Source organism: Brevibacterium sp. UBA7493 (assembly GCF_002479565.1).
Classification (GTDB): domain Bacteria; phylum Actinomycetota; class Actinomycetes; order Actinomycetales; family Brevibacteriaceae; genus Brevibacterium; species Brevibacterium luteolum.
Genome location: NZ_DLOD01000022.1, coordinates 56054 through 112130 on the forward strand (window position 1 = coordinate 56054; position 56077 = coordinate 112130).

The window sequence follows — 56077 nt, forward strand, 5'->3', positions numbered from 1 at the left end:
TCTTGCAGGCTCGCTACCACTACTGAGTTTGATCACTGGAGAGTTCGACTTCGGCATGGGCGGCTCGCTCGTGCCAGAGCCCGGCCTCACGTGCAGGCTCAGCGCTGTGGTTTCTGGCACTGCAGGCAGATGTGTGTGCCGCGGCCGCCGACGACGAGGCGGGTGATGAGGGTGCCGCAGCGCAGGCACGGCTGCCCGGTGCGGCCGTAGACGCCGAGCGACCGGTCGAAGTAGCCGGATTCGCCATTGACATTGACATACAGGGCGTCGAAGCTCGTCCCGCCCTGCTCGAGCGCTTCGAGCATCACCTCGCGCGCGGACTCCAGCACGGCCCGCACTCGGGAGATCCGCAGCCGGGCGGCGTGAGCGAGCGGATGGACTCCAGCACGATGGAGCGCCTCGTCGGCGTAGATGTTGCCGATGCCGCTGAGCACGCGCTGGTCGAGCAGCACCGATTTGATCGCTGAGCGCTTCGTCTTGACCACCCGCGCGATCGCATCGAGATCAGTGCTCTCCTCCAGCGGATCTGGGGCGATGTGCGCCATCTGTGCGGGCACCGGCAGGCGGCTCCTCCATCGGCCTGGCACGGTGAGCTCATCGATGGCGAGGTGGCCGAAGATCCGCTGGTCGACGAACCGGAGCGCGAACTCTCGGCCATCAGGTGAGAAGCAGGTGAAGTCTGCACGCGTGTGCCGGTGGACCGGGTCGCCGGGCTCGTGGATGCGGAACTGTCCGCTCATACCCAGATGGACCGACAGTGCACGCTCCGGCATCTCTCCGGTTCCGGCCAGCGGCACCCACAGGAACTTTCCGCGGCGGGCGGGCACGCCGAAACCGGCACCGGTGATGCCGGTGGCGAACGCCTCGGCGGCAGCTGGGGCGATGGTGCGCTGGGAGGTGGTGCCGAGGATCCGCGGATCGTGCAGGCGCACTGCGTCGACGCGGGCGCCGGGCAGCCAATTGGCCAGGCCTCGGCGGACGGATTCGACTTCGGGAAGCTCGGGCACGGAGCTCGCTCAGGCGGCCGCTGTTCTGCGGCCGCTGCAGTGCAGGGGCATCTCGACGATGAGCCCGACAGGCGACGTGAAGAGCAGGAAGGATCCCCGAACCAGCCGCTTGGGCGCACTGTCACCGAGCATGAAAGCGACGACGAATCCGACGCTCGCGATGACGAGGCCGAGTCTGCTCGGGATGAGGAGCATCGTCGACCACACAAAGTCGTGTGCGGTTGGCATGAGGAGATCGCCAGTGAGCGGAAGAAGGGAACTCATACGCGGATTGTACTCCGGCTTCACCAGCGCCGATCGATCCAGGATGCGGGGACTCAGTGTCGGCTGTAGTCCGGGTGGGCGGCGCGGATCGCGGTGACGGCGGCTTCGGCGGCGACGGCTTCTGCGGCCTTCTTCGAGGTGCCCTCGCCGGTGCCCCATACCGTCCCGCCGAGCAGGGCGACGGCGGTGAAGACGCGTGCGTGGTCGGGTCCGCGGCCGGTGACCTCGTAGACGACGGCGCCGAGGTCGAGGTCGGCGGCGGCTTCCTGCAGGGTCGTCTTGTAGTCCATGCCGGCGCCGAGGCGGACGGCGTCGACGAGCATGTCGTCGATGAGCCGGTGGACGAGTGCGAAGGCCTCTGCGCGGCCGCGGCTGATGAAGCAGGCACCGATGAGGGATTCGACGGTGTCGGCGAGGATCGAGTCCTTCGTCCGCCCGCCTGTCATCTCCTCGCCCTTGCCCAGCAGCACGAACTCGCCGATCTTCAGACGCCGGGCGATCTGCGCCAGCGCACGGGTGTTGACGACGGCGGCGCGCATCTTCGCCAGCCGGCCCTCGGGCAGCTCGGGGTTGTCGAGGAACAGCGACTCAGTGGCGACGAGCTGCAGGACGGCGTCACCGAGGAACTCCAGGCGCTCATTGGTGGGGATGCCGCCGTTCTCGAACGCGTAGCTGCGGTGCGTGAGGGCAAGACGAAGCGTCTCGGGGTCGATGTCGACCCCGAGACGCTCGTTGAGTGTGTTCAGATCAGGTGCTGAGTCCACTGTCTGATGCGATTCGTCTGCAGAACCGAATCAGATGTCGGCGACCTTGCGTCCCTTGTATTCAAGGAACAGCGGGGTGCCGGCGGAGTCCTCAACCACCTTGGCCTGGTGCGGGCGCGAGTACACAACGCGACCGTTCTCCACAGTCTTGACCAAGGTCGGAACCTTGGCCTTCCACTGCGAACGACGGTGGCGGGTATTGCTGCGCGACATCTTTCGCTTGGGAACAGCCACGTCTAGCTCTCTTTCTCTTCTAACAGTCGTTTCAGTTCTGACCAGCGTGGGTCATCTTCCGGTGCCTCTTCGACGATGTCCTCGCCGACGGTGTACCGGAACTCGTCCGCATCCTCCCCATCCTTGAGAGGACGGAACGGCAAAGCCATGACGAGTGCGTCTCGGATCGCCGGTTCGAGGTCGATCCGATCGCGATCAACCGGATATGTCTCCTCGTCGCCCTCTTCGACCTCGTACGCGAAGAGTTCGGACAGCTCCACGTTCAGCGGAACCTCCAGGTCCTCCAGCGTGCGGGCGTCCTGTCCCTGGGCTGTGGCCGTGACAGCGCCGGAGACGAAGATCCCCTCCACCACGGAGTCGAGCTGCAGGTCCAGGTGAAGCGGCGAACCGGTTGGCACTCCGATCATCTCGATCCGCAGATCCGCCGGAGCCGCGACATCACGTTCCAGTCGAGTCCATTCGCCTGGCCTGTCTGCCAGGCCGAGCGAGCGAAGGTCGACGATGAGGTCAGATCTACTGCTCATGTGTCTTCACCTCCGGTTTGGACGCTGTCCGTGATGTCGGCACGCAACGGATCACACGCAAGGAAACAGTCTAATGGCTTCGCCCAGTGATTGCCACTTGAGGTGATGTGCACCTCACCGGGCATCAGCGAGCAGCAGGCAGGGCCAGCTGGCAGCCAGCGGTCAGTCGGCCCGGCGCTTGGCATCCATCGCTTCGAGCACCGCAGCCGGCACGAGCCCCGAGACGTCTCCGCCGAGTGCGTGGACTTCGCGGATGAGCGAGGAGGAGACGTGCTCGAAACGCGGGTCGCCGGGCACGAAGATCGTCTCCAGTTCGGTCAGGTGCCGGTTCATCAGGGCCATCGGCAGCTCATAAGCGAAGTCGGTGCCTGAACGCAGCCCCTTGACGACGGCTGAAGCGCCGATCTGCGCGCAGTAGTCCACGAGCAGTCCGCCGGGCACGTCGTTGACGACGATGTTCGCGGCCTGCTCGGTGCGCGGATCGGCGGTCAGGGCAGCCTCGATGAGCTCGATGCGCTGAACGACCGGATAATGACCGGTCTTGGCCGGGTTGTGCACCACAGCGATGACAACCTCGTCGAACAGCGCGGCGGCCCTGGCGGCGATGTCGATGTGTCCGACGGTGACCGGGTCATAGGAGCCAGGGCAGACGACCTTCATACGCATCCGTTCCATCGGGGGCTGGTGACGCTCTCAGACTAGCGCAGGACACCTCGGCGGCGGCCAGGGCATGTAACGATGTCCTAACGCTCCCCGAAATGCGGTAGGCGCAGAGACGCAGCTCGGTACTGTTGTTGAACAGTGACCTGGGTCATACCGGCTCGGTCGACACTTCTTGTCTGGTCGTCACCTGCTGTACGCACGAAACGGAGTATCTATGCGCAACCACAGAATCGCCCGCCCCCTAGCAGCCCTTGCCGCCGTCGCCTCGCTCGGACTCGTCGCCGCCTGCGGCGGAGGCGGTTCAGATGCCGGCAGCACGCTGGAGAAGGCCCAGGAGGACAAGAAGATCACCGTCGGCTTCGCCGGCGAGGCTCCTTACAGCTTCGAAGCCGATGGCGAGCTCACCGGCGCCACTGTCGCGCTGCACCGCGAGATCTTCAAGGAGCTCGGCATCGAGGAGGTCGACGGTGTGCTCACCGAGTTCGGCGGCCTCATCCCGGGTCTCAACGCCGACCGCTTCGACGTCGTCTCCGCAGGCATGTCGATCCTGCCCGACCGCTGCGAGCAGGCGTCGTTCTCCAACCCGGAGTTCATGTACACGACCGCGCTCATGGTCAAGGAGGGCAACCCGCACAACCTCAAGACGCTCGATGACGTCGCAGCCAATCCGGATGTCACGCTGGCCACGATGACCGGCGCGATCGAATCGGACTACGCGGCCGATCTCGGCATTGAAGGTTCGACTGAGGTGGGCACTCCGCAGGACGGGATGGACATGGTGACCTCCGGCAGGGCGGATGTCTTCGCACTCACCGGCATCTCGCTCAACTGGATGGCTGACAACAATCCGGATGCCGGTGTCGAGGTGACCGAGTCGTTCGTGCAGGGACCAGATCATCGAAGACGGCCCACCGGACGAGATCTTCACCCGCCCGCAGCATGGGCGCACTGCGAAGTTCCTTTCTGCAGTGCTGGAGCACTGACCCCGGCAGTCAGCCCCGCACGGGTCTCAGTCCCGCAGCTGCAGGAACCACAGTGCGGTCTCGCCAGCCTTCTTGTGGCGGAAGATCTCCAGCTGCTCGGGCAGGGTCGGCTCCGGTGACCGGCTGGAGCGTTCGAGCACGATGAGCGCTGACGGGTCGCGCAGCAGCGGGACGCAGGCGTCCAGGATCGCGGTCACCTCTGCCTCGGGCATGGGATACGGCGGGTCGGCGAAGATGAGGTCGATGCTGCCGTCGGGCAGCCGTGCCGCGCCCGAGGCGGCGGGCGCCTGGATGATCTCGACCTCGCCTGCCGCACGCAGGGACCGGGCATTGGCGGTGATGACCCGGCAGACTGAGGCGGCGCGTTCGATGAAGGTCACGTGGGCGGCCCCGCGGGAGAGCGCTTCGAAGCCGAGTCCGCCGGAGCCAGCGCAGACGTCGAGGACGTGGGCACCGGTGAGCACGTCGAGAGTCGTGAGTGAGGAGAACAGGGATTCACGCATCCGGTCAGAGGTCGGGCGGGTGCCCTCGCCGGGCGGGGTTTTGAGGCGGTGGCCTTTGCAGCGGCCTGCGATGATGCGCATGCTCAGTCCGCCGTGCTGCCGAAGCTGCGTTCGGGGCCGATGATCGTGTCGATGAAGTCGCGCAGGTGCGGGTAGGCCTCGAACAGCGGGTCAGCGTCGACGGCGTCTGCTGCTGCCGTCCGGGCGTCTTCGATGACGCGTGCGTCGCGGGCGACCGACAGGTGCTTCAGTGAGGTCCGCCCCCACTGGGTGCGGCCGAGGACGTCGCCTTCGCGGCGCTTCTCCATGTCGAATTCGGCCAGAGCGAAGCCGTCGAGGGTCTCGGCGACGGTCTGCAGGCGTTCCATCGCCTCGCTGCCCGATGGCTGGTGGGTGAGCAGGAAGCAGGTGGAGGGCTGGCCGTCGCGGCCGATGCGTCCGCGCAGCTGATGCAGCTGGGCGACGCCGAAGTTCTCGGCATCGAAGATCACCATGATGCGGGCCCGCGGGACGTCGATGCCGACTTCGATGACGGTGGTGGCGATGAGCACGTCGAGTTTGCCGGCGGCGAAGGCGCGCATGACCTCCTCTTTGTCCTCCATGCCCATCCGGCCGTGCACAACCGCCATATCGAGGTGGGCGACAGCCGGGTGGTTCTGCAGGCGGCGCTGGAGCTCGTCGACACCGATCGGTGCGGTCAGCGGGTCGCCCTGGCTGGGGTCGAAGTCGATCTTCGAGGCGACGATGAAAGTCTGCTGACCGGCCGCAGCCGCCTCGGCGACGATGGTGAGCACCCGGTCGAGCCAGGTGGGGTGCTCGCTTAAGGAGAACGCGTGGGTTGCGATCGTCTTGGGTCCGTGCGGCAGCTCGTCGAGCACGGAGGTCTCCAGGTCGCCGAAGACGGTCAGCGCCATCGTGCGCGGGATCGGGGTGGCGGTCATGACGAGGGCGTGCGGGGCGTAGTCGGAGGATTTGCGGCGCAGCGCCTCGCGCTGGGCGACGCCGAAGCGGTGCTGTTCGTCGATGACGACGAGGCCGAGGGCGTTGAAGATCGTCGTCTCGGACACGAGTGCGTGGGTGCCGACGATGATGTCGATCTGCCCGGCGACCAGGGCCAGCAGCAGCTCCTTGCGCTCCTTCGTCGACAGTGAGCCGGTCAGCAGTGCTACGCGCACGCGGGTGTGCTCGTGGGCGAGCCGGCCGTGGGAGAACAGGGAGGGGTCTTCGGCCTGCGGGCCGAGCATCGCCATGAGCGAGCGGTAGTGCTGGGCGGCGAGCACTTCGGTCGGCGCGAGCATCGCCGCCTGAGCCCCGGAGTCGACGGCCTGGAGCATCGCCCGCAGTGCGACAAGCGTCTTGCCCGAGCCGACGTCGCCGTGCAGCAGCCGGTTCATCGGGTGCGGCTGGGCCAGATCGGCGGCGATCTCCGCACCGGCTCGCTGCTGGGCGCCGGTGAGCTGGAAGGCCAGGTGCTCATCGAAGTAGGCAAGCGCGCCGTCGTCGCTGCCGGTGAGCTCACGGGAGACCTCGCGGTTCCACAGGCTCTTCTGCGCCAGCAGGTGGGCCTGCAGGGCGAAGGCCTCTTCGAACTTCCAGCGCTTCTGCGCGGCTTCGACCTGCTCCATCGTGTCGGGCCGGTGCATGTGGGCATACGCGCTGCGCAGGTCGGGCAGCTGCCGGTCGATGAGCACCTGGATGGGCAGCGGGTCGGCGAAGACCTCATCGGGGGCGGTGTCGAGGATGGTGCGGATGGCTGCAGCGATGCGGTGGGTGGCGATCCGGTTGCTGGCCTTGTAGATCGGGATCGGGTGGCTGCGGGTCTCAAACGTCAGCTCGTCACCGGCGATCTGGTTGAGCCACACGGGGTTCTTGATCTGGAAGTGGGCGGCTGAGCCGTATTTGGGGTTCTGCTTGGCGACTTTGCCGCTGATGGCGATCTCGGTGCCGGGCAGCATCTTGTCGGCGATCCAGTGCTGGTTGAAGAAGGGCACTTCGACGATGAAGGAGCCGTCGGAGACCCGGGCAGTGGTGATGCTGCCGCGGCGCTGGCGCATCTGCCGGGTGGTGACGGATTCGACGCGGGCCATGAAGGCGACGTCGGCGCCTTCCTCCATCACCATCGCCAGGTTGCTCAGGGTGCCGGCCTGCAGGTAGCGGCGCGGGAAGTAGCGCAGCGCCTCGTCGACGGTGGTGATGCCGACGGTGCGCAGGTCAGCGCACAGGCGCTCGTCATCGAGCAGAGTGCTGACGTCGATCGGTTCGCGGGTCATCTTCTCGGCTCTCCGCGATCTATTCGACGCCGAGCACCGCGCAGCCCTCAGGGTGCTCGGAGTGGACGATGTCGACGGTGACGAGCGGGTGGCGGGTCTCGACGTGGCGCAGCAGCGCATCGGTCGCGCTGGCCGGCAGCTGTGCGCCGGTGACGATCGTCATGACCTCCCCACCGGCACCGAGGAGTCGGTCGGCGCACGCGATGACCGCGTCGGCTGGGTTCTGTTCGACGCTGCGGATGCGCCCGTCGATGATGGTGAGCAGGTCGGAGCGGTCGTAGATGAGCGGGCCGGCTGAGCTGCGCTCGGCGCGGACCACTCCCCCGACCCGGGTGGCGGAGGCGGATTCGGCCATGTCCTCGAACGCCTCTGCGGCCGGGGCTGCGCTGTCGTAGACCGCGAGCGCGGAGAGCACTGCGGCAGCTGAGCGGGAGCGCACGATCGAGACCGGCTGGCGTGCCTCGCCGCCGGTGCTGTCTGCGGCGGCCTCGCTGCCGTGGCCGTAGCGACGGCGCAGCTCGCCGAGCAGGTGCGCGGAGTCGGGGACGACGATGACAGGCGCGTCGGCTTCGGCGATGAGCTCGTCGATCTGCTCGGCGACTGCTGCCCCGTCGGCGTTGACGGCGTGGGCGTCCTGCAGCGCGCAGGCGAAGAGCATCCCCACCCCGGAGCAGACGGCGATGACGGTGGTGGCCAGGGTGCGGCCGCCGGTGACGGAGAGGTCTTCGACGCGCAGCCGGTCGATCCCGAGGTCCGCGCACGCCCGCAGGGTCTCCAGGGCGGTGTCCTCGCTGGGCACGTGGACGTGGATCATCGGCCAGGACACGACGATCGAGTCACCACCGGCGGCGGTGAGGGTCTTCTTCACCCGCCGGGTGCGGTCGCGGCGCTCGGCGACGTAGAAGACGAGTTCGAAGCCCTGTTCGCCGGTGTGCAGCAGCGCCCCGGCACTTGGTTCTCGGCACTCCTCAGCAGCCGCGTCGGCCTCACCACCGGTGTCCGTGCCCGAGGCGGTGGATCCGCCGGTCGTGGTCGTCAGGTGGGCTGCGTGCAGGGCGGGGTGGTCGGCGGGATCCTCACCGGTGACCGTGAGGTAGAGCAGGTCGAAGAGCTCGACGATGCCAGACGAGCCGGCATCGACGACGTTGGCTTCGCTCAGCGCCGGCAGCTGTCCGGTGGTCTCCAGCAGCGCCTGCTGGGATGTTTCGCGCACGGCGGCGATGAGCCTGATGAGATCGGCTCCGGCATCGGCCTGCTCGCGGGCTTCTGAGGCCATCGCCTCGAGCACGGTGAGCATGGTGCCGTCGACCGGTGCTGCGACGGCGGTGCGGGCGCGGGCTGCGGCGAGTTCGAGTGCACCGGCGAACGTCGGGGCGTCGAGGTCGGTGACCCCGTCGAGGGCGTCGGCGACCCCGCGCAGGGCGACAGACAGGATGAGCCCGGAGTTGCCGCGGGCTCCGCGCAGCGCGCCGGTGGCCATCGCGCCGATGACGTCGCTGAGGGTGACGGCTCCGCGCAGGTTCTCGACGGCGCGGTAAGCCGAGCGGACGGTGTGGTAGAGATTCGAACCGGTGTCACCGTCGGCGACGGGGAAGACGTTGATGGCGTTGATGTCGTTGCGTTCGCGGCGCAGCCGCTCGACGGTCCGCCGGGCCCAGCGGGCGGCCAGCCGACCGTTGATGTTCAGCGCGTCGCGCTCGTCCACTCTCTCCCCTCCCCGATCATAGTGCCCGGATGCCAGCGCTCAGCCGAAGTGCCGGAAGGATCCTCCGGTCACCGGCTGCCCGGCCAGCGTCACGCCGCCGCCGTCGCTGGCTGCGCGGCATGTTCCGATGCGCATCCAGCCTACCGGAACCTGGTCGGCGGGCACGGTGGCGAGGAACCCGTGGTCCTCTCCTCCATGCAACACCCAGTTCCGCGGGCTGGCACCGGTCCCGAGGTGGTCGGCAGCTGCCTGCAGCGGTGCAGCGAGTGCGTCGAGAGCGCTGGGGTCGAGGTCGGCGGTGATGTGCGAGGCGGCTGCGATCCGGCCGAGGTCGCCTGCCAGGCCGTCGGAGACGTCGATCATCGCATGAGCTGCCCCGGCGATGCGTGCGGCAGCGGCGTATTCCGGGCGCGGGCTGCGCTGGACGTCGATGGGCTCGCGCAGCGCTGGCTCATCGGTCTCGGCCAGGTCCGGGTCGGCCAGAAGCAGGTCTAGGCCGGCGGCGGCCCTGCCGACGGTGCCGGCGAGCACGATCGCATCGCCTGGCTGTGCGCCGCTGCGCAGCACCGGCGGGTGGGCGGCGAGTGTGCCGAGGGCGGTGACGGAGATGATGACGACTGGTCCGCCGGACAGGTCCCCGCCGAGCACCTGCGCTCCCCCGCGGGCGGTCTCTTCGGCGAATCCGGTCATGAGCTCGCGCACGAAGTCCAGCGGCGTGTCCGCCGGTGCCCCGAGCGTCAGCAGCATGCCGTGCGGGGCGGCGCCCATCGCGTGGACGTCGGCGAGGTTCTGGGCGGCGGCCTTGATGCCGAGCCGGTAGGGGTCCGTCCAGGCGGGCAGGAAGTCCTCTCCTTCGACGAGCATGTCGGTCGTCGAGACGAGGTCCCCGCTGAGCGTCGAGACCGCAGCGTCGTCTCCGGGCCCGACCCGCACCTCGGGCCCGGCGGCAGGGAGGGCTGAGAGCAGGGCGGCGAGCACGCCGTCCTCACCGACGTCGCCGAGTGTGGCACCAGGTGGGGGCGGCGGTGTGCCGGGAGCAGGTGATGTCATGGGGTCAGTATGCCAAGCGGAACGGACACCGACTAACCTGGAGGGCATGAACCGCCTCCCCTGTGTCGCTGCCGCCTGTGCCGTTGTCGGTCTGGGTCTCAGCGGCTGCGCTGCCGCCGTGTCCGTTGAGCCTGCTGCCGACGCCCACAATCCGGAGTGCGCGGCGGTCATGCTGCGAATGCCCGATGAGATCGACGGGCATGACTCGCGCAAGACGACCTCGCAGGGCACCGATGCGTGGGGCGACCCGTCGGTGGCGGTGCTGCGCTGCGGCGTCGAGCCGCCGGGGCCCTCGACTGACCGATGTGTGAGCGTCAACGGCGTCGACTGGGTCTCGACTGAGGAGACCGGCACGTCGTGGCGATTCGTCTCCTATGGCCGTGAACCGGCTGTCGAGGTGCTCGTCGCTTCGGACAAGATCGCCGGTGCCACGGTGCTCTCGGAGATCTCCCCGTCGGTGTCGACGATTGAGCAGACGCGCTCCTGTGTGGCTGCCGAGGATCTCGATGAGGACGGCCTGCCGGTCGAGACTCCCGGTGCTGAGCAACCGGCTGATGAGGAGACGGCGGCGCCGTAGCCCAGCTCAGCTCGTGGGCTGGTTGGCCGCCTGGCGGGCGTGATCGCTCATCGCGATGCTGATGAGCTCGGAGATGAGCTCGCTGTACTCCAGCCCCGAAGCCGCCCACATCTGCGGATACGCCGAGCTCGGGGTGAAGCCGGGCAGCGTATTGAGCTCGTTGATGAGCACCTCGCCGTCAGCGGTGACGAAGGTGTCGACGCGGGCCAGGCCGGTGCATTCGAAGGCTTTGAAGGTGCGGGCGGCGAGATCCTGGATCTTCGCAGTGGTGTCGGCATCGACATCGGCCGGGCAGATGAGCTTGACCGAGTCGAGGTCGAGGTACTTGGCTTCGAAGTCGTAGAACTCATGGTCGCCGCCGACGACGATCTCCGAGGGCACCGAGGTCCGCGCCCGGCGGTCGTAGACGGAGCCGAGGACGGAGCATTCGATCTCGCGGCCGTCGACGAGCGGTTCGACGATGACCTTGTTGTCGTGCTCGAAAGCCTCTTTGAGCGCGACATCGAGTTCGGAGACGCTGTTGATCTTCGACACGCCGATCGAGGAGCCGGCGCGGCAGGGCTTGACGAAGGCCGGGAAGCCGAGCTTCTCGACGCGTTCGGTCATGACCTCCGGAGCGTGTTCGTACTTCACCTCGGTGATGAGGACGAACGGGCAGGCCGGGATCCCGGAGTTGACCATGACGGCCTTCATGAAGTGCTTGTCCATGCTCACCGCCGAGGCGAGCACACCGGCGCCGACGAACGGGGTGTTCGACAGTTCGAAGATCCCCTGGATGGTGCCGTCCTCACCGTAGCGGCCGTGCAGCACCGGGAAGTAGACGTCGACGACGTCGAGTTCGCTCAGGGTGCCGTCGGCTCCCCGGTGCAGCAGCGGTTCGCGTTGTTCGGAGATCGAGGGGATGACCGAGGTGCCGTTATCGGTCACCTCGGGCATCGCCTCGGGGTTGAAGGTGAACTTCTCCCAGTCCTCGACGATCCGCCACGTGCCCTGCCGGGTGATGCCGATCGGGATGACCCGGTAGGCGTCCCGGTCGATCGCGGCGAGCACATTGGCTGCCGAGACGCACGACACGGCGTGCTCTGAAGAGCGGCCGCCGAACAGGACGGCGACGACAGGACGGGTGTCGCCGGCAGTGGAGGACGAGGAGGCTGGTGTCATGGGATCAGTTGTTCCTAGCGGGGTTGGTCACTTGACTTCGAAGGTGGTCTCGATCCAGCCGCGGCCGATCGACTTGAAGAACATGTTGAAGCCGACGAAGGCCGGGCTGGCCGAGGCGTCGAGCTCCAGCGGTTCGGACAGGGCGTGGACGATGAAGAAGTAGCGGTGCGGCCCGTGGCCTTCCGGCGGGGCAGCGCCGACGAAGCGCGGCTCACCGGCGTCGTTGCGCATCATGACACCGCCCTCGGGCAGCAGGCCGGCGTCCGGGTTGCCGGCGTCTGCCGGCAGCTCCGTGACATCGGCGGGCAGGTCGGTGAGCACCCAGTGCCAGAAGCCGGAACCGGTCGGGGCGTCGGGGTCGAAGCAGGTGACGGCGAACGCCTTCGTCTCGGCCGGGAAGCCTGACCAGGACAGCTGCGGGGAGATGTCCTTGCCGCCGTCGATGCCCATCGCACCGGAGCGCTGGGCGGCGTCGAGTTCGGCTCCTTCGGTGATGTCGGTGCTGGTGACCTCGAAGCGCGGGACCTCGTTGAGCTTGGCGAAGGGTGAGTTCTGGTGCTCGATCATGTTTCCTCCTGAGCCGGTGGCGGTGACGGGTGGCGGCTGAGGGCTCTCAGCCGCCGGCCGGGCTCTGGCCCGGGGTCTGGTCGTACTTCATCGGGCTTTCGGTCTTACGCTTTCGAGACAACAGCAAACCGCCCAGTTCGTCAACATGCAGCCGGCCGGTGAGCACGGCGGTCACACCCTGGGTGATCGGCAGTTCGACGCCGTGGGAGCGGCCGAGTTCGAGAACGGCGGCGGCACTCTTGACGCCCTCGGCGGTCTGGGCGGTGCGGGTGGTGGCTTCTTCCAGGGTCAGGCCCTCGCCGAGCAGCCGGCCGAAGGACCGGTTGCGCGACAGCGGTGAGGCACATGTGGCGACGAGGTCGCCGAGGCCGGCGAGACCAGCCAGAGTGTGGGCATCAGCGCCCATCGCCAGGGCCAGCCGGGTGGTCTCGGCCAGGCCGCGGGTGATGATCGAGGCCTTCGAGTTGTCTCCCATCCCCTGCCCGTCGGTGATGCCGACGGCTAAGGCGATGACGTTCTTGATCGCCCCGCCGAGTTCGACGCCGACGACGTCGTCGTTGGTGTAGGGGCGGAAGTAGGCATTGGCGGTGAGTTCGGCGATGCGGTCGGCGACGGCCTCATCGGCACAGGCGATGACGGTGGCAGTCGGCTGGCCGACGGCGATCTCGCGGGCCAGATTGGGCCCGGAGACGATCGCGATGCGCTCCGGGCCGGCACCGGTGACCTCGGCGATGACCTCGCTCATCCGCTTGCCGGTGGTGACCTCGATGCCCTTCATGAGGCTGACGAGCACGGCGTCCTCGCGCAGCAGCGGCGCCCACGCGGTGAGGTTCCCGCGCAGGGACTGCGCGGGCACCGCCAGCACCACCACCTCGGCGGCGGCGAGCACTTCAGCGATATCGGAGCTGGCGCGGATCGTATCAGGCAGCTCGATGTCGGGCAGGTAGCGGCTGTTGGTGTGGGAGGCGTTGATCTCGTCTGCCGCTTCCCCGCGGCGAGCCCACAGCAGCACCTCGTGACCGGCATCGGCGATCACCTTGGCGAACGTCGTCCCCCAGGATCCGGCTCCGAGTACGGCGATCGTCATGCGGTGTCTCCTTCTGTGCGCCCGGCGGCCGGCCGGTAGTCGGCGCGGAAGCGCTCGGGCATCTCCTCGCCGCGCAGCACTGCGAGTTCGGCTGCGATGTGGCTGGTGACGCGGTTGGTCAGGGTGCGGATATTGGCGGTGGTCAGCCCGTCGAGGTCGCTGTAGTCGATCGCCGGGCCGAAGGCGATGCGCAGCGTGTCCTGCGGGCGCGGCTTGGGGATCTTCGCCCCGACCGGCATCGACCTGTCCAGACCCCAGTGGGCGACCGGGATGAGCGGTGCGCCGGTCGACAGGGCCAGGCGGGCGGCACCTGACTTCGAGGCCTGCGGCCACAGGTCGGGGTCCTTCGTCAAGGTGCCCTGCGGGTAGATGACGATCGACTGCCCGCCTTCGAGGGCGGCTCTGGCGTAGACGAGGCTGCCGCCGGCGTGCACGGAGTCGCGCAGCACCGGAATCTGGCCGATCGCCTTGAGTCCGGCGCCGAGTACGCCGGTGAACAGCGGGGACTTGGCCAGGTAGTGCGGCAGCCGGCCGCGGTACCACAGGGTCAGCCCGATGAGGATCGGGTCGAGGTAGCTGGCGTGGTAGGCGACGAAGATCGCCGGCTGGCCCGAGGGCGGGATATGTTCGTCGCCGAGCACCTGGTAGCGGCCGAAGAGCCGGAAGAGCACGCCGGCGGCCGGGGCGACGAAGCCGGCGGTGAACTTCTGCTTCTTCAGGCTCTTCTCATCGAAGTCGACGTGGTACTTCGGCGGGGTGCCGGTGACGTCGACGGTGCCCTCAGGGGTGGCGTGCAGGGCTTCGGCCGGCACGTCATCGGGGTGGGCGCGGCTGTCGTTGTGCGTCATGCCATCTGCACCTTCGCGCCGAGGGCTGCGAGCTTGTCGAGGAAGTCCTCGTAGCCGCGGTTGATGATGCCGATGCCCGAGACCCGGGAGGTGCCCTCAGCGGCGAGTGCGGCGATGAGGTGGGAGAAGCCGCCGCGCAGATCGGGGACCTCGATGTCGGCACCGCGCAGCTTCGTGGGCCCGGAGATGACGGCCGAGTGCTTGAAGTTCTTGCGCCCGAACCGGCACGGGGTGCCGCCGAGGCATTCGCGGTAGAGCTGGATCGTCCCGCCCATCCGGTTGATCGCGTCGGTGAAGCCGAAGCGGTTCTCGTACACAGTCTCATGGATGATCGACAGTCCGGTCGCCTGCGTCAGGGCGACGACGAGCGGCTGCTGCCAGTCGGTCATGAAGCCCGGGTGCACGTCGGTCTCCAGCGGCAGGGAGGACAGATCGCCTCCCGGGTGGGAGAACCGGATGCCGGTCTCGGTGACGTCGAAGGTGCCGCCGATCTGGCGGAAGACGTTGAGGAAAGTGATCATGTCCGGCTGGTGGGCTCCAGCGACGAACACCTCCCCGCCGGTGGCCAGCGCGGCAGACGCCCACGAGGCGGCCTCGATGCGGTCAGGCAGAGCCCGGTGGGTGTAGCCGGTGAGCTCGTCGACGCCGAGGATGCGGAAGCAGCGGTCGGTGTCGACGGAGATGATCGCGCCCATCTTCTGCAGGATCGCGACCAGGTCCATGATCTCGGGTTCGATCGCGGCGTTCTTCAGTTCGGTGACGCCTTCGGCGGTGACGGCGGTGAGCAGCACCTGCTCGGTCGCTCCGACCGAGGGGTAGGGCAGTTCGACCTGGGTGCCCTGCAGCCGCTGTCGGGCTTCGAGCTGGATGCCGCCGGGGGTCTTGTCGACGGTGGCCCCGAACTGGCGCAGCACGTCGAGGTGGAAGTCGATCGGCCGATCGCCGATGCGGCAGCCGCCGAGGTCGGGGATGAAGGCTTTGCCGAGGCGGTGCAGCAGCGGTCCGCAGAAGAGGATCGGGATGCGCGAGGCGCCGGCGTGGGCGTCGATGTCGACGATGGAGCCCTGTTCGACGTTCGAGGGGTCCATGACGAGCTGGCCGTCGGGCGAGTCGCCGTCGGGCTGGGATTCGACGCGCACTCCGTGGACTTCGAGCAGACCGGTGACGACCTCGACGTCGCGGATGCGCGGAACCCCGCGCAGCACAGACGGGCTGGATCCCAGCAGTGATGCGACCATCGCCTTCGACACGAGGTTCTTCGCACCTCGGACGCGGACGGTGCCGCTGAGCGGTGTGCCGCCGTCGACCTCGAGCATTGTCCTCCTTCGCCGTGTTCCGGCCGTGCGCACGCAGGGTTCGGTTCGGCTTGGGAGCCGGCGCCGAGGCGGTGGCTCGGCGGCATGGCGTGCGTGACCAGCCTAGCGAATCGTCGGCCGGTCAGCCTGTCACCACACTGTCAGAAAGGAAGTACGCGCTCAGGGTCAGCGCGCTGTCTCAGACCTTCGCCGGCAGCGTCTGCGGCTTGAAGCTCGGACGGGAGGCCTCATAGGACTCGATGTCGTCTGCGCGCCCGAGGGTCAGGCTGATGTCGTCGAGGCCTTCGAGGATCCGCCAGCGGGTGTAGTCGTCGATCTCGAAGGGCACGGTGAGCGAATCGCAGGTCACGGTGCGGCTTTCGAGGTCGACGGTGATCTCGGTGCCGGGCTGGTTGTCGAGAATCTTCCAGATCAGCTCGATGTCGGACTGCTCGAGCTTGGCGGCCACGAGGCCCTCCTTGCCGGCGTTGCCGCGGAAGATGTCGCCGAAGCGGCTGGAGAGCACGGCTTTGAAGCCGTAGTCCTTGAGCGCCCACACGGCGTGCTCACGTGACGAGCCGGTGCCGAAGTCGGGGCCGGCGACGAGCACCGAGCCGCCGGCGTAGGCCTCCTGGCTCAGCACGAAGTCCGGGTCCTTGCGCCAGCGGGCGAAGAGGGCATCGTCGAAGCCGGTGCGGGTGATGCGCTTGAGGTAGACGGCCGGGATGATCTGGTCAGTATCGACGTTCGAGCGGCGCAGCGGCACGCCGGTGCCGGTGTGCGTGGTGAACTTCTCCATGGTTCCTCCCTCAGGCGCTGACCGCAGTGCGGTCATCGGCGGTCAGGTCAGCAGGCGATGACAGGGTGCCGCGCACCGCGGTGGCCGCGGCGACGAGCGGGCTGACGAGGTGGGTGCGCCCGCCCTTGCCCTGCCGGCCTTCGAAGTTGCGGTTCGAGGTCGAGGCGCAGCGTTCGCCCTCGGCGAGCTGGTCGGGGTTCATGCCAAGGCACATCGAGCAGCCGGCGAAGCGCCACTCAGCACCGAAGTCGGTGAACACCTCGTCGAGGCCCTCGGCCTCGGCCTGCAGGCGGACCTTCGCCGAGCCGGGCACGACCATGAACTTCACATCCGGGTGCTTGGTCCGGCCGCGGATGACGTCGGCTGCTGCGCGCAGGTCCTCGATGCGGCCGTTGGTACACGAGCCGAGGAAGACGGTGTCGATGGCGATGTCGCGCAGCGGCATGCCCGGGGTCAGGTCCATATAGGCCAGAGCGCTCTCAGCGGCGGCGCGATCGTTCTCGTCGACGATCTCGGCCGGGTCCGGGACGTTGGCGCTCAGCGGCAGACCCTGACCGGGGTTGGTGCCCCATGTGACATAGGGTTCGATGTCTGCGGCCTGGAGGACCACCTCGGCGTCGAAGACCGCGTCGTCATCAGTCCGCAGGGTATTCCAGTATTCGACGGCGGCATCCCAGTCGGCGCCCTCGGGGGCGTGGGGGCGGCCGTGGATGTAGTCGAAGGTCGTCTCGTCCGGGGCGATCATGCCGGCGCGGGCACCAGCCTCGATCGACATATTGCAGATCGTCATGCGGGCTTCCATCGACAGCTTGCGGATCGCCTCGCCGCGGTATTCGAGGACGTAGCCCTGTCCCCCGCCGGTCCCGATCTTGGCGATGATCGCCAGGATGATGTCCTTGGCCGTCGAGCCTTCGGGCAGCTCACCGTCGATCGTGATCGACATCGTCTTGAACGGCTTGAGGCTCAGCGTCTGGGTGGCGAGCACATGCTCGACCTCGGAGGTGCCGATGCCGAAGGCGAGCGCACCGAAGGCGCCGTGGGTCGAGGTGTGGGAGTCACCGCACACGACGGTCATGCCCGGCTGGGTGAGTCCGAGCTGCGGGCCGACGACGTGGACGATGCCCTGGTCGGCATCGCCGAGGGAGTGCAGGCGGATGCCGAACTCCTCGGCGTTGGCGCGCAGAGTCTCGATCTGCTTGCGGGAGGTCGGATCGGCGATCGGCTTGAAGATCTCCAGTGTCGGAGTGTTGTGGTCCTCGGTGGCGATCGTGAGGTCCGGGCGGCGCACCGGCCGGCCGGCGAGGCGGAGTCCTTCGAATGCCTGGGGGCTCGTCACCTCGTGCACGAGGTGAAGGTCGATATAGAGCAGGTCGGGAGCGCCGTCGTCGCCGCGTGCGACGACATGATCGGCCCAGACTTTCTCGGCCAGTGTCTTGCCCACAGGATCCTCCTACATGCGATTCGTGCCTGAGACAGGTCACGGGTGCGGGTTGGCCACCGACATTAATGCGCCATTTTGCATGGTGAACTTGCATCTCGATTTTTGAGATTGCAGAATGTTGAACATGAGCACTCAAACTGGTAGCGGCGTGGGGGTCATCGACAAGGCCTCCCTCGTTCTTTCTGCACTCGAAGCCGGCCCGGCGTCCCTTGCCGAGCTCGTCACGCTCACCGGCCTCGCCCGCCCGACGGCACACCGTCTGGCCGTGGCCCTGGAGTACCACCGCTTCGTCGGCCGCGATCTGCAGGGCCGGTTCGTGCTGGGCCCCCGCCTGGCCGAGCTGTCCTCGGCTGCCGGTGAGGACCGGCTGCTGGCAGCCGCCGGGCCGGTGCTCAACCAGCTGCGCGACCGAACCGGTGAGAGCTCCCAGCTGTTCCGCCGGCAGGGCGATCTGCGCCTGTGCGTGGCGGCAGCCGAACGCCCGGTGGGCCTGCGCGACTCCGTGCCGGTCGGAGCGACCCTGAGCATGCGCGCCGGTTCGGCCGCACAGGTGTTGCTGGCCTGGGAGGAGCCCGACCGCCTGCACTCGGGACTGCGCGGTGCCCGCTTCACCGCCACGATGCTCTCCGGTGTGCGCCGCCGCGGCTGGGCCCAGTCGATCGCCGAACGCGAACGCGGCGTCGCCTCCGTCTCCGCTCCTGTGCGAGGACCGAGCAACCGAGTCGTGGCTGCTGTGTCGATCTCTGGGCCGGTCGAGCGGCTGACCCGCCAGCCCGGCCGCCTGCACGCACAGTCGATCCTCGAGGCAGCCAAGGCCCTGACCGAGGCGCTCAACCGCGCCTGAACCGCTCCTCTTCACATCGCGGCATCGGACATCAGGTCCGGTGCCGCGATTGCGTGTGCCGGAAAGCTCTGCTGAGCCCGTTCCATTCCGTGTGGGAGTCATTAGGCTGGCAGGAACCGCGGAAGCGGTTCCACATATCCCTATATCGCACAATTGAGGAGAGAGGATGCCGATGACGTCACCTGGCCTGCTGTGCTGCCTGTCGCTGTTCATCGACACGAAGCGCCGGCAGAGCCTACATGACAAGGCAGCATCGACGGCCGTCATCAGCACAGCCGACCGCTGAGCTGAGCCTGGCACCGGCAGATGCCCGATGACAGACCGACGGTGCAGAGCGCCGGATCACCGCGGCGCTCTCCCGGCTGTCAGCACTGTCAGCAGCATCAACGACTGAGAGGAACACCATGACCCAGCCTCCGTCCCATCCACGGGACCCACAGCAGCCCCAGGACTCACGGCAGCCGATCGGATACCAGGCTCCGCATGCTCCTGCAGCCGACCAGTCTCAGCCGGGCGCCGCCAGCCCTTACGCTCACCCCTATGGCGGACAGCCGACCGGCGGAAACCCGTACGGCATAGAGCCCGGTTCCGGCTGGGGCGGCGCACCGGAAACCGAAAGACCGGTCAGCGGCCGGTCGGCCAGCGGCTTCTTCAAAGCCCTGTTCGACGTGAAGTTCGATCACTTCGTCAGCATCACGTGGGCGGGGATCATCTACGTGCTGCATATCCTCGCGTGCGCGCTCACGTGGATCGCCATCGTCGTCTTCGGCATCATCTTCGGTCTCGCCATGGGCGTGAGTGTCTTCGGTGAGTCGTCGTTCAACCCGCTGCCGCTCATCCTCGCGATCCTCTTCGGCTGGATTCCGGCCCTCATGCAGCTCGTCTACGGGCGCATGGTTCTGGAGTTCATCGTCGCCTCGATCAAAACCGCCGAGAACACCCGGAAGATCGCCGCAGACACACTCTCGCTCAGTCGGCGCTGAGCTGAGCCTCGGCGTCCTGAGACCGGGTGCTCAGGACACCACCGAAGGAGACGAAGATCCCGCCGAGCACGAGCACCACGACCACGGCAGCAGTCTGCCCGCCGAGCAGTGCGGCCAGTGCCGGCAGCCAGAATGGGAAGAGGGCCGGTATCACGATCGAGGCACTGTATGCGGTGCCGTAGCCGGTCGAGCGGACCTCGGCCGGGAAGATCTCTGAGAGGTGCGCACCGATCGGTCCGTAGGCGGTGACGGTGAGCGCCTGAATGAGGCACACGAGCGCGGCGGTGGCGACGATCGTCGAGGCCTGTGTGATGAGCACGTAGAGGGTCGGCCCGCCGGCTGCGGCGATGATGCCGGCGAGCACGAAGAACCGGCGCCTGCCGACGAGCGTGGAGATGTGCCCGGTCACCGACATCACCAGCGCCTGAGCGATCGCGGCTGCGGCCATGACGACCGGCACGGTCTCCGCCGTCAAGTGGGCGGCACTTCCGCCCTCACCGAGGTAGGCGGCCATCCGGATGACGACCATATTCGTCATCAGCCACAGCCCGGTCATGAGCAGGAACACCGCCCAGAACGGCCGCGCCCAGCGGCCGAACACGACCGCCCGCAGCGAACCGCGCTGGGCCGGACGCTCACCGGAGCCAGCCGCCTGAGTCTCCTCCGCCTCGGGCACGGCAGCATCCGCCGGCAGCAGCGTCGACGCCTTCGCATCGGCGACGTTGCGGTGATAGTAGGCGAGCACGAGCAGGGAGGCGATGCCGCCGGTGGCAAACGCCAGCCGCCAGCCGAACACGGCATAGGCCTCGGGGCCAAGAGCGGCGAGCAGGCCGAGGGTGGCCAGGGCGATCGAAGCCTGCGCCCATGGGGCCATCGCCATGATGAGCCCGGAGAACAGGCCGCGGCGGCGCGGGGCCGACCATTCCATCGCCAACGGGATCGCCGAGGTGTACTCGCCGGCGAGGAACATGCCGCCGAGGAACCGCAGCAGCAACACGAGCCCGATCGCAGCGATGCCGATCGTCTCGTGGGTCGGCAGGCAGGCGATCGCCAGAGTGCAGACGGCGGTGCCGGCGATGGCGACCTGGGTGATGGCGGTGCGGCCGAACCGGTCGGCCAGCCGGCCGAAGACGACCGCGCCGAAGGGCCGGCCGAGCAGCGTGGCGACGATCGTGAGCGTCGCAGCCCCTGCGATCGCCTCGCTGCCGACCAGGTGCGGCAGGGCTGGAGCGAGGGCGGTCAGCGGCAAGAAGATGTGCAGCTGATCGACGTAGTTGCCGACCACTCCGCCGGTCAGCGCGGCACGAGCCTCGCGCGGCGGGCGGGAGCTGGTATCTCGGGTCATGGTCTCCGTCGATCAAGCCAGGGCACCGCGCGGGGGCGGTGCCGGTGGGAAAGGACGAATCCCGGCGCCTGATCATGTCAGACACCGGGATTATCCGTACCCCCGAGCGGGTTCGAACCGCCGTTTCCGCCTTGAGAGGGCGGCGTCCTAGGCCACTAGACGACGGGGGCGCTGGGGTACCAGGACTCGAACCTAGACTAAGTGAACCAGAATCACTCGTGCTGCCAATTACACCATACCCCAATGCGCTTCGGAGGCTTGCGCCTCCCTGGCAACGAAAGATTACTCTACACACTCCGAACCCCGAGTGCAAAATCGCGTGAGGGGCGGCACAATGAGGCCCATGGACCTCCAGATCTCAGGCCGCACATTCATTGTCACAGGCGGCTCATCAGGGCTCGGATTGGCCACCGCCGAGGCGCTGGTCGCCGAGGATGCCAACGTCGTGATCTCCTCGCGCAGCCAGGAGAAGATCGACGCCGCTGTCGGTCAGCTCGGTGACCGGGCGGCCGGGCTGGCTCTCGACAATGCCGCTCATGACGCCGGTGAGCAGCTCTTCACCGCCGCCGCCGAGGCGTTCGCAGACGCACCGGTTGCCGGTGTGTTCATCTCCGTCGGCGGGCCGGCGGTCGGGCACTACTTCGACACAAGTGAGGAGCAGTGGCGCGAGGCCATCGAGTCGGTGTTCCTCGGCTCCCTGCGCCTGGCCCGCTGCGCCTGTGAGCGCCTGGAGACAGGTTCGGCCGTCGGGATGGTGCTGTCATCGTCGGTGTGGAATCCGATCCCCTCGATCGCGATCTCGAATGCGCTGCGGCCCGGGATTGCAATGGCGATCAAGAACATAGCCGATGAGATCGGCCCGCGCGGCATCCGGATCTTCGGTGTGGCCCCCGGTCAGATCCTCACCCCGCGGATGGGTGAGGCGCCCGATGCTGAGCAGCTGGAGCATGTGCCGCTGCGCCGGCTCGGGCAGCCGCATGAGTTCGGGCAGGTCGCAGCGTTCCTGCTCTCCCCCATCGCCAGCTACATCACCGGCAGCGTCATCGCCGTCGACGGCGGGATGGTCCGCTCACTGTGAGCCGCCGGACCTGAGCACACAGTCCTGAAACACCCGCGATTCCGGATACCGGACAGGGCACCGGGGTCTCAGATTTCGTCGCGGGTGAGCTTGAGCAGTCGGTCGAGCACCGCTCCTGAGGAGGCCGAGAGTCCGTTGTGCTCGTACTCGTTCGTCACCCACGGGCGCATCTGCGGCAGCAGTGAGGCGGTCTCCAGGGAGTACTGCTGGGGCACATAGGCGTCTTCGAAGTACACCGCGGCAGCCGCCGGCACCTCAGCGCTCCGCAGCTTCTCGGCATCCCACAGCCGCGGCCACTCGTGTGCGGCCACGCGTTCGGCGATGTTCTTCCACACCGCAAGCGGGCCGGTGGTGAACACGGCAGGTGTCATATGCTCACCGGCCATCAGCGTCGGATCGGTGCGCACCGCCTCGGGCATGGCAGCCTCGGCTGCCCAGTCGGTGACGCCCCCGTCAGCCCAGCAGCTCTCGTGCACGACCGCGTACAGCGGGTTGCGGCCGGCAAACGGCAGGGCGGCGGCGAAGTCGTAGCGGAAGGCGGCGGTGTCGATGTCGCCTTCGAGCAGGTAAGCGAGCCGTTCGGCCCCGCCCGAGGCGCCGAGGAAGTGGCCGAGCAGCCGCACGTGATCGCCGGTGGCAATCGTGCCGTCAGGCAGCTCCAGACCGGAGGCGGCCCGGGCGCTCAGCTCCTGCAGCTTCGCAGCCGCCTGCGGATACCGGGCGGTGAAGGCTCGCGACTTGGCCGTCATCTGCTGCCAGGTGGCGGCGTAGACTTCCCGCGGGTGCCTGCCGACGGCCGGCAGGCCACCGGTGAACAGCGCTTCGCGGATGACCTCAGGATGCTCGTTGAGGTACCGCAGCGTGCAGAACCCGCCGAAGGACTGCCCGAGCACACTCCACTGCTCGGCCCCGAGCGCCTGCCGGACGTCTTCGGCATCGGCGATGATCGAATCGGCGCGCAGGTGAGTCAGGTACCCAGCCACCGCCTCGGGATCGGTTGCATCGAGACCGGCCGGCAGCCCGGTGATGTGCCCGTCGACCCAGCCGATGGGGGTCGAACGGCCGGTGCCGCGCTGGTCGAGCATGACGATCCGGAAGTCCTTGAGCGCCCGTTCGATCCAGCCGGGGCTCGACTGGGTGGCGCGGAACGCCTCGTGCCCGGGACCGCCCTGCAGGTACAGCAGGTAGGGCTTGGCCGAGTCCTTCGTGCCCAGGATCCGGGCGAAGACCTCGAGTGTGGCCGGCTCCTCCCCCGTTCCCGAGGTGGACAGCGGCTGACCGTAGCCGCGGTCGACGGGCACGGTGAGGGTGAGCTCTTCGACGGTCAGCCCGGGCAGGCGCAGGCCTGGGACAGCGGTGGCGGTGTCAGTCATCTCAGGCGTCCTGCTCCTCGCCGTCGGCGAGGTGGTCGGCGAGCGCCCGCAGGCGGGTCAGCGAGGAGTCCTTGCCGAGGATCTCCATCGACTCGAACAGTGGCGGAGAGACCCGGCGGCCGGACACGGCCACGCGCAGCGGCCCGAAGGCCAGGCGCGGTTTGATGCCCATCTCCGCGACGAGCGCGGTCTGCAGGGCGTCCTGGATCGCCTGGGTCGACCAGTCATCGAGTGGTTCGAGCACGCGCAGGGAGGCAGCAAGCACCTCGGGGGCGGTGTCCTTGAGCGTCTTGAGCCCGTCGGCGGTGAGCTCCAGGTCGGCATCTGCCGTGAAGAGGAAGCCGAGCAGGTCCGGTGCTTCGCCGAGGAGGTTCATGCGGGTCTGCACGAGCGGGGCGGCGGCGGTGAGGATCTCGTTCTCCCGATCGCTGAGCTCGTCACCGACGATGCCGGCGCGCTGCAGGTAGGGCACGAGCCGGGTGCGGAAGTCAGCGGCGTCGAGCATGCGGATGTGGTCGCCGTTGATGGCGGTGGCCTTCTTGACGTCGAAGCGGGCCGGGTTCGGCAGCACGTCGTGGATGTCGAAGGCCTCGATGAACTCGTCGACGGTGAACACGTCGCGGTCGGGTCCGATCGACCAGCCGAGCAGGCCGAGGTAGTTGATGAGGCCTTCGCGGATGAAGCCGTTGTCGCGGTGGAGGAACAGGTTGGATTCCGGGTCGCGCTTCGAGAGCTTCTTGTTGCCCTGGCCCATGACGTAGGGCAGGTGGCCGAACTCAGGGGTCTGCTCAGCAACCCCGATGTCCTTGAGCGCTTCGTAGAGGACGATCTGGCGCGGGGTCGAGGACAGCAGGTCCTCGCCGCGCAGCACGTGGGTGATGCCCATGAGAGCGTCGTCGACGGGGTTGACGAAGGTGTACAGCGGCTGGCCGCCTGAGCGCACGACGACGAAGTCCGGCACAGACCCGGCCTTGAAGGTGATCTCGCCGCGGACGAGGTCGGTGAAGGTGATGTCCTCATCGGGCATGCGCACGCGCAGCACCGGTTCGCGGCCCTCGGCGCGGAAGGCGGCCTTCTGCTCGTCGGTCAGGTCGCGGTCGTAGCCGTCGTAGCCGAGCTTCGGGTCGCGGCCGGCGGCTTTGTGGCGGGCCTCGACTTCCTCGTTGGTGGAGAAGGACTCGTAGAGGTGGCCGGCGTCGACGAGGCGGGTGATGATGCCCTGGTAGATCTCGCCGCGCTGGGACTGCCGGTAGGGTCCGTCGGGTCCGCCGACGTCGATGCCCTCATCCCAGTCGAGGCCGAGCCAGCGCATCGCCTCGAGCACCTGGCCGTAGGACTCCTCGGAGTCGCGGCTGGCGTCGGTGTCCTCGATGCGGAAGACGAATGTGCCGCCGGTGTGGCGGGCGTACGCCCAGTTGAACAGGGCGGTGCGGACCATCCCGACGTGCGGGGTGCCGGTGGGCGATGGGCAGAAGCGGACTTTGACGCTCACAGTTTCCTTCGTTCTTCATCGATGCGTGTGCTGGTGGCTGGTGGGGTGAAACCGATCCCGAGGCGGAGGTCCCCGGTCCCGAGGCGGTGGTCGCCTGGGTACGGCTCAGGCGTCCATCACCGGGTTCTCGAGCAGGCCGAGGCCTTCGATGGCGACAGAGACGTGCTGGCCGGCTTCGATCTTCCCGACTCCTGCCGGGGTGCCGGTGAGGATGACATCGCCGGGCAGCAGCGTGATCGTCTCGGTGATGTGCTCGATGAGGGTCGGGATGTCGAAGATGAAATCCTCGGTCGTGCCGTTCTGGCGCTGCTCGCCGTCGACCCACGAGCGGATGGCGACGGCTTCGGGGTCGAAGTCGGTTTCGATCCACGGGCCCAGCGGGCAGGAGGTGTCGAAGCCCTTGGCACGTGACCACTGCTTGTCGGTGTCCTGGATGTCGCGCAGGGTGACATCATTGCCGGCGAGGTAGCCGAGCACGGTGTCGTAGGCCTGTTCGGCGCTGACCTGTTTGGCGACCCGGCCGATGACGACGCCGAGCTCGGCTTCATAGCTGACGTGCTCGCTGATCGCCGGGATGCGGATCGGGTCGCCGGGGCCGATGACGGCGGTGTTGGGCTTGAAGAAGGTCAGCGGGGAGACCGGCACGTCGTTTCCGAGTTCGGCGGCGTGGTCGGCGAAGTTCCGACCGACGCACACGATCTTCGAGCGCGGGATGATCGGGGCCAGCAGGCGGACCTCGTCGTAGGTCAGGCGGTCGCCGGTGGACTGGGCGGGGCTGAAGAAGGGGTCCGAGTCGAGGACGGCGATCTCCAGGCCCGAGGTGTCGGCCCGACCGTCGACGATCTCGCCGAGCTCGCCTTCGACGACGCCGTAGGTGGGCTCATCGTTGTGGACGAATCTGACAATGCGCATGGCTACAGTCTAGTCATGGGCAGCCCCGCCCGGGGGTTCTGCTGTGAGCCGCCTCACCCGCGATGATCAGCGCCGGCCGCTGATGATCGCTCCGACGACAACACCGAGCAGCGCGATACCGGCACCGGCGGCCATGCCGGTGAGGAAGCCGCCGGTCCCCGGGCTGCACGCCCCGGCTGCCGCCGGTGCGTGCCCGGCGGCGCCGCTGATTGCCGAGCCCTCGGACCCCGGTGCTGCCACGAGGCCTGTGTCCGACAGTGAGCGGGAGTTGGCTGCTGCCGGTGCGCCGGCCTGTGCACCGGGTGCGGCCTGCTCGCCGGCTTCCGGCACGCCCTCGGCGATCGCCCTGTCGATGTCGGCGAAGAACTTCGTGGCGATCCGCTTGGCGACTCCGCCGAGCATCCGCTGCCCGACCCCGCCGATCGGCCCGCCGAGGATCGCATCGGCCTCCCAGGTCACGGTGCTGCCCCCGCCTTCGGCGGCACTGAGCTGCACCGCGACCTCGGCGCCGATGGTGCCCGGTCCGCCGGCCCCGTTGACGGTGAGCACGAAGGATTCGGGCTCACGCTCTTCGGAGAAGACGACGGTGCCGTTGTAGGTGCCCTTGATCGCCGCGACCCCCATCGTCACGACGACCGCATACTTCCCGCCGCCTTCATCGCTGAAGGACTCCACGCCCGGGATGGTGGCCGCGAGGATCTTCTCATTGTGGAAGGCGTCCCAGGCTGTCTGCGGGTCGGCGTTCATCGTGGCGGTCGAGGAGATCTTCATCGGGTCACCTTTTCTTCTGCTCGTGCGGTGTCGGTCTCCGGCTCGCAGGCCGGATGCTGGAGGGACGGCCACTGGCCGGCGGCATGCTTCTCACGCAGCTCCCACAGCTCTGATGGGGAGATCGGCATGCGGGTGATGGGGAAGCCTTCAGCGTCTTCGATCGCCGAGGCGATGACCGAGGCACCGGGGATCGTTCCGGCCTCACCGGCGCCCTTGATGCCGAGGGGGTTGAGCGGGCTCGGGGTCTCCAGGTGGTCGGTTTCGACGGGCGGGATCTCGCTGGCGAACGGCATAAGGAAGTCCATGAAGGAGGCGTTGAGCAGCTGGCCGGTCTCGTCGTAGGCCATTTTCTCGTACAGGGCCCCGGCGATCCCCTGTGCGACGCCGCCGAGCACCTGTCCTTCGACGACGAGCGGGTTGACCATCTTGCCGCAGTCGTGGACAACGCAGTAGCGCAGCACCGTGATGTCGGCGGTTTCCGGGTCGGTCTCGACGATCGCGGCGTGCATGCCGGAGGCGAAGGTGGTCCGCTGCGGGGAGAAGAAGTCCCGCTCCTCCAGTCCCGGTGACTCACCAGGCAGCATCGGCGGCTTCGACTCATCGGATGGCATCCCGAACTGGGTGGCGGCCTTGGCAGCATCGTCGAAGGCGTAGCGCAGCGGGTTCGACATCACCGAGATGACCTCGAGCGGAATCGAGGCTGAGGGATCGCCTTTGACCTGCACGATCCCGTCGACGATCTCCAGGTCGGCCGGGTCGACTTCGAGTGAGCGCCCGGCGATCGTCAGTGCCTTCTGCTTAAGCTTCTTCGCCGTCAGGTGCACGGCGTTGCCGCTCATGACCGCCCCGCGCGAACCCCAGGTGCCCACCGAGTAGGGGGTCTTGCGGGTATCACCGGTGACGACGTTGACCCGGTCGATCGGCACTCCGAGCTCATCGGCGACGATCTGGGCGAACACGGTCGCGTGTGCCTGCCCCTGAGTGGTCAGGCCGGTCCACACGTTGACCCGCCCGGAGGTCTCGACTTCGATGTGCCCACCCTCATACGGCCCGGCGCCGGTGCCTTCGACATAGCAGGCCACGCCGATGCCGACCCGCCGGCCCTCGGCGGCGGCTTTCGCACGGTAGGCGGCGAAGTCGTCCCAGCCGATGAGCTCTTTGAGCTTGGCCATCGAGGTCGGGAAGTCACCGGAGTCGTAGATGCCCTCGCGCCCGTCCTGCAGGACGAGGCCGATCGGGTGCGGGAACTCGCGCACGAAGTTGGCCTCGCGCACCTCGGTGCGGTCGCGGCCGAGCGCATCGGCGACCGCGTCCATCGCCCGTTCCATCATGTACACGCCCTGTGGGCGCCCGGCCCCGCGGTAGGGGGTGACGATGACGGTGTTGGTGTACAGCGACCACCATTCGCAGCGGTAGTTGCGGACGACATACGGCCCGAGCACGTGGGTGGCGGTGTTGAGCGGCGGGATCACCCCGTAGGGCAGGTAGGCGCCGTTGTCGTGCCAGAACTTCACGTCGAGGGCGTGGATCTTGCCCTCGTCGTCGAAGCCGATGCGCACCTGCTGGAGCTGCTGGCGCTCATGGGCGGAGGAGATGAAGTGCTCGCGCCGGTCCTCGGTCCAGGCGATCTCCCGGTCCAGTGCCCGGGCGGCGGCTGCCACGCAGACCTCTTCGGGCCAGGGGTGGTTGATCTTGACGCCGAATCCTCCGCCCACATCGGGGGTGATGACCTCCATCTTCGTCAGCGGCATCTCCAGCTTCGCTGCCAGTGCCGCGCGCAGTCCGGTCGAGGTCTGCGTCGAGGAGTACACGATCATGCTCTCATCGTGGCGGTTCCAGCGGGCGAGCACGCCCTTGCCCTCCATCGGCATGCAGGCGCTGCGCTCGATGTCGAGGTCGATCTCGAGCACATGTGGGGCACCGGCCATCGCCTCGTCGACCGCGCCGACCTCGTCGATGCTGTGAGCGGCGATGTTGTCGGCGACATCGGCATGCACAGCGTGCTCGGCCGCGCGCGAGGTCGCGACCCCGACGACGGCAGGCAGGTACTCGTAGTCGACGTGCACGGCGCTGGCGGCGTCTTCGGCGATGTAGCGGTTGGCGGCGATGACCATGGCGATCGGCTCTCCGACGTGGTTGACGTCGACCTTGGCGAGCGCGTACCCGGTCTTCGGCGCGATGAGTGAGGGGTGCGGCAGCAGCATCGGCAGCCGCTCACCGGCTGCGCCGGGCAGGTCTTCGTGCGTCCACACGGCGTACACGCCGTCGATGTCGAGGGCGCCGGAGACGTCGATGTCGAGGATCTTCGCATGGGCGTGCGGACTGCGCACGAACGCCGCGGCCAGCGTGTGGGGCGAGGACAGGTCATCGACATAGGAGCCGTTGCCGGTCACCAGCCGCGGGTCCTCCTTGCGGGCGATCTTCTGCCCGAACATCCGTGTCGTCATCGCTGTCCTTCCCCGTCCGAGCCGGGTGCCCCGTCCGCGCCGGATGCCCTGTCGCCCGCACCCGAGGCGGCGGCCGCCTCGGGAACGGATCCGGTCCTGCGCAGTTCGGCTGCCCGCAGCACGGAGGCGACGATGTTCTGGTATCCGGTGCAGCGGCACAGGTTCCCGGAAATCGCCTCGCGGGCCTCCTCGGGTGTGGGGTCGGGGTTCTCCTCGATGAACGCGTCGATCGTGGTGATGAACCCAGGGGTGCAGAAGCCGCACTGCAGGCCGTGGCAGTCGATGAACGCCTGCTGCACATCGGAAGGGCGCTCGGGGTCATTGCCGATGCCTTCGACGGTGCGGAGGTCGCTGCCTTCGGCGGCGACAGCGAGCATGAGGCAGGAGCGCATCGGCTTGCCGTCGACCTGGATGGTGCAGGCGCCGCACACTCCGTGTTCGCAGCCGACGTGGGTACCGGTCAGCCCGATATCGTGGCGCAGGGCGTCGGAGAGCAGACGGCGGTCGGCGACGGAGATCTCGTGCGCTGTGCCGTTGACCATCAGCCGCACGGTGCGGTGCGGTTCCGGTTCGGTTCCCTCAGCGTGTGCCAGGCTGCTCACGTGTTTCGCTCCTTCTCTCAGCCGATGTCTGTCATTTTCGTCGTTGCGGTCGCTGCCGCCACCTGCCGTCACCAGCCCGGTTGGCCTGCCCGTCACCTGTCCGGTTGGCCTGCCGTCGGCGGCTGCGGTGGCCGACAGCTGAGCTCGACGGCCAGTCTGCGGGCCATGACCTTGGTGATGTGGCGGCGGTAGTCGGCGGTGGCGTGGATGTCGCCGGCTGGGTCGATGGTTGCCTCGACCGCCTCGGTCACGGCCGCGCACAGGTCAGTGGTGGCCCTCAGCTCCATCCCGGTGACCCGCTCGCTCATGTCGAGAACCTCTGGCAGGTCGGTGACGGAGACGAAGGAGAGGCGGAGCCCGGTGATCGTGGATTCCTCGGCAGTCAGCGCCATGGCCACCCCGGCGAGAGCGTAGTCGCCTGAGCGACGGGCGAGTTCGGTGAAGCCGGTGCGGGTGCCGGGCGGGAACCGGTGGAAGTCGACATGGGTGATGAGCTCATCGGTTTCCAAGCAGGTCTCCAGCGGGCCGATGAAGAGCTCAGCTGCGTCGATCTGCCGGGACCCGGATGAAGAGACTGCATGGGCGGTGCCGCCGGTGAGGGCGAGGACGGCCGGCATCTCTCCGTTCGGATCGGCATGGGCGATCGAGCCGACGGTGGTGCCGCGATTGCGGATCGCCGGATGCGCGACATTGACCAGCGCCTGACGCAGGATCGGCAGCGCGGCATAGGCGTGGTCATCGGCTTCGAGTTCCGCGTGTGTGACCGCAGCGCCGACGCGCACGCAGGAATCTGTGACCTCGATGGAGCCCAGCTCGCTCAGCCTGGAGATGTCGATGAGGTGAGCGGGGGCGGCCAGGCGCATATTCAGCACCGGGATGAGGCTCTGGCCGCCTGCCAGCAGCTTCGCTTCGGCCCCGTGCTGGGTCAGCAGTTCGAGGCAGTGGTCGACCGATGCTGCGCGGTTGTAGGCGAAAGCCGCTGGCTTCATTCCCTGATGTCCTCCGGTCTGTGTGGATCGTGGTCGGCAGTCCGGCCGCCACGGCGTCGCCGGCCGTGGTCGTCCTCGAGACCGAGCTCTTCGAGATTGTGCAATCCGGGTTCGCCGACGGTGATGAGTGCGCCTCCTGCGCTGTCAGCCGCCTCCCGCAGCTCTGCGGGGGCGATGATCCGGCAGAAGTGGTACATCACCAGAACGACGATCGTACCCAATGCGATGCCGGCCAGGGTAAACGTCTCAGTCACTTTCAGTCCGATGTCGCCGATGGCGATGATGATGCCAGCGGCCACCGGGACCATGTTGAGCGGATTGGAGAAGTCGACCTTGTTCTCCGTCCAGATCTTGGCGCCGAGCAGGCCGATCATGCCGTAGAGCACGACGGTGATGCCGGCGAGCACGCCACCAGGCGCTGCGGAGATGAGTGCGCCGAACTTCGGTGAAAGGCCGAAGACGATCGCCACCAGCGCGGCAACGTAGTAGGCCGCCGTCGAGTAGACGCGGGTGGAGGCCATGACACCGATGTTCTCAGCGTAGGTCGTCGTCGGTGAGCCTCCGACCGAGGTGGCCACGGCGGTGGCGACACCGTCGGCTGTCAGCGCCCGGCCCATGTACTTGTCCAGCGGTGTCTTCGTCATCTCCTCCACAGCCTTGACGTGACCGACGTTCTCGGCGATGAGCGCGATGACGGCCGGGAGCATGAGGATGATGAAGGCGGCGTTGAACTCCGGCAGGTGCATGCCGACGACCCCTGCGGCGCTGTCGGTGACTGGCGGCAGACCGAACCATGGAGCGTCGAGGACGCCGGACCAGTCGACGCGCATATGGGTGTCGACCTCTCCGGTGGCGGCGTTGAAGGCCGTGATCGGACCGAAGGCCAAATCGAAGATCCAGGACAGCACATACCCGAAAGCCAGGCCGAGAAAGACGGCGATGCGGCCGAGGAATCCGCGCAGAGCCACCGACATGACGATGATGACGAACATGACGATGAAGGCGATCCACTGGTCCTGCGGCCAGTACACGTTCGCGACGACCGGGGCGAGGTTGAAGCCGATGAGCATGACGACCGCACCGGTGACCACCGGCGGCATGATCTTCGTCAGCACAGCAGCGCCCATGAAGTGGATGAAGATGCCGCAGGCGGCCAGGACGAAGCCGGCGATCATGATCGCGCCGGTCACCTGCTGGGGTGTGCCGCCTTGGGCGGTGACAGCCGCGACGCCGCCGACGAAAGCGGCGGAGGTGCCGAGATAGCTGGGGACCTTGCCGTTGACCATGAGCAGGAAGATGATGGTGGCGACACCGCTCATCATGACCGCCAGCTGGGGATTCAGGCCCATGACGACGGGAAAGACGAACGTTGCGCCGAACATCGCCACGACGTGCTGAACGCCGAGTCCGACCGTGCGCGGCCAGGTCAGGCGCTCATGAGGGGCTACCGCCTTGCCCGGTGCAGGACTCTTCCCGTCACCGTGCAGTGTCCATCCGAAACTCATTGCTCCCCCAACCAGTCGGCTTTCGAACTGTCATAGCCGTAACGGCATGTGTCAACCGTAGGGACACAACGAGGCGCGCGTCACGTCAAGTTATGCCAAACACCTCCGTGCTGGATTGGATAGTTTCGCCCGCCTCATTGCGATCTGTCGGTGGATCGCTCATCAGCGGTGTGTGCGCTTTCCGTCCGTGAGGTCCGTGAGGTACATCGCCTGCAGTGCCAGATGGATGGCCAGCCGCCGCCGCGCATCGGTCATGAAGGGCCCGAGGATTCGCTCGAGTTTGCTGATCCGGTAGCGCAGCGAGTTGTAGTGGAAGTGCATCTCACGGGCGGTCTCAGCGACGTTGAGGTTCTTGTCCAGCAGCACCCGCAGGGTCTCGCGCAGGTCGGCGGAGGAGGCGCTCCGGTCGGCGAGCACCCCGAGGGTGTCGGAGGTGAAGGCCCGCACTTCCTCCTCATCGTCGATGAGCGACAGCAGCCGGAAGACGCCGAGAGCATCGAAGTGGCTGATCGCCTGCTCGCCGTAGAGCCTGCGGCCGACCTCCACGGCCTTGCGCGCTTCCTGGTAGGCGGCCGGCAGAGCGTGGAGATCCGCCGCTGTGCGACTGATGCCGGTGGAGAAGGTCAGCCGGCCGCCACCGCCGACGCCGTGCACGTCGCCGACCCAACGTTCGACGCGGGCGGTGGTGCGTTCGACGGATTCCTCTGCTGTCACACCGGCGATGACAGTGACCTCATCCCCTGCCCCGACGACCACCGCCTCGGCGTCGCCCTGAGTGACCGCCGAGGTCCAGGCGCGGGCGAAGCGCTCCTGCAGGGACTGCTTCTCCATCGTCTCGATGGGCTCGCCGGTGTCGTCGTACTCGGCGACGACGACCACGAGCTCACGGTCCAAGTCCCAGCCCAGCGAGGTCGCATGCGACAGGATCCGGTCGGCTGCCACGATGCGGCCGCGCAGCACATCGTGGACGAAGTCAGCCTTGTACTTGCTCTCAACAGCCGAGATCGCGTGCATCTTCGTGAGCACGAGGGCGGCGGCTGCAGAGGCCTGGTCGACGACGTGCTGCTGGCTGTAGCTCATCGGATGGTCGGTGAAGAGGACGAGGCGGCCGAGGTCGCGGGTCCCGCCGCGGATCCGCACCGCCAGACTGCAGATCCCGTTGGCCTTCTGCACCTCACCGACCCGGGTCTGCTCGACCCGGAAACGGCCGGCGACATCGAAGCAGGTCAGCTGCTGGAGCTCTGCCAGCGGCAGCTGCCCGGCCACCGCGGTCACCCGGCCGTCCATCGTCGTCACGGCGACAGTGCCTTTGACATGACTGGCGATGCGACTGCAGACCTCATCGAGCTCTCCGCCGGTGACGACGATGGTGACGAGCTCGTGAAGGATCTGCTCGGCCTGCTGCAGGTCCTGTTCACGACGGGCGAGCACCGTGCCGAGCACCTCGTGGATGATCTCGTCGAAGCCGACCCCGTGGGGCAGCAGCAGGATCGGCAGTCCTGCGGAATCCGCTGCGGTGAGCACCTCGCCGGGGATCTCATGGAGATAGCGGCCGGGTTTGACGCCGACGCCTGCCAGCTGGCGGTCGGCGAACTGGCGCACGAGCTCACCGAGGTCGATCTGCTGCCCCTGCAGCGGGTAGCCGGTGGTGATGAGCAGCTCCTGGGCACGCACCCACGGCAGGATGTCGGGGACTTCCATGACGTTGACGCGAGAGACGATGCGTTCGAGACCGTCGGCGCCGGCCAGCACGCGGGTGCCGGAGAGGGAGGGCAGGTCGAGGACGTCGCGAACGGTGACATCACCCCCGCTGACTGGCAGATTCTGCCGAGTCAGAGATTCATGATTATCGGCATTTGCCATGTCCCCCACCCTAGCAGTCAGCCCTACGCTTGTGAGATGCACGTCATATCCGCGGATCCGGTTGTCGTGCCAGCGGCGAAGTCCCCTGTGACGCCGCCGCTGGCCGCACCTGGGCGTGCATGGACGGTCACCGGTGTCCATGCGGCTGGCCTGTACCTCACAGCGCCCGCCGACGTCACGGCACCCACCGACGTCACGGCACCCACCGACGTCACAGTGCCTTCCGGGCAGCGCACGCTCGTCATCCCGGTGATCGGGTTGGGTGCCTACGATCTGCCGACGGCCATCCGCGCGCATGTTCCAGCCGATGTCCTCACCACCGGCGTGAGGACCGGCGATCGCGTCGCGGCCGAACCTGACCGGCTGCTGCTGCCGGCAGCTCAGCTGCACATCAGGCGCATGTGGCGACCGCAGCGCATCAGCGGGGTCCCCGGTCTGGGCATCGGCCGATGGCACCCCGATGAGCATTCGGCCGAACACCGTGGGAGGGCACTCGATCCAGGTGCCGTCCGTGCCGTGCTGCAGCCGGGGATCGCCGATGCTGAGGCCAGCGCTGAGGACATCGTTGCGACCGCGCTGAGCTGCAGCCGGGGCGCTGCGTCTGGCTGCGGCCGGGGCGACGAAGCTCTCGCTGAGCGCGTCGCGGCGCTGATCGGCCGCGGTCCCGGACTCACCCCCTCGGGCGATGATGTGCTCTCCGGCATCGCGCTGGCCCTGCGCTGGCAGTCAGCGTGGTGCGCACTCGCCCAGCTGCGGGCAGCGCTCACACCACAGCTGGCCACCACAACGGCGATCTCCGCCTCACTGCTCGAAGCAGCCCTCGACGGCTGGTGCACGACAGTGGTGACCAGGGCGCTGGGCGCCGCCCAAGCAGGTGACTTTCCCGCCTTCGCCGCACATCTCGGTGCGATCGGGCACACGTCCGGCTACGACCTCGGCGCCGGTGTCGTGGCGACATGCCGCGCGCTTTCCCAACCCTCATCTCACTCCGCCGGTGGAACGCCGGACCCGACAGAAGGAGAAGACTGTGCTGTCTCACGTTGACATCCGATCCGGTGTCTACTTCGACTCCGTCAGCCTCATGCAGGCCTCTGCCCGCGTGAAGGACCTCGACGGCGTCTCCGACGCGCTCATCGGGATGGGCACGGAGCTCAACCTCGACCTCATGCGCAGCCTCGACTTCGACATCGACCCAGCGGTGAGCCCGAACGACCTCGTCATCGCTCTGCGGTGTGCTGACGCAGAGGTGCTGAAGGCCGCGTTGACCGAACTCGACGTGCAGCTGGCTGCCCTGCGCTCCACCGGCGGCGAGCTCAGCACCGGTGGCGAGAGCCCGGCGCTGACCGTGGGCTCGGCGGCGCGGAGAACCGAGGCGAACCTCGCTCTCATCTCCGTGCCCGGTGAGCACGCGACGACAGAGGCACTTGATGCGATCGCCGCCGGGTGTTCGGTCATGCTGTTCTCTGACAATGTGCCTGTCGAGTCCGAGGTGCTGCTCAAGGATGCAGCGGCCACAGCAGACGTCATCGTCATGGGCCCTGACTGCGGCACAGCGGTCGTCGCCCAGGCTGCGCTCGGCTTCGCCAATCGGGTGCCGCCGGGCCGGTTCGGCATCGTCGCAGCCTCCGGCACCGGCGCCCAGCAGGTCATGACGCTGCTCAGCGCCGCTGGCGAGGGTGTCAGTCATGTGCTGGGCACCGGCGGCAGGGACATGAGCGCGGCGGTCGGCGGCCGGTCGACGAAGCAGGCGCTGCGGGCGCTGGCGGCTGATGAAGCCACCGAGCACGTCATCATCGTCTCGAAGCCAGCCGATGCCGGTGTCGTCGATGAGGTCGCAGCGCTGGCCGGTGAGCTCGGCGTCGGGGTGACGTGGGCGGTGCTCGGCTCAGGCCGGCCGGATCTGACAGCCGCGGTCGAGGCGGCGCTGCGCGCTGCCGGCGGGGTGGCACCTGAGTGGCCGTCGTGGCTGCCGGAGACCTCGGAGCAGCAGGCTGCGGGCGGGGATCTGCGCGGCTACTTCTGCGGCGGCACTTTGGCTGATGAGGCGATGCTCATCGCCTGCCACGCGCTCGGGCCGGTGCCCTCGAACATCCCACTTGCTGGGGCTGAGCAGCTCAGCGGCGGCAGAGTGCCGGAGAGCGGGTCGTTCGTCATCGACTTCGGTGATGACGAGATGACCGCAGGGCGTGCCCATCCGATGATCGACCCGAGCCTGCGACTCGACGCCCTTGAGCGCACCGGCGCCGGCGCTGGCGTCGTGCTGCTCGACCTCGTGCTCGGCTACGGCGCCCACGCAGCACCGGTCGAGCCACTGGCCGCAACGATCGAACGGGTGCGCGCACGTGCGCAGGAGGAGCACGGCCACCGGCTGCCGGTCGTCGTCTCCCTCGTCGGCACCGAGGAGGATCCGCAGGGACTCTCCGCCAGTGTCGAGGCGCTCACCGCAGCCGGTGCCGAGGTGTTCGCCTCGAATGCTGCCGCGACGCGCCGAGCCCTGGCCCACCTCGGGCACGCTGCATCCCCGGATGCCGCGCTGAGGCCTGAGTCCGGCGTGCAGACCGACGCGCAGGCCCGCGTGCAGACCGACGCGCAGGCCCGCGTGCAGACCGGCGCGCAGGCCGGCGTGCAGACCGGCGCGTCGACCACGGCTGCTGATGGCGCGCCGCTGCGCGGTCTCCTGGAGGCCGAGCCGGTCGTGGTGACGGCCGGGCTGTCGCTGTTCGCCCAGGAGCTGCAGGCGCAGGCGGTCGCCGTCACCGAGGTCGATTGGCGGCCCGCGCTCGGCAGCGCTGCCGCGGTGCAGGCGGTCATGGCCGATCCGCGCCGCGCCGACGCCAACCGCACGGCGATCGAGCGGATGCTCGCCGCAGGTGCCGAGCTCGTCGCCGTCCGTCCGGCCCGCGAGTGCCTGGGCCTGGCTGACACCGAGTTCCTCCACGCCGGTCCCCCGCTGGCCTGGGAGGACGCCTCGGGACCGATGCGCGGCGCCCTGGCTGGGGCTGTCGTGTTCGAAGGGCTCGTCGACACGCTTGAGGAGGCCGAGGAGGGGTTGGCCTCTGGCCGGTTCACGTTCGCGCCGTGCCACAGTCGGGAAGCCGTCGGGCCGATGGCCGGCGTCGTGAGCCCATCGATGTGGATGATGGAGCTGCATGACCCGGTGCACGGCAATCGCGCCTACTGCTCCCTCAACGAAGGGCTCGGCAAGGTGCTGCGCTATGGCGCCAACGGCGAGGAGGTGCTCACGCGGCTGCGTTGGATGCGCGATGTGCTCGGGCCCGTCCTGGCCGAGGCGCTGGAGAGCAGCGGCCCGCTCGACACGAAGGCCTATGTCTCGCAGATGCTGCAGTCCGGCGATGAGGGCCACAACCGCAACCGCACCGGCACGCTGCTGTTCCTGCGCGACATCATGCCGCATCTCTTCGCACAGGACTGGCCGCAGGAGGACCTCGCCGAGGTGGTGCGCTTCCTCGGCGCCAACGACTACTTCGCCCTCAACATCGTCATGCCCACCTGCAAGCTCGCCTGTGCGGCTGCGAAGAACGTCCCCGGTTCCTCGCTCGTCGTGACGATGGCGCGCAACGGCACCGAGTTCGGCATCCAGCTCTCCGGCACCGGGGATGCGTGGTTCACCGGGCCGGCGCAGATGCCCGAGGGTCTGTTCCTCGGCTCGTTCGGACCGGAGGATGCAAACCCGGACATCGGCGATTCGGCGATCACAGAGACCGCTGGCATCGGCGGCTTCGCGATGGCCGCGGCTCCGGCGATCGTCCGGCTCGTCGGCGCCGATGTCGCCTTCGCACTTGAGACGACGCAGAAGATGTATGAGATCACCCTCGGTGAGCATCCTGCCCACCAGATCCCCATCCTCGAGTTCCGCGGTGTGCCAACCGGCATCGACGCCGCAGCCGTGGTCCGGACCGGAGTGCTGCCGCAGATCAACACCGGCATGGCCGGCCGGGTCGCCGGTGTCGGGCAGGTGGGCGCCGGCCTCGTGAATCCACCCGAGGAGGCGTTCGTGACGGCGATGGCGGCCCTCGCCGAGGCGGCAGAGCGCCGGTGAGCACGGGCTGAGCGGCCGGCTGAGCCTTGGGGTCGGCCGGCCGCTCAGGAGTGGATTGGGCCGGTGGTGTCGCGCAGCGGCGCACCGCTGGCCTGCCACCGCTCCCGGGTGATCTCAGCGAGGATCGAGATCGCGGTCGTCTCCGGGGTGCGAGCGCCGAGGTCGAGGCCGATGGGCGCATAGAGCCGGTCGATGAGCTCTTCTGGCAGTCCGGCATCGCGCAGCGCTGCGATGCGCCGATCGTTCGTGCGCCTGCTGCCCATCGCCCCGACGTAGGCCGCCGGGCAGCCGAGGGCGACCTGCAGCAGCGGCACGTCGAACTTCAGATCGTGGGTGAGCACGGCGATCGCGGTGCTCTCTTCGACCCGGCCGGCATTGAGCTCGGCCTGCAGGTAGCGGTGCGGCCAGGACACGACGACCTCATCGGCTTCCGGAAAGCGCGCGGGTGTGGCGAAGACAGACCGGGCATCGCAGACGGTGACGTGGTAGCCGACGAGCTTCGCTGCCGCCGCGAGCGCACGCGCATAGTCGATGGCTCCGAAGATGAGCATCCGCGGCTTGCGCGAGAAGGCGCTGATGAGCACGGCAGTGTCGCTGTCGAGGCGTTCGCCGTGCTCGCCGTACTCGCGGATCTGGGTCGTTCCGGCGGCTAACAGCCCAACGGCGCTGTCGACGACGGAGTAGTCGAGCTGTCCGTCGCCGAGCGAGCCGGTCACGGTCGGGGCATCCGCCTCAGGCACGGTGATCGCCAGCCAGCGGCCAGCCGGCGGGGCGAGCACGTATTCCATCCCTGTCGGCTCGCCGAGATCGTCGGTGGCCAGCGGAATCCGGGTGAGCAGGGCCGCCGGCTCATCGAGGAGGATCTGCCGGCATGTGGCCGCCAGCGGCTCGGTGTCGGCAGGATCGGCCGGATCGACGCGACGGATGAGGACGTCGAGCCGGCCGCCGCAGGCCAGGCCGACGGCGAAGGCCTCGTCATCGGAGACGCCGTAGCGGCCCAGCCGCGGCTGGCCGTCGTCGATGGTGAGCTGGGCGGCGGCGTGCACGGCCCCTTCGACGCATCCGCCGGACAGCGACCCGATGGCCCGTCCCGAGGCGGTGACCGCCATCGCGGTCCCGGCCGGGCGGGGTGCTGAGGACCACGTGCGGATGATCGTGCACACAGCGAAGGGCTCGTCACCGGTGAGCAGGTCGAGGATATCGGAGGCGATGTCGCGCATGCCGCTCACCCCGCGACGGCTGCGGCGAGCCGGAAGTAGTCGGCGATGGTGGTGCCGGGCAGCAGCGCGTCGACGTGCGGGCGGATCGCGCGGATGCCGCGGATCTCAGGCTGCCAGCCGGTTCGCCCGGCCCGCGGGTTGACCCACAGGAACCGTGTGCACAAACGGCTGGCACGGACTGCGGCTGCGGTGAGTTCCTCGGTATCGCCGTCTTCCCATCCGTCGGACATGACGATGAGGGTGGCCCCGCGCAGCCTGCCGGCGTGCCGGTCGAGGAGCTGCTGGAGGGTCTCACCGAGCCGGGTGCCGCCGCCGAGGTCGGGGATCTGTCCGCTGCGGGCACCGGGCCGGATGGTGCGCACGCCTGCGGTGATATCGGTCAGTTCGGTGCCGGCGGTGAAGACGCTGACATGGCGGCCTGATTCAGCTGCCGCCGCGGCGAAGGCCAACAGTGCTGCGTGGAAGGGCTGCATGCTTGCCGAGACGTCGAGGACGATGACGATCGGGCGGGGCACCTCGCGGCGCTCCTGTCCCGGCAGGCTCGTGATCTCCCCGGTGGTGAGCAGTTCGCGCAGGGCTTGCCGCAGGTGCAGGCGGTCGGCGCGCCCGCGCCGGTAGCGCGGCCGGCGGCGCTGCGGTGGGCTCAGGCGCAGCCGGGCGAGCTGCGCGCGAACGTCGACGGCATCGGACTCCAGCAGTTCGGCGATGTCGGTCTCGCGCAGCACTGCGGCCTTCGAGGCTGCGGCTGCCTGCGGTTCGGGGTCGCCGGTATCGGTGTCATCATCACCGGGCAGCGCGTCAGGCACCTCGACCTCGACCTCGATGTCCGGCGGGGACGCGGTGGCTGGGTGGCGTGAGAAGAAGCGCTCGAAGTGGACGCTGAAGTCCGCCCACTGCTCGGCCGACGTGCACCAGGCGGCGCGGGTGACGGTGTAGACGTGACGCCGTTCGATCGTGCCGAGTGCGCCGAGTCCGGCGACGGCGGTGTGCAGCCGGCCGGGGTCGGCGGGATATCCGTGGCGGGCGAGGCTGCGCGCGAAGTCGGTGAGCACTGCGGTCATCGTCATGACGGTCTCCGCGGTGGTGCCCCGCCGATGATCGGCCCGTGGGCGCGGACCTGTTCGGCGTCCTCGGCGTCCTTGATGAGCGCCCCGAGGGTCGCGTGAGCAGCCGCGGCGTCGAGGTCGACGGCGCCGAGTGCCATGAGCGAGCGCAGCCAGTCGATCGCCTCGGCAGTGCCCGGCGGCCGATTGAGGGCCATCTGCCGGACCGCGCGCACATAGTCACTGGTCGCAGCCACAAGCGCTTCGTTCGCCTCGGACACGTGGAGGGCGAGGATCTGCCGTTCGGCTTCCCGGTCGGGGAAGTCGAACCAGTGGTAGAGGCAGCGGCGGCGCAGCGCATCGTGGATCTCGCGGGTGCGGTTGGAGGTGATGACGACCAGCGGCGGCTGGGCGGTCTCGATGCGGCCGAGTTCGGGGATCGACAGCGCCCATTCGGAGAGCACTTCGAGCAGGAGTGCTTCGAACTCGTCATCGGCTCGGTCGATCTCGTCGATGAGCAGCACCGCCCGCTGCCCCTCGGCCGAGGCGGTGAGTGCAGCCAGGATCGGGCGAGTGAGGAGGAAGCGCTCGGAGTACAGCTGGGCTTCGAGCTTCCCGGCTTCGGCCGTTTCGGCGGCATGGGCGGCCTCCAGGGTGCGCAGGTAGAGGATCTGGGAGCGGAAGTCCCAGTCGTAGAGCGCCTGGGCGGCGTCGATGCCCTCGTAGCACTGCAACCGGAACAGCTGCCCGCCGTGGACGGCGGCCAGCGCGTGCGCCAGCGCCGTCTTGCCGACTCCGGGCGGGCCCTCGCACAGCAGCGGCCGGTCGAGCCTGCCGGACAGCCACGCGATCGTCGCCAGCGCATCATCGGCCCGGTAGCCGTGGTCCATGAGCGCCTCCCTCAGCTGCTGCCAGTCTGCAGGTGACGTCATCGGCTCTCCTCCCGTGCGCGTGCGTCGGGCAGCAGCTCCGGCAGCTCCAGGCCGGCGGCCTCCAGCTGCCCGGGAGTGTCGATATCGACGCCGGCGCACAGGTGCCTGCAGTCGACTTCGCGCACCGCTCCCGAGGCGAAGACCGCCTTCGCGCCGGAGTCCCCAGCGGCCGTGTCGATGACCTGCTGCCAGTGCTGCGATCCGATGACGACAGGATGGCCGGGACGCTCGCCGAACATCGCCCGCACGAGGCTCGTCTCGATGCTCTGCACGCGGGCAGCGGCGATGACGGCCTCGATGGCGGCCGCGGTGATGTCGGGGACGTCGGCGAGCAGGATGACGACAGCGCGGATACGCTCGTCGGCAGATGCATCGGCAACAGCGCGCAGCCCCGCTCGCAGCGAGGCCGACAGGCCGTCCTGCCAGTCCGGGGCGTGGGTGGCCCGGGCCCCTGCCGGCACTCCGGCGGCGACCGCCTCGGCGGCGGCACCGGTGACGACGACGATCTCGGAGAGCCCAGCGGCCGTCAGCTGGTCGCACAGGCTGGCCACGACCGGCTTCCCGCAGGCGGTGCGCAGCAGACCCTTGGGCACACCGAGGCGCGAACCGGCACCGGCGGCAAGCACAATGCCGGCGATGTCGCTGTTGGGTGCGTGCCTCACGATCCCTCCTTGAGCCTGGCGGTCTGTCTCCAGTCTAGGAGCTGGCTGCTCCCCTGGCGGCGGCTGGTGTGACCCGCGTGCCGGTTCTCCCGGCGATGGCCGCCGGCACGGCGGCAAGCGCGGTGATGATGCCGACGCCGCGGCCGGAGGCGGCGAAGTCGACGACTGCTTCGACCTTCGGGCCCATCGACCCGGAGGCGAAGTGCCCGGCATCGGCGAGCCGCTGCATCTGCTCAACGGTGATCTCACCGATCGGCTGTTCGTCCTCGGTGCCGTAGCCGATGATCGCGTGCTCGACGTCGGTGGCGATGACGAGCCGGTCGACGTCGAGGTCGGCGGCCAGCCGGGCGGCGGAGAGGTCCTTGTCGATGACAGCCTCGACGCCGTTCCAGCCCGATCCATCAGCCACCACCGGGATGCCGCCTCCGCCGGCGGCCACGACCACCCACCCGGCGGCGACGAGCGTGGCGATCGTCGGGGTCTCCAGGATCTCCAGCGGCCGCGGGGAGGGCACAACGCGCCGCCAGCCGCGGGCCCCGAAGTCCTTCCACATCTGCCCGTGCCGGCTCATCTGCTCGGCATGGGCGGCATCCCGGTAGGTGCCGATCGGCTTGACCGGGTCGGCGAAGGCCGGGTCGTCGCCGTCGACTCGCGTGCGGGTGACGACGGCGGCGACCTGCCGGTGCATGCCCCGGGTGGTGAGCTCCTGTTCGAGCCGGTTGACGATAGTGAACCCGATCGTCCCCTGGGTCTGTGCGCCGCACCAGTCGAGCGACACCGGCGGCAGCTCTGCGGCGGCGAGTTCGTTCTTGCGCAGGATGTTGCCGACCTGCGGGCCGTTGCCGTGGGTGATGATGACCTCGTGGCCGTCGGCCAACAGCTCGGCGATGTGCCCGCAGGCCTGCGCGATCGCCGCCCGCTGGTCATCCGGTGAGGATGAGCCGTCGGGGGCGGTCATCGCATTGCCACCGAGGGCGATGAGCACGCGCATGCTCAAAGCCAGTCGACAGCGGGTGCGTCGCTGCCGTCGCCGGCCAAGCGCGCGTACCCGGGTCCGCGGTCGAAGAACGGCTCCTCACCGGTGCGCTCGTCGCGCATCTGCTGGCGCAGCTGCGTCGAGGCCGCCGTGTCGACGGTGACCTCACCGTCGTCGACGCTGGCGATGACGCCGTAGTCGCTGCGGGCCCCGTCGATGCTGACCTTGCCCCACCGCAGGTCGCGTTCGACCTCGTCGAGGGGACGGTCGAGCGGGTCGCCCCAGCCGCCGCCTCCGGTGGTGCGGATGCGGATCGTCTCACCTGCCCGGACCGGTTCGGCATCAGCGAGCGCGTCGATCTCGCGTTCGTTCGGCCCGCCGGGGTCGATGGTGACCTGGAACGGCCGGCCGGCCTTGCCGCCCTTGACGCCCCAGCAAGCGAGGATCGACCGGTCGGCGATCGACATGAAGTGCGCGTCCTTGAGCATATGGATGTGCTTCTCGTAGCCCAGCCCACCGCGGTAGCGTCCGGCGCCGCCGGAGTCGACGGCGAGTCCGAGCCGCTCGACGCGGAAGGGGAACCGGGATTCGGTGAATTCGGTGGGCAGGTTCCGGGAGTCGGGCACGACGTGGATGGTGTCCTCACCGTCGGCGTAGTAGCGGCCGCCCGAGCCGCCGCCGAGCACCTCGCGCATGAGGTAGTCGTTGCCGTCGCGGTCCTTGCCGTACACACCGGTGTAGCGGATCGTCTCCTGGTCTGCCGGCATCTTCCCGTCGACAGCCTTCGCGACGACCCCGGCGAGCACGCCGAGCAGCCGCAGGATGACGAAGGTGCGGGCGTTCGTCGGACCCGGGTAGATCGGGGTCAGCAGGGTGCCCTTCTCCGGGAAGCGCATCTCGATGAGCGGGACGATGCCCTCGTTGACGTCGAGCTCGCCCATCCGTTCCGGGGAGTCGGCGAGGTTGCGCAGGATCGGGGCGAGCCATTTTTTGAGGAAGTTCCCGCCGACGTAGTCGCCGCAGTGGTTGATCGGTCCTCTCGCCTGAGCGGCGGTGCCAGTGAAGTCGAGGATGAGCCTCGGGCCATCGCCCGGCCCACCCGTCGAGGTCTTCGTCAGGGTGATCCGCTGGGTGTGCAGCTTCGGGTCCTCGACACCGTCGTGCTCGGCGTAGTCTTCCCACACGTACTGGCCGTCGGGGATCTTCGACAGGATCTCCCGGCGGTACAGCTCGGTGGTGTTGTCGAGGATCGTGTCGAAGGCCGCTTCGATGGTGTCACGGCCATAGCGGGAGAAGAGCTCCCCGAGCCGGCGCGCACCCATGAGGCAGGCCGAGCATTCGGCGTCGAGGTCAGCGGCCAGCGAATCGGGCATGCGGGAGTTGCGGGTCATGATCCGCAGGGCAGCGCGGTTGGGCTCACCGCGGGACCACAGCTTGATCGGCGGGACGGCGAGTCCCTCTTCGTGCACGCTCGTCGCACCCGAGGGCATCGAGCCGGGGCAGGCACCGCCGATGTCGTCATGGTGGCCGAAGGCCTGCACGAAGCACACCACCTCGCCGTCGTGGAAGACCGGCACGGTCACGCACAGGTCGGGCAGGTGGCCGATGCCGCCTTCGGATTCGTAGACATCGTTGTGGAAGAAGACATCGCCTTCCTCCATCGTGTCGAGCGGGAAGTCGCGCACGATCGGGTGGACGAGCGCGGAGTAGGACCGGCCGGTGAGCTTGCGCAGCTGCCGGTCGTGGATGCCGGCGCGGAAGTCGTGGGCGTCGCGGATCATCGGCGAGCGCGAGGTCCGCGAGATCGCGGTCTCGACTTCCATCTCAACACTGGCGAGGGTGCCTTCGACGATTTCGACGATGATCGGATCGACGGTGGTGCCCTCCGGGGTGAGGCGTCCGCCGTGCTCATAGGGCCGGGGCAGACCGGCCGGGTTGATCGGCTCGGCGGCGATGTAGGCCTCGAGCTGCTCACCGGTCAGCGGAGTGGTCGAGAGCATCGAGCCGGAATCAGTGGGGGTTGTCGTCATATCTGGTCTCCTTCTGGTTTCGGCGCGGGCTCAGGACTGGTCGGCGGATGAGCTGCGGGTGATGACGAGGTTGCCGGCGTCATCGACGCGGACGGTGAAGCCGGGATGCACGGGCACGGTCGAACCGAACTCCTCGATGATCGCCGGACCCGAGATGACATCTCCGGAAAGCAGCTCAGGTCGCCAGTAGACGTCGGCGGTGACGTAGCCGTCGTCTGCGTCGAAGCACACCTGACGCTGGCTGGCCAGCGCCCTGTCGTGAAGCGGCTGGGCGGCAGAGGCCTCCCCAAGCTTGGCGAGCTCTGGCCGCTGGATCGGGCCGATGCCGGAGACGCGCAGGTTGACCCATTCGACGAACTGGTCGCCATCGCCCTTGAAGTCGTAGCCGTAGAGGCGGCGGTGCTCAGTGTGGAAGGCGTCGGTGACCTCATCGGCCCACTCACGGGTGATCTCCCCGGCCGGTGCCGGCACGCGGACTTCGAAGGCCTGGCCGAAGTAGCGCAGGTCAGCCGACCGGTCGTAGCGGTGGTCGGCGGCGGCGAAGCCTTCGGCGTCGAGTGCAGCTGCCGCACGATCCTGCAGAGCGGTGAAGATGCTGTCGATGGTGCCGAGGTCGAGTCCTTCGTCCTTGGCGACATGCGTCTGCACGTAGTCGTTCTTGACGTCGACGGTCAGCAGCCCGAACGCAGAGACGTTGCCGGGGTTGAGCGGGACGATGACGCCTGCGAGGTCGAGGATGTCGACGAGCCGGCAGGCCAGCAGCGAACCGGAGCCGCCGAAGGAGGCGAGCATGAAGTCACGGACGTCGAGGCCGCGCTTGACGGAGATCTGACGCAGCGCATTCGCCTGGTTCCAGGCGGAGATCTCCAAGATGCCGGTCGCGCACTTCTCAACGCTGAGCCCGAGGCGACCGGCGAGTTCTTCGATGCCGGTGCGGGCGGCCTCGACGTCGAGTGGGATCTCGCCGCCGAGGAGGTGGGGCGGAATGCGACCGAGCAGCAGGTGGGCGTCCGTGATCGTCGGTTCGGTGCCGCCCTGGCCGTAGCAGATCGGTCCCGGATCGGCGCCAGCCGACTGCGGGCCGACCTTGAGCTGACCCTCTTCGGTCGTCCAGGCGATCGAACCGCCGCCGGCACCGACGGTGACAACGTCGATCATTGGGATCTTCGACGGGTAGACACCCACCGACCCCTCGGTTGTGAGCGCCGGTTCGCCGTCGATGATGACGGTGACGTCGGTGGAGGTGCCGCCGCCGTCACAGGTGAGGACTTTGGAGAACCCGGCTTCCTGGGCGATGAGGCCGGCGCCGAGGGCGCCTGCCGCCGGCCCGGACAGCACGGTGGTGATCGGCTGGTGGACGACCTCGTCGGCGGAGAGCACACCGCCGTTGGACTTCATGATGTAGAACGGGATCGGCTCACGGTCGCCGTGCTCGGCGCCGGTGAACTGATCGAGGCGCTCATGGATGTTGGCGACGTAGCGGGAGACCTTCGGCTTGACAGAAGCATCGACGAGGGTGGTCATCGAGCGCTCGTATTCGCGGTACTCCCGCAGCACCTCGGAGCTCAGCGACACGATCGCCTCGGGGTGGACTTCGGTGAGGATCTCACGCATCCGCTGCTCGTGGGCCGGGTTGGCGTAGGCGTGCAGGAAGTTGACGCCCAGGACGTTGATGCCGGCGTCGCGGAACCAAGCGGCGACAGCCCTGGCGCCGTCCTCGTCGAACGGGCGGACCTCGGTGCCTTCGAAGTCGAGACGGCCGCCGACGGTCTTGACGCGGTCGGCGGTGACGATGCGTTCGGGCTTGACCCAGAAGTAGGAGTTTCCGTAGCCGTCGGGCACGGCCTGACGGGCGATCTCGAGGACGAACTCATAGCCTTCGGTGGTGATGAAGCCCATCGTCTCCAGCTTGCCCTCCAGCAGCTGGTTCGTCGCCACCGTCGTGCCGTGGGAGACAGCGGCGACGTCGCTGCCGGTGGCGCCGAGTTCGGCGAGGACCTTCTCGATGCCGTTGATGAACCCGTCAGCGGGGTTGGCTGGGGTCGACGGGGTCTTCGTCGTCGTCAGCGTGCCGGTGTCCTCGTTGAACGCGACGACGTCGGTGAATGTGCCGCCGGTATCGATCCCGATGCGGATCCGTGCGCTGCCTTGAGTCATTCTCACCCCTGCTTCTCGTGTGCCGACGCGCCTTCGCGTCTGGCAGAACTTCACTGCTATGAACAAGCATGCGCGGCGGCTGTTCCGAATCACTCGGCAGACAGTGACAAAAAGTGAGCTGCCTCATTGGCAGGATTCTGGAGGCCCGGGCACTGCCAGTCTCCGCAGCCTCACTGCCGGCCTCCCCGGCTTTGCAACCGGACGATCCGTTAGGTTGAAGCCGTGCACTCCTTCGACCTCGACGCCATCGCCTCCCGCCTGCCGGCGTCTGCGCTCATCCCTCAGCTGGGCGAACGTCACGCCGGTTCGACTGCCGGTCTGCGGGCGGTCATCACCGCACCGCCGGGCACCGGCAAGACCACTGTCGTGCCGCCGGCACTGTCCCAGCTGCTGCCGGCCGGGCGGATCATCGTCACCCAGCCGCGCCGGATGGCCGCCCGGGCGGCTGCCCGCCGGCTCGCGCGGCTGAGCGGCACCCGCCTCGGCGAGGCGGTCGGCTATACGGTCCGCGAGGATGCGCAGGTCTCCCGGTCCACCCGCATCGAGTTCGTCACCACCGGCGTGCTGCTGCGCCGGATGCTCACCGACCCCGGGCTTGAGGGTGTCACCGCGATCGTGCTCGACGAGGTCCACGAACGCCACCTCGACTCCGATCTCGCCGCCGCCCTCGCGGTTGATGCCACCGGCCTGCGCGCGGACCTGACGCTGGTGGCGATGTCAGCGACCTTGGAAGCCGAGCGGTGGGCTGAGCTCATCGGCGGCCCGGTCCTCAACGTCACCTCGTCACTGCACCCGGTTGAGATCCGCTGCCAGTCCGGCCCCGGCCGGCCCATCGATGCCCGCGGAATCACCCGCGAGTTCCTCACCCACATGGCAGACCTCGTCGAGTCCGCTCTCCGCACCGAGGCCTCCGGCGATGCGCTCGTATTCATGCCGGCCATCCGCGACGTCGAAGCCCTGGCTTCGCTGCTGCGCGGCCGTGTGCCCGTCGATGTCCGGGTGCTCACCGGCTCCACCCCTGCTGCGGAGCAGGACGCGATCCTCACCCCGCGCAGGGACACGGAGACCTCCCGCCGGGTCGTCGTCTCCACCTCGGTCGCGGAGTCAGCGCTGACGGTGCCCGGTGTGCGGATCGTGGTCGACTCGTGCCTGGCTCGGGTGCCGCACTTCGACACCGGCCGCGGGTTCGCTGGCCTTGCCACCGTGCGCGCTTCGAAGGCCGCCTGCACCCAGCGAGCCGGACGCGCCGGCCGCCTCGGGCCCGGCCTGGCCGTCCGCGCACTGAGCGAAGCCGACTGTGCCGCGCTGCCAGCCCACACCCCGCCGGAGGTCCGCACCGCCGATCTCACCTCCGCTGTCCTCGACCTGGCCTGCTGGGGCGCGCCGTTCGGTCGCGGCCTGAAACTGCCCGACCCGCTGCCGGATCGCCCGGCCGCCCAGGCTGCTGAGACGCTGCGGCTGCTCGGCGCGCTCGACGACACCGGAGCCGCGACAGCCCGCGGCCGGCAGCTCGCCCGGATTCCCACCGACCCGCGCATGGCCCGCGGCCTGCTCGACGGCGCAGCATTCATCGGCACCGCGGCCGCCGCCGAGGTGGTCGCCGCCCTGGCCTCGGACCTGCGCTGCCCGGGTGCCGACGCGGTTGCCGCCGTGAGGCAGCTGCGCCGCGCGGCCCCGCGCACCTACACCCGGGAGACCGCCCGGCTCACCCGGATCCTGGCCGAGACCACCAGAGAAGACACCGGCGAGGACGCAGAAACCGGCGCGATCGCCTCGGGTCCGGTGCCGCTCGACGAGGCGGTGGCCACCGTCATCGCGCTGGCCTATCCTGACCGGATCGCCCGGTTGCGGCCCGGCAGCGAAGACGAGTACCTGCTCGCCTCCGGCACCGGCGCCACCCTGCCGCTCGAGGCCCGGATCTGCGGCCACGAATGGCTCGCCGTTGCCGAGGTGTCCCTCGCCGGCCAGCGCGCCCTCATCCGAGCGGCCGCCCCGCTCGACCGGGAGACTGCCGAGTTGCTCGCCGCCGACCTCTACGTCACCGAGACGGCCACGCGCTTCGACGGCCGGAAGCTCTCAGCCCGGCGCATCGAGCGCCTCGGGGCGATCGAGCTGTCGGCGACTCCGGTGAAGGCAGACCCGGATGCCGGCGCCGAGGCGGTGGCCGCGTTCATCCGCGAGCGCGGGCTACGCGCGGTGATCGGTGAGAATCCCGGGTTCGCGCAGCTGCGCGGGCGGCTCGGGCTGCTGCATGCCGTGTTCGGCGCACCCTGGCCCGATGTCCGTTTCGCTGCTCTTGAGTCCGGGCTCGCAGAATGGTGCCATGGCGAGCTGACCCGGGTGGCGGCCGGTGCCTCGGCGACGGGAATCGACTGGGCGTCTGCGCTGCGCAGTCTGCTGCCGTGGCCAGAAGCCGGCCGGTTCGACGAGCTGGCCCCGGAACGCGTCGAGGTGCCCAGCGGCTCCACGGTGCGGCTGCGGTATCGGGCACCGGAGGACCACGGTGACAACGACGCGGGCCCTGCCGGTGTCGAGATCGCCGCTCCGGTGCTGGCGGTCAAGCTGCAGGAGTGCTTCGGCTGGCAGGCGAGTCCGGTCATCTGCGACCGACAAGTGCCAGTGCTTATGCACCTGCTCTCCCCTGCCGGCCGGCCGCTGGCGGTCACCGCCGATCTCGCCTCATTCTGGCAGCAGGGCTACCCGGGCGTGCGGGCAGAGAACCGCGGCCGCTACATCAAGCATCCCTGGCCGGAGGATCCGCTCACCGCCCCACCTGCCCGCGGCACCAAGCGCTCTGGCCGCTGAGCGTCTGCGACAATGGGCATGCGATGCACATCCACACCACCCCTGCCCCGGCCTCTGGCTCGGCTGCGACTGGCGCACCTGAGACGGTCATCGACACTGCCGCCTGGAAGGCTGCCGCCGCCGAGCTCGCCGCCGCCGTCGAGGAGCGGATGGGCGCCCATCTGGCGCGCCGGGCCCGCGGCGAGAAGCACCCAGTCGAAGACTTCCTCTTCACCTACTATCCCTTCACGCCTGCGCAGGTGGCCCGCTACCAGCCCGGCGCCGGGATCGGGCTCGCCGTCCCCGAGGCGGCAGATCGTGAGCAGTTCGCCCGCCGCTGGTGGGCGGTGACCGGTGACATCGCCTTCGTCGACGTCACAGCTTGGCGGGCCGACCGGGGTGAGGGCGCGCAGTTCATCGCGAACCTGCTGGCGGCAACCCTGGATCGGGAGGCGCAGCTGGGCTGCTTCGGGTTGCACGAATGGGCGATGGTCTACCGGCAGTCAGCTGATGAACACCGGCATGGGCAGGTGCCGCTGCGGCTGAGCCAGGCGGAGACCGACAGGGTCGTCGAATCCCATCGCATCCAGTGTTCGCATTTCGATGCGTTCCGGTTCTTCACCCCGGCCGCCCGGCCGCTGAACACGCTCACGCCGAAGCGGAAGACGATGGTGTCGATGGAGCAGCCGGGCTGTCTGCACGCCGGGATGGATCTGTACAAGTGGGCGATGAAGCTCGTGCCGATCGTGCCCTCGCAGGTGATCGTCGCTGCGTTCGATCTGGCCCGCGATATCCGGACGCTCGACATGGAGGCCAGCCCGTATGACGTGCGGGCCTGGGGCTGTGGGGTCGTGGCGATCGAGACGGCGGCGGGCAAGGCTGAGTACATGCGCCGGCAGCAGGCTTTCAGCCAGCGCGCCCAGCTGCTGCGCCGCGAGCTGCTCGATGCGCTGGCTGTCGCAGGCATCGAACCGCGCAGCTGACGCTGCCTGCGGACACGCGCTGGTTCCCGGGATTCGCGTGAGCAGCCGCTGTCGTCCCTCATCTGCGCCCTGGCCGGGCGCATGCCGGGACACCTGCACCCGATGACGTGAAACCCGTTACATCTCCTGGTCAGACGACTATGCTGGTGTCAGTGGAGGCACCAAGTCTCCTTGACGGAGGGACATCTCATGGACAATCAGACCTTGCTCCTCATCATCGCCGCAGTCATCGGCGTCATCATCATCATTGCGATCGTCGCCGCACTGATGAAGGCGTCGAAGAAGAAGGAAGAACAGAAGCGGATCGCGGAGGAGCGCCGCCGCGAACAGCAGCGTCGTGAGGCCGAGCAGCTCCGCGAGGAGAACAAGCAGCACGACATCGACGTCCGTCAGCGTGAGCTCGATGTCGAGAACCGCCGCCTTGAAGCTGAGAAGGCCCGCCTGGAGGCCGACCGCAAGGAAAGCACCATCAACCGCGAAGAGGAGCAGCTGGCTGCCGAGCGCGAGGAGCTCAAGCGCCGCGAGGCCAAGGCCAATGAGCTCGATCCCGATTTCGATGAGAAGTCCGGAAAGCGCTCAACTGCCGGTGCGGCTGGTGCCGCAGGCGCCGGTGCTGCCGGTGCCACTGGCGCTGCCCACCGTGACCACCATGGTCATGATGGCCGCCACCACGACGGACTCGGCCGCGACGAGCGCACTCCGGACGGGCTCGGTCATGATGACCGGGATCGCGAAGGATTCGGCCGTGACGAGCTAGGCCGCGACGGCCACCGTCAGCACGATGATCACGCCGCACCGCGTGCGCACGAGCACGATGCTCGCGCACAGGGACAGGAGTTCGATCCGCGTGCGCAGGGCCATGATCACGGCCAGGGACTCGACCCGCAGGGCCGGGACTTCCAGGAGCCGCGCTTCGACGAGAACGGCAACGAGATTCCGCCGCGTCACTGAGGCGCAGCAGGCCTGACTGACAACGACAGCGAGCGCGTGAGAGATGCTCTCACGCGCCCGCTGTCTGTTATGCGAGGGCTCAGTTCAATTAATTATCCTCAGACCAGCCGCATGAGCTCGACCGGCTCGGACTGCCCATCCCACGTCGCCACGAGCATGCCGGGTGCGGTCTCGGCACCGGCGAGCTGGTCGGCTTCTAAGAGGCGGGTGACCTTGAGGTCGGCTTCCTCGACGGCCTCGATCGCGGCGTCCCAGCCGGTGCCGCGAGCGTCGGCGATGTCGGTGCGCGGACCGGGGTTGTCGCCATCGACGATGATCTCCTCGACCGAGGTGCCCGCCTCGGCGATGGTGCGGCGAGCCTGCTCGACGAACACCGGATCGGCCACCGCGTCGTAGACCCAGCGCTTGCCGAGCACCGAGTGCTCCATCGTCGTGATGAGTGCGTCCTCGGCGCCCTCCAGCGGGGCACCGCGATAGGTGACGGGCACTTGGTAGATCGGCCCGTCGGCATCGTCGGCGGCGCGCACGAGGTGCATCTCGATGCCGACCTCGCCGGCCGGATCGTCGAACCGGTAGCTCGTCACGACCTCCAGCGGCACCTCGGCGTCGAGGCCGGACCACTCCTGGCTCGGCAGCCAGGTCTGGACGAGTTCGAGCTTGCCGGGTGAGAGTTCTGCGTCGTACAGCTGTGCCATGACGGCTCCTTGTCTCTGGTCAGCGGGTGATCAATGAGTCGGAATCGGTCAGGCCTTGCGGGTGCCCGGCAGCCAGGCGCCGTCTTCGACGGAGTAGTCGGCGAAGATCGCCGGCGCCTCGGCCTGCATGATCTCAGCGATCTTGCCGAACACCAGCCGGATCTCCTCCTCGGCGCCAGGCGCGGTGCGCATCTCGACGACGTGGCGCAGGGAGCGCAGGTTCGCGGTGTAGACGATGCCGGTGCCCAGGCCTTCGGGTGCGAAGCGGCGCATGAACGAGGTCATGTGCTTCTTGTGCGCGAACTTCGTGCCCTCTTCATCGAGCTTGAAGTGCTCGCTCATCCACTTCTGGTGCTCCTCGAGCGTGTCGAGCACGGCCAGGCAGCGCTCCATGAGCTCCTCGTCCTCGCGCGCCCACTCGGGGAACCAGAAGGGGATCTCCTCCAGGCGCACATAGCGCAGCGACTCCTGCGAGTACGCGCAGCCGGCGCGGTGCCGGATGAGCTCGTGCGTGAGCACGCGGGAGACGTTGTGCAGCACGAAGGTGTAGTTGGCGTGTTCGAGCACCGAACCGTGCTGAGAGGAGATGACGTTGCCGAGGTATTGGGCCGAGTCCGTGCGCACGCGCCCGACATTGGGGTTGAGTCCCGGCTCCCAGGAGCGGTAGCACATGCGGCCGGAGAACTCGACGAGATCCTCGCCATCAGGGCTGTCGGCGTCTGCGACGCGCTCAGACCAGGAGCTGCCGCCGACGTCGGCGAGGTAGGTGTTGATCGCCTCCCAGTCGATCTGGGGGCGGGCGATGAGCGTGGCGGAGGGTTCGACGTGGCGCACGGTGCTCCTTCGGTGACGTGGCGGGCTTGGGGTCAGTCTACGGCACCCGATGCGTCCACTTCTCGGTGCCGAACTTGGTCTGAACGAGCTCTTCGGCGCGGGCGAGTTCAGCCTCGGTGACGGTGTCGCGTTCGGCACCGTACATGCTGGTGAACGTTTCGATCATGGTCTCGATGATGTGCTCGCGGCTCGACCCGGTCTGACGCCTGAGCGGGTCGACGCGCTTCTTGGCGCTGCGCACGCCCTTGTCCGACATCTTCGCCTCGCCGATGCGCAGCACTTCGACCATCTTGTCGGCATCGATGTCGTAGCTCATCGTCGCGTGGTGCAGTACCGTTCCCGAGGTGAGGCGCCGCTGGGCGGCTCCACCGATCTTGCCGCCGGTGGAGGTGATGTCGTTGATCGGCTGGTACCAGGCGTCGACGCCTTCGCGGGCGAGCGCAGCGATGACCCAGCGGTCGAGAAACGCGTAGGACTCGGCGTAGTCGAGTCCGGCGATGAGGGTGTCGGGGACGTACATCGAGTACGTCACGCAGTTGCCTCCCTCCATGAACATCGCTCCCCCGCCGGAGATCCGCCGCACGACGTCGATGTCGTGGCGTTCGACACCCTCGGGGCGCAGCTCGTTGACATAGGACTGAAAGGAGCCGATGACGGTGGCCCTGTCCTCCCATTCCCAGAACCGCAGGGTCGGCTGCCGGTTGCCGGCGTCGACCTCGGTGAGCAGCACTTCGTCGAGGGCGACGTTGATGCGGCTGGGCAGGACGGGGCCGTGGATGACCTTCCAGTCGAAGTCGGTGAAGTTCGCCGCCTGGGTCAGGGCCCGGCGGACGACGGTGGCGATGTCGCCGGTGGAGAACCCGTGCAGCTGCAGGGAATCACCGAACGCGGCGAGCGCAGCATCGAGTCGGGCGATGAGTTCGTCGCGGGTCGCGGAGACCGGTGCGCCGGTCAGGGCCGGGCCGATGGAGAAGTAGGCGTCTTCGGGCTCGAGGAAGAAGTCCCCGGAGACCTTCGCGGCGGTGATCGCCTGACCGTCGGTGTCGATGTCGGCGACGACGAGTTTGCCGCCGACGACCTTGTGCTCTGCGTGGAAGCTGCTCATACTTCCACGCTATCGCGCTTCGGCCGCCTCCTGCTGTGGCGCCGGCCACAGCCGAGACGGAACGCACCTCGGGCACGGGGCCCACGCCTCGGAAACGGAACCCGCGCCTCGGGACCGGTCAGCCGACCTCACGGCCAGTGGTCTCGTGGGCGAAGATAGCCATGACCGTCACGGCGACGACGGCGAGCGCACCGGTGAGGACGAACGTCCAGGTCAGGCCGAGCAGCGGCCACATGATGGAGCCGAAGATCATCGGGGCGATGCCGGTGGCCACCCGGGAGGCCGAGGACGCCCAGCCGAAGCCGGAGCCACGCAGGCGGGTGGGGTAGAGCTCGGAGACGTAGGTGTACAGCGCCGGGACAGCCATCTGGATGAAGAAGCCGAAGGCGAGGATGCTGACCTTGGCGAGCAGGTTGAGCTCTGCACCGGATTGGCCCAGCGCGATGGCGAAGACGACGAGGGCCGCTGCGGCCACCAGCGAGGTGGTCCCGAGCATCCACTTGCGTCCGGTGGTCTCGATGAGCACGACAGAGACGATGACACCGAGGATGCCGATCGCGGTCATCTGGCCGGTGACGAGGAAGGCGGCCTGGTCGCCCAGACCCTGTTCGCGCAGGATCTTCGGCAGCCAGGTCAGGGCCGCGTAGTACAGCAGCAGCACGGAGACGAACAGCAGCCAGGCGGTGATGGTGACGCGGGCGGAGTAGCGCCACAGTTCGGCGATCTGGCCCGAGGCAGCCGAGAGCGATTCACCCAGGCCCTTGCGCGGGGGCAGCGGTTCGATGGCGTCGTGACGCCATTCAGTGACCGGGCTGCCTGTGCGCTCGATGAGGCGGGTGAGCACTGCGTCGGCTTCGTCCTGGCGGCCGGCGGCCATGAGGTACTTGGGCGATTCGGGGATGAAGAGGCGCACAAAGACGATGAGCAGGGCCGGAAGCACCATGACGAGCATGATGTGGCGCCAGTCGCCGAAGTCGAGGATCCAGGCGGAGACGAAGGCGCACAGGGTCACGCCGATCGGCCACCAGCCGTCCATCGCGGTGAGCACGCGGCCGCGGTGCTTGCGTGGCGTGAACTCGCCGACGAGGGCGTAGTCGACCGGGATCGCACCGCCCAGGCCGAAGCCGGCGAGGAAGCGGAAGGCGAGGAACAGGCCGATGTTCGGAGCGAAGGCTCCGGCGATGGTGAACAGGGAGAAGAACAGCAGGGTCAGTGTGAAAACGCGCTTGCGGCCGATGCGGTCGGCGATGCCGCCCCACACGACGGCGCCGAGGGCCATGCCGATGAGGTTGGCGGTGGCGATCCAGGCGGCCTGGCCGATGGTGAGGTTCCAGTGGTCGGACAGCAGAGGGATGAGGAAGCCGTTGAGGGCGACGTCCCAGGCATCGAACATGAAGCCCAGGCCGCCGATGATGAAGATGGCACCCTGCGTGTGCCACTTCCACGGCAGAGTGGCGAGGACTTCGTCAGCTGTCGGCGCCTCCGAGGCGGTGGCGCGGTCATGGGTGATCGGCATGAGGCGCATCGTACTCTTTTGCACATGTCTGAGCAAAAGGAGAGGTGAGCGAGGTGGAGGGGAGGTGGGCGAGGGGCAGGGTGGGGTGGCGGGTGGAGTGAGAGCTGGGCCGGAATGAGGCCCGGGACCCGGCCGCAGCTGCCACGCGGCGGGCTCGACCGAAAAGTCAGTAAAGCTATTCAT

At 68.4% G+C, this 56077-nt stretch carries 49 protein-coding genes and 2 tRNA genes (1 of these 51 only partly in view); 11 read left to right on the forward strand and 40 right to left on the reverse strand.

Annotated elements, in window-relative coordinates; genetic code table 11:
- On the forward strand, positions 1-26 hold the final stretch of the coding sequence (locus B4E96_RS12845; RefSeq protein ID WP_170273404.1) for a Txe/YoeB family addiction module toxin. The gene continues 229 nt to the left of window position 1, outside the view; 26 of the gene's 255 nt are visible here — the last part of the coding sequence; the start codon falls outside the window, past its left edge; it ends in the stop codon at positions 24-26.
- A 72-nt stretch (positions 27-98) separates the two neighbouring features.
- Here the strand turns inward: B4E96_RS12845 and mutM are convergent, their stop codons facing one another.
- The 6 genes from mutM to coaD all read right to left on the reverse strand — a co-directional run bounded on the left by mutM (position 99) and on the right by coaD (position 3453).
- Complete coding sequence (gene mutM / locus B4E96_RS12850) at positions 99-1007, reverse strand: bifunctional DNA-formamidopyrimidine glycosylase/DNA-(apurinic or apyrimidinic site) lyase (RefSeq protein WP_286957916.1); 909 nt, start codon at positions 1005-1007, stop codon at positions 99-101.
- A gap of 9 nt (positions 1008-1016) precedes the next feature.
- Positions 1017-1271 carry a hypothetical protein gene (locus tag B4E96_RS12855; protein WP_102162559.1) on the reverse strand — a complete coding sequence of 85 codons (255 nt, stop codon included), beginning with the start codon at positions 1269-1271 and terminating at the stop codon, positions 1017-1019.
- A 53-nt stretch (positions 1272-1324) separates the two neighbouring features.
- Positions 1325-2035, reverse strand: a complete 711-nt coding sequence (gene rnc / locus B4E96_RS12860) for a ribonuclease III (RefSeq protein WP_170273401.1) — start codon at positions 2033-2035, stop codon at positions 1325-1327.
- Between the two features lie 30 nt (positions 2036-2065).
- Complete coding sequence (rpmF, locus tag B4E96_RS12865) at positions 2066-2269, reverse strand: 50S ribosomal protein L32 (RefSeq protein ID WP_102162557.1); 204 nt, start codon at positions 2267-2269, stop codon at positions 2066-2068.
- Between the two features lie 2 nt (positions 2270-2271).
- Entirely contained in the window at positions 2272-2676 is a 405-nt protein-coding gene (locus B4E96_RS12870) for a YceD family protein (protein ID WP_286957918.1), read from the reverse strand.
- 279 nt (positions 2677-2955) lie between these two features.
- Positions 2956-3453 (reverse strand): pantetheine-phosphate adenylyltransferase, encoded by a 498-nt coding sequence (coaD, locus tag B4E96_RS12875; RefSeq protein ID WP_286957919.1) that lies wholly within the window; start codon positions 3451-3453, stop codon positions 2956-2958.
- 217 nt (positions 3454-3670) lie between these two features.
- Here coaD and B4E96_RS12880 point away from each other — a divergent pair, with 217 nt between their 5' ends.
- Entirely contained in the window at positions 3671-4558 is an 888-nt protein-coding gene (locus B4E96_RS12880) for a transporter substrate-binding domain-containing protein (protein WP_286957921.1), read from the forward strand.
- Here the strand turns inward: B4E96_RS12880 and rsmD are convergent.
- Genes rsmD through thiL form a run of 4 tightly spaced genes read right to left on the reverse strand, consistent with a single transcriptional unit; the run spans position 4466 to position 9967 of the window.
- Positions 4466-5023 carry a 16S rRNA (guanine(966)-N(2))-methyltransferase RsmD gene (rsmD, locus tag B4E96_RS12885; RefSeq protein WP_286957923.1) on the reverse strand — a complete coding sequence of 186 codons (558 nt, stop codon included), beginning with the start codon at positions 5021-5023 and terminating at the stop codon, positions 4466-4468. The two genes, B4E96_RS12880 and rsmD, sit on opposite strands and share 93 nt — an antisense overlap.
- 2 nt (positions 5024-5025) lie before the next feature.
- Positions 5026-7212, reverse strand: a complete 2187-nt coding sequence (locus tag B4E96_RS12890) for an ATP-dependent DNA helicase RecG (protein ID WP_286957924.1) — start codon at positions 7210-7212, stop codon at positions 5026-5028.
- 19 nt (positions 7213-7231) lie between these two features.
- Positions 7232-8917 (reverse strand): DAK2 domain-containing protein, encoded by a 1686-nt coding sequence (locus tag B4E96_RS12895; RefSeq protein WP_286957925.1) that lies wholly within the window; start codon positions 8915-8917, stop codon positions 7232-7234.
- A 39-nt stretch (positions 8918-8956) separates the two neighbouring features.
- Positions 8957-9967: a thiamine-phosphate kinase gene (thiL, locus tag B4E96_RS12900; protein WP_286957926.1), complete on the reverse strand. Its 1011-nt coding sequence runs from the start codon at positions 9965-9967 to the stop codon at positions 8957-8959.
- 46 nt (positions 9968-10013) lie between these two features.
- Between thiL and B4E96_RS12905 the strand changes: the two genes are divergently transcribed.
- Positions 10014-10544, forward strand: coding sequence for a DUF3515 domain-containing protein (locus tag B4E96_RS12905; RefSeq protein ID WP_259834647.1), 531 nt, complete (start codon positions 10014-10016; stop codon positions 10542-10544).
- Between the two features lie 6 nt (positions 10545-10550).
- Here the strand turns inward: B4E96_RS12905 and B4E96_RS12910 are convergent, their stop codons facing one another.
- The 7 genes from B4E96_RS12910 to leuC all read right to left on the reverse strand — a co-directional run bounded on the left by B4E96_RS12910 (position 10551) and on the right by leuC (position 17742).
- Positions 10551-11705, reverse strand: a complete 1155-nt coding sequence (locus B4E96_RS12910; RefSeq protein ID WP_259797527.1) for a D-alanine--D-alanine ligase family protein — start codon at positions 11703-11705, stop codon at positions 10551-10553.
- A 27-nt stretch (positions 11706-11732) separates the two neighbouring features.
- The gene (locus tag B4E96_RS12915) at positions 11733-12272 is read right to left on the reverse strand and encodes a YbhB/YbcL family Raf kinase inhibitor-like protein (protein ID WP_286957929.1); all 540 of its coding nucleotides are present in this window, start codon (positions 12270-12272) and stop codon (positions 11733-11735) included.
- 46 nt (positions 12273-12318) lie between these two features.
- Positions 12319-13359 (reverse strand): NAD(P)H-dependent glycerol-3-phosphate dehydrogenase, encoded by a 1041-nt coding sequence (locus B4E96_RS12920; protein WP_259855349.1) that lies wholly within the window; start codon positions 13357-13359, stop codon positions 12319-12321.
- Positions 13356-14207: a lysophospholipid acyltransferase family protein gene (locus B4E96_RS12925; protein WP_286957930.1), complete on the reverse strand. Its 852-nt coding sequence runs from the start codon at positions 14205-14207 to the stop codon at positions 13356-13358. The genes B4E96_RS12920 and B4E96_RS12925 overlap by 4 nt, the downstream gene beginning before the upstream one ends.
- The gene (gene murA, locus B4E96_RS12930) at positions 14204-15523 is read right to left on the reverse strand and encodes a UDP-N-acetylglucosamine 1-carboxyvinyltransferase (RefSeq protein ID WP_102161724.1); all 1320 of its coding nucleotides are present in this window, start codon (positions 15521-15523) and stop codon (positions 14204-14206) included. Before murA ends, B4E96_RS12925 begins: the two co-directional genes overlap by 4 nt.
- A 178-nt stretch (positions 15524-15701) precedes the next feature.
- Positions 15702-16301 (reverse strand): 3-isopropylmalate dehydratase small subunit, encoded by a 600-nt coding sequence (gene leuD, locus B4E96_RS12935; RefSeq protein WP_165882518.1) that lies wholly within the window; start codon positions 16299-16301, stop codon positions 15702-15704.
- Between the two features lie 10 nt (positions 16302-16311).
- Complete coding sequence (gene leuC / locus B4E96_RS12940; protein ID WP_259797511.1) at positions 16312-17742, reverse strand: 3-isopropylmalate dehydratase large subunit; 1431 nt, start codon at positions 17740-17742, stop codon at positions 16312-16314.
- 124 nt (positions 17743-17866) lie between these two features.
- Here leuC and B4E96_RS12945 point away from each other — a divergent pair, with 124 nt between their 5' ends.
- Both B4E96_RS12945 and B4E96_RS12950 read left to right on the forward strand, forming a co-directional pair.
- Positions 17867-18586 (forward strand): IclR family transcriptional regulator, encoded by a 720-nt coding sequence (locus tag B4E96_RS12945; protein WP_102161721.1) that lies wholly within the window; start codon positions 17867-17869, stop codon positions 18584-18586.
- 404 nt (positions 18587-18990) lie between these two features.
- Positions 18991-19569, forward strand: a complete 579-nt coding sequence (locus B4E96_RS12950) for a DUF4282 domain-containing protein (RefSeq protein WP_286957931.1) — start codon at positions 18991-18993, stop codon at positions 19567-19569.
- Here B4E96_RS12950 and B4E96_RS12955 read toward each other — a convergent pair.
- The 3 genes from B4E96_RS12955 to B4E96_RS12965 all read right to left on the reverse strand — a co-directional run bounded on the left by B4E96_RS12955 (position 19556) and on the right by B4E96_RS12965 (position 21157).
- A complete protein-coding gene (locus tag B4E96_RS12955; protein ID WP_286957932.1) occupies positions 19556-20914 on the reverse strand; it encodes an MFS transporter in 1359 nt (452 codons plus the stop codon). The two genes, B4E96_RS12950 and B4E96_RS12955, sit on opposite strands and share 14 nt — an antisense overlap.
- 97 nt (positions 20915-21011) lie before the next feature.
- A tRNA-Glu gene (locus B4E96_RS12960) sits at positions 21012-21084 on the reverse strand.
- Position 21085: 1 nt separating this feature from the next.
- Positions 21086-21157 (reverse strand) — tRNA-Gln (locus tag B4E96_RS12965).
- Between the two features lie 100 nt (positions 21158-21257).
- Between B4E96_RS12965 and B4E96_RS12970 the strand changes: the two genes are divergently transcribed.
- Complete coding sequence (locus B4E96_RS12970) at positions 21258-21992, forward strand: SDR family oxidoreductase (RefSeq protein WP_102161718.1); 735 nt, start codon at positions 21258-21260, stop codon at positions 21990-21992.
- 68 nt (positions 21993-22060) lie between these two features.
- Here B4E96_RS12970 and B4E96_RS12975 read toward each other — a convergent pair whose 3' ends face one another.
- The 9 genes from B4E96_RS12975 to B4E96_RS13015 all read right to left on the reverse strand — a co-directional run bounded on the left by B4E96_RS12975 (position 22061) and on the right by B4E96_RS13015 (position 33946).
- Positions 22061-23365, reverse strand: a complete 1305-nt coding sequence (locus B4E96_RS12975; RefSeq protein WP_286957935.1) for an alpha/beta fold hydrolase — start codon at positions 23363-23365, stop codon at positions 22061-22063.
- Between the two features lies 1 nt (position 23366).
- Complete coding sequence (gltX, locus tag B4E96_RS12980) at positions 23367-24857, reverse strand: glutamate--tRNA ligase (protein ID WP_286957936.1); 1491 nt, start codon at positions 24855-24857, stop codon at positions 23367-23369.
- Between the two features lie 105 nt (positions 24858-24962).
- Positions 24963-25769: a fumarylacetoacetate hydrolase family protein gene (locus B4E96_RS12985; protein WP_102161715.1), complete on the reverse strand. Its 807-nt coding sequence runs from the start codon at positions 25767-25769 to the stop codon at positions 24963-24965.
- Between the two features lie 66 nt (positions 25770-25835).
- On the reverse strand, positions 25836-26540 hold the full coding sequence (locus tag B4E96_RS12990; RefSeq protein WP_286957937.1) for an SRPBCC family protein: 705 nt from the start codon (positions 26538-26540) through the stop codon (positions 25836-25838).
- Positions 26537-28987, reverse strand: coding sequence for an aerobic carbon-monoxide dehydrogenase large subunit (cutA, locus tag B4E96_RS12995; RefSeq protein ID WP_286957938.1), 2451 nt, complete (start codon positions 28985-28987; stop codon positions 26537-26539). Before cutA ends, B4E96_RS12990 begins: the two co-directional genes overlap by 4 nt.
- Positions 28984-29589 carry a (2Fe-2S)-binding protein gene (locus B4E96_RS13000; protein ID WP_259855340.1) on the reverse strand — a complete coding sequence of 202 codons (606 nt, stop codon included), beginning with the start codon at positions 29587-29589 and terminating at the stop codon, positions 28984-28986. Before B4E96_RS13000 ends, cutA begins: the two co-directional genes overlap by 4 nt.
- 92 nt (positions 29590-29681) lie before the next feature.
- Positions 29682-30578, reverse strand: a complete 897-nt coding sequence (locus tag B4E96_RS13005; protein ID WP_102161712.1) for an FAD binding domain-containing protein — start codon at positions 30576-30578, stop codon at positions 29682-29684.
- The gene (locus B4E96_RS13010; RefSeq protein WP_286957939.1) at positions 30575-32083 is read right to left on the reverse strand and encodes a uracil-xanthine permease family protein; all 1509 of its coding nucleotides are present in this window, start codon (positions 32081-32083) and stop codon (positions 30575-30577) included. Before B4E96_RS13010 ends, B4E96_RS13005 begins: the two co-directional genes overlap by 4 nt.
- Before the next feature lie 162 nt (positions 32084-32245).
- Positions 32246-33946 (reverse strand): PucR family transcriptional regulator, encoded by a 1701-nt coding sequence (locus B4E96_RS13015; RefSeq protein ID WP_286957940.1) that lies wholly within the window; start codon positions 33944-33946, stop codon positions 32246-32248.
- A gap of 36 nt (positions 33947-33982) precedes the next feature.
- On the opposite strand from B4E96_RS13015, the gene B4E96_RS13020 reads away from it, so the two are divergent.
- Together B4E96_RS13020 and B4E96_RS13025 are read left to right on the forward strand one after the other, a co-directional pair.
- Entirely contained in the window at positions 33983-34990 is a 1008-nt protein-coding gene (locus B4E96_RS13020) for a DUF2877 domain-containing protein (protein WP_286957942.1), read from the forward strand.
- Complete coding sequence (locus B4E96_RS13025) at positions 34974-38006, forward strand: DUF1116 domain-containing protein (RefSeq protein ID WP_286957943.1); 3033 nt, start codon at positions 34974-34976, stop codon at positions 38004-38006. Before B4E96_RS13020 ends, B4E96_RS13025 begins: the two co-directional genes overlap by 17 nt.
- Before the next feature lie 44 nt (positions 38007-38050).
- Here the strand turns inward: B4E96_RS13025 and B4E96_RS13030 are convergent, their stop codons facing one another.
- The 7 genes from B4E96_RS13030 to B4E96_RS13060 are packed head-to-tail and all read right to left on the reverse strand — an operon-like array spanning position 38051 to position 47026.
- Entirely contained in the window at positions 38051-39226 is a 1176-nt protein-coding gene (locus B4E96_RS13030; protein ID WP_286957944.1) for an XdhC family protein, read from the reverse strand.
- A gap of 5 nt (positions 39227-39231) precedes the next feature.
- Positions 39232-40293 (reverse strand): VWA domain-containing protein, encoded by a 1062-nt coding sequence (locus B4E96_RS13035; protein WP_286957945.1) that lies wholly within the window; start codon positions 40291-40293, stop codon positions 39232-39234.
- On the reverse strand, positions 40290-41201 hold the full coding sequence (locus B4E96_RS13040; RefSeq protein ID WP_286957946.1) for an AAA family ATPase: 912 nt from the start codon (positions 41199-41201) through the stop codon (positions 40290-40292). The genes B4E96_RS13035 and B4E96_RS13040 overlap by 4 nt, the downstream gene beginning before the upstream one ends.
- The gene (locus B4E96_RS13045; protein WP_286957948.1) at positions 41198-41863 is read right to left on the reverse strand and encodes a nucleotidyltransferase family protein; all 666 of its coding nucleotides are present in this window, start codon (positions 41861-41863) and stop codon (positions 41198-41200) included. Before B4E96_RS13045 ends, B4E96_RS13040 begins: the two co-directional genes overlap by 4 nt.
- Positions 41864-41897: 34 nt before the next feature.
- Complete coding sequence (locus B4E96_RS13050) at positions 41898-42854, reverse strand: carbamate kinase (protein WP_286957954.1); 957 nt, start codon at positions 42852-42854, stop codon at positions 41898-41900.
- 2 nt (positions 42855-42856) lie between these two features.
- Positions 42857-44869 carry a hydantoinase B/oxoprolinase family protein gene (locus tag B4E96_RS13055; RefSeq protein ID WP_259855331.1) on the reverse strand — a complete coding sequence of 671 codons (2013 nt, stop codon included), beginning with the start codon at positions 44867-44869 and terminating at the stop codon, positions 42857-42859.
- 30 nt (positions 44870-44899) lie between these two features.
- On the reverse strand, positions 44900-47026 hold the full coding sequence (locus tag B4E96_RS13060; protein WP_259797438.1) for a hydantoinase/oxoprolinase family protein: 2127 nt from the start codon (positions 47024-47026) through the stop codon (positions 44900-44902).
- Between the two features lie 222 nt (positions 47027-47248).
- On the opposite strand from B4E96_RS13060, the gene hrpB reads away from it, so the two are divergent.
- The 3 genes from hrpB (at position 47249) to B4E96_RS13075 (ending at position 51744) form a co-directional block, all read left to right on the forward strand.
- Positions 47249-49831: an ATP-dependent helicase HrpB gene (gene hrpB, locus B4E96_RS13065; protein WP_286957949.1), complete on the forward strand. Its 2583-nt coding sequence runs from the start codon at positions 47249-47251 to the stop codon at positions 49829-49831.
- A 23-nt stretch (positions 49832-49854) separates the two neighbouring features.
- On the forward strand, positions 49855-50793 hold the full coding sequence (locus B4E96_RS13070) for a 3-methyladenine DNA glycosylase (RefSeq protein WP_349680665.1): 939 nt from the start codon (positions 49855-49857) through the stop codon (positions 50791-50793).
- A gap of 189 nt (positions 50794-50982) precedes the next feature.
- Positions 50983-51744, forward strand: coding sequence for a hypothetical protein (locus B4E96_RS13075; protein ID WP_286957950.1), 762 nt, complete (start codon positions 50983-50985; stop codon positions 51742-51744).
- Positions 51745-51842: 98 nt separating this feature from the next.
- On the opposite strand, the gene B4E96_RS13080 is transcribed toward B4E96_RS13075, so the two are convergent.
- The 4 genes from B4E96_RS13080 to B4E96_RS13095 all read right to left on the reverse strand — a co-directional run bounded on the left by B4E96_RS13080 (position 51843) and on the right by B4E96_RS13095 (position 55894).
- Positions 51843-52439: a CG0192-related protein gene (locus B4E96_RS13080; RefSeq protein ID WP_286957951.1), complete on the reverse strand. Its 597-nt coding sequence runs from the start codon at positions 52437-52439 to the stop codon at positions 51843-51845.
- 48 nt (positions 52440-52487) lie between these two features.
- The gene (thyX, locus tag B4E96_RS13085; RefSeq protein ID WP_259834742.1) at positions 52488-53273 is read right to left on the reverse strand and encodes an FAD-dependent thymidylate synthase; all 786 of its coding nucleotides are present in this window, start codon (positions 53271-53273) and stop codon (positions 52488-52490) included.
- Positions 53274-53310: 37 nt separating this feature from the next.
- Positions 53311-54378, reverse strand: coding sequence for a lipoate--protein ligase family protein (locus B4E96_RS13090; RefSeq protein ID WP_286957952.1), 1068 nt, complete (start codon positions 54376-54378; stop codon positions 53311-53313).
- Positions 54379-54496: 118 nt separating this feature from the next.
- Complete coding sequence (locus B4E96_RS13095) at positions 54497-55894, reverse strand: MFS transporter (RefSeq protein WP_286957953.1); 1398 nt, start codon at positions 55892-55894, stop codon at positions 54497-54499.
- Between the last annotated feature and the right edge of the window lie 183 nt (positions 55895-56077).

Bases quoted from the DNA above. Each gene is read 5' to 3' on its own strand.
- murA (WP_102161724.1), bottom strand. From the start codon at position 15,523: ATGCTCGAGGTCGACGGCGGCACACCGCTCAGCGGCACCGTCCGCGTC.
- B4E96_RS12955 (WP_286957932.1), bottom strand. From the start codon at position 20,914: ATGACCCGAGATACCAGCTCCCGCCCGCCGCGCGAGGCTCGTGCCGCG.
- B4E96_RS13005 (WP_102161712.1), bottom strand. From the start codon at position 30,578: ATGAAGCCAGCGGCTTTCGCCTACAACCGCGCAGCATCGGTCGACCAC.
- B4E96_RS13035 (WP_286957945.1), bottom strand. From the start codon at position 40,293: ATGACGATGACCGCAGTGCTCACCGACTTCGCGCGCAGCCTCGCCCGC.
- B4E96_RS13020 (WP_286957942.1), top strand. From the start codon at position 33,983: ATGCACGTCATATCCGCGGATCCGGTTGTCGTGCCAGCGGCGAAGTCC.
- rsmD (WP_286957923.1), bottom strand. From the start codon at position 5,023: ATGCGCATCATCGCAGGCCGCTGCAAAGGCCACCGCCTCAAAACCCCG.
- B4E96_RS12870 (WP_286957918.1), bottom strand. From the start codon at position 2,676: ATGATCGGAGTGCCAACCGGTTCGCCGCTTCACCTGGACCTGCAGCTC.
- B4E96_RS12950 (WP_286957931.1), top strand. From the start codon at position 18,991: ATGACCCAGCCTCCGTCCCATCCACGGGACCCACAGCAGCCCCAGGAC.
- B4E96_RS12985 (WP_102161715.1), bottom strand. From the start codon at position 25,769: ATGCGCATTGTCAGATTCGTCCACAACGATGAGCCCACCTACGGCGTC.
- thiL (WP_286957926.1), bottom strand. From the start codon at position 9,967: ATGACATCACCTGCTCCCGGCACACCGCCGCCCCCACCTGGTGCCACA.
- B4E96_RS12915 (WP_286957929.1), bottom strand. From the start codon at position 12,272: ATGATCGAGCACCAGAACTCACCCTTCGCCAAGCTCAACGAGGTCCCG.
- B4E96_RS13040 (WP_286957946.1), bottom strand. From the start codon at position 41,201: ATGACGTCACCTGCAGACTGGCAGCAGCTGAGGGAGGCGCTCATGGAC.
- B4E96_RS12975 (WP_286957935.1), bottom strand. From the start codon at position 23,365: ATGACTGACACCGCCACCGCTGTCCCAGGCCTGCGCCTGCCCGGGCTG.
- B4E96_RS12905 (WP_259834647.1), top strand. From the start codon at position 10,014: ATGAACCGCCTCCCCTGTGTCGCTGCCGCCTGTGCCGTTGTCGGTCTG.
- B4E96_RS12890 (WP_286957924.1), bottom strand. From the start codon at position 7,212: ATGACCCGCGAACCGATCGACGTCAGCACTCTGCTCGATGACGAGCGC.
- coaD (WP_286957919.1), bottom strand. From the start codon at position 3,453: ATGAAGGTCGTCTGCCCTGGCTCCTATGACCCGGTCACCGTCGGACAC.
- B4E96_RS13055 (WP_259855331.1), bottom strand. From the start codon at position 44,869: ATGACGACAACCCCCACTGATTCCGGCTCGATGCTCTCGACCACTCCG.
- B4E96_RS12970 (WP_102161718.1), top strand. From the start codon at position 21,258: ATGGACCTCCAGATCTCAGGCCGCACATTCATTGTCACAGGCGGCTCA.
- B4E96_RS12880 (WP_286957921.1), top strand. From the start codon at position 3,671: ATGCGCAACCACAGAATCGCCCGCCCCCTAGCAGCCCTTGCCGCCGTC.
- B4E96_RS13090 (WP_286957952.1), bottom strand. From the start codon at position 54,378: ATGAGCAGCTTCCACGCAGAGCACAAGGTCGTCGGCGGCAAACTCGTC.
- B4E96_RS12910 (WP_259797527.1), bottom strand. From the start codon at position 11,705: ATGACACCAGCCTCCTCGTCCTCCACTGCCGGCGACACCCGTCCTGTC.
- leuD (WP_165882518.1), bottom strand. From the start codon at position 16,301: ATGGAGAAGTTCACCACGCACACCGGCACCGGCGTGCCGCTGCGCCGC.
- B4E96_RS13015 (WP_286957940.1), bottom strand. From the start codon at position 33,946: ATGGCAAATGCCGATAATCATGAATCTCTGACTCGGCAGAATCTGCCA.
- B4E96_RS13010 (WP_286957939.1), bottom strand. From the start codon at position 32,083: ATGAGTTTCGGATGGACACTGCACGGTGACGGGAAGAGTCCTGCACCG.
- B4E96_RS13030 (WP_286957944.1), bottom strand. From the start codon at position 39,226: ATGCGCGACATCGCCTCCGATATCCTCGACCTGCTCACCGGTGACGAG.
- B4E96_RS12855 (WP_102162559.1), bottom strand. From the start codon at position 1,271: ATGAGTTCCCTTCTTCCGCTCACTGGCGATCTCCTCATGCCAACCGCA.
- B4E96_RS13060 (WP_259797438.1), bottom strand. From the start codon at position 47,026: ATGACTCAAGGCAGCGCACGGATCCGCATCGGGATCGATACCGGCGGC.
- B4E96_RS13070 (WP_349680665.1), top strand. From the start codon at position 49,855: ATGCACATCCACACCACCCCTGCCCCGGCCTCTGGCTCGGCTGCGACT.
- B4E96_RS13075 (WP_286957950.1), top strand. From the start codon at position 50,983: ATGGACAATCAGACCTTGCTCCTCATCATCGCCGCAGTCATCGGCGTC.
- B4E96_RS12945 (WP_102161721.1), top strand. From the start codon at position 17,867: ATGAGCACTCAAACTGGTAGCGGCGTGGGGGTCATCGACAAGGCCTCC.
- cutA (WP_286957938.1), bottom strand. From the start codon at position 28,987: ATGACGACACGGATGTTCGGGCAGAAGATCGCCCGCAAGGAGGACCCG.
- B4E96_RS13080 (WP_286957951.1), bottom strand. From the start codon at position 52,439: ATGGCACAGCTGTACGACGCAGAACTCTCACCCGGCAAGCTCGAACTC.
- B4E96_RS13095 (WP_286957953.1), bottom strand. From the start codon at position 55,894: ATGCCGATCACCCATGACCGCGCCACCGCCTCGGAGGCGCCGACAGCT.
- B4E96_RS12920 (WP_259855349.1), bottom strand. From the start codon at position 13,359: ATGACGATCGCCGTACTCGGAGCCGGATCCTGGGGGACGACGTTCGCC.
- B4E96_RS12925 (WP_286957930.1), bottom strand. From the start codon at position 14,207: ATGACGCACAACGACAGCCGCGCCCACCCCGATGACGTGCCGGCCGAA.
- B4E96_RS12990 (WP_286957937.1), bottom strand. From the start codon at position 26,540: ATGAAGATCTCCTCGACCGCCACGATGAACGCCGACCCGCAGACAGCC.
- B4E96_RS13050 (WP_286957954.1), bottom strand. From the start codon at position 42,854: ATGCGCGTGCTCATCGCCCTCGGTGGCAATGCGATGACCGCCCCCGAC.